The following is a 56845-nucleotide window of genomic DNA, read 5'->3' on the forward strand; positions in this document are numbered from 1 at the left end:
CAAGGCCACCATCTGTTCAACCCAGACACCCATTGCCGCGCGATCCAGGCCCTTGCCGTCCGCCGTCAGCAGAGCGCTGCCGATTTTCACGACCCAACGCTGCGCACCTGTCACCTTGCTCCGCATCATCTTCAACCTTAGCTTGAGGACAGCGCGACCTAGCACTGCCCGTGACGTTATTCGTGGTTATTCGTGACCAACGATCGATTTCCAGATACTAAAACGCCGCTCGATTGAGCGGCGCTTAAGTTTATCGCAACGAATCAGTCACGCACGTAAATGATTTCCGGACCGTCTTCGTCATCCACATCTTCTTCATCCCAATCATCATCACCGATGTCGTGAACCGACTTCACGCCACTGCGACGCAGGGCACGCTGGTCATCCAGCGCCTGCAGCTGGGCACGGGCTTCGTCTTCGATGCGCTGATCAAGCTCGGCCAGCTCTTCCTTGTAGGCCGGGTCGTTAGCCAGGCGATCAGCACGATCCTCCAGATAACGCATGATATCGTGACACAGACGCTCAGTGTTCTGCTTGGCGATGGCCGAGATCACGTAAACCGGACCCGCCCACTCCAGACGATCAACGATTTCCTTGACGCGGGCATCGTGTTCTTCATCGAGGATCTGGTCGCACTTGTTCAACACCAGCCAGCGATCACGCTCAGCCAGGGACGGGCTGAACTTGGTCAGCTCGCTGACGATCACTTCAGCCGCTTCGGCAGCATCGGTTTCATCCAGCGGCGCCATGTCGACAAGGTGCAACAGCAGACGCGTACGGGACAAGTGCTTGAGGAAGCGAATCCCCAGACCCGCGCCATCGGAAGCACCTTCGATCAGACCCGGAATGTCCGCAACCACGAAGCTTTTCCAGCGATCGACGCTGACCACACCCAGGTTTGGCACCAGAGTAGTGAACGGATAGTCGGCGACTTTTGGCTTGGCAGCCGATACCGAACGGATAAAGGTACTTTTGCCGGCGTTCGGCAAACCCAGAAGACCAACGTCCGCCAGCACTTTCATTTCCAGCTTCAGGTCACGCTGCTCGCCCGGCTTGCCCGGCGTAGTTTGGCGCGGCGCACGGTTGGTGCTGGATTTGAAACGGGTGTTGCCCAGACCGTGCCAGCCACCATGGGCAACCAGCAGCTTCTGGCCGGCCTTGGTCAGGTCGCCGATCACTTCCTGGGTCGCGGAATCGATCACGGTGGTGCCGACCGGTACGCGCAGCACCAGATCCTCACCTTTTTTACCGGTGCAATCGGTGCTGCCACCGTTGGAGCCACGCTCGGCATCGAAGTGCCGGGTGTAACGATAGTCCACCAGGGTATTGAGGTTTTCGTCGGCGATCATGTAGACCGAGCCGCCATCACCACCATCACCACCGTTCGGACCACCGTTTTCGATGAATTTTTCGCGACGGAAACTCATGCAGCCGTTACCGCCGTCGCCAGCCTTTACTCGGATCGATACTTCATCAACAAACTTCATAACACAACGCCTCTCGCCATACGGACGAGCCGAAAAACACTAAGACATAAGACTCTTGCAAAAATGAGCGCAGCGACCTCAATCAACGACCGCACAGTCCAGCGCGCCGACAGCCCATACAAACAGTTTTGCAAGAGACTCACCCCACAAACGAAAAAGCCCCGTCGCAAGACAGGGCTTTTCCAGCGATCGCGCAATTAAGCCGCGACAACGCTCACGTAACGACGACCGAAGGCGCCTTTTACTTCGAACTTGATCACGCCTTCGACTTTAGCGAAGAGGGTGTGATCTTTACCCATGCCAACGCCGTAGCCAGCGTGGAATTGGGTGCCGCGCTGACGCACGATGATGTTGCCTGCTTTGATAGCCTGGCCGCCATACATCTTCACGCCAAGGCGTTTGGCTTCTGAGTCGCGACCGTTACGGGTACTACCACCAGCTTTTTTGTGTGCCATGAGTTCAATTCTCCTAGTGAGGAATTAGGCTGTAATTAAGCCTGAATACCGGTGATTTTGATCTCGGTGTACCACTGGCGGTGGCCCATACGCTTCATGTGGTGCTTACGGCGACGGAACTTGATGATGCGGACTTTATCGTGACGACCTTGGGAGATCACTTCAGCCACAACGGTAGCGCCAGCAACAACTGGAGCGCCGATATTCACGTCGTCGCCATTGGCAACCAACAGAACGCGATCAAAGGTAACGGATTCGCCGGTAGCGATTTCCAGTTTTTCGATCTTCAGGTATTCACCCGGGGCGACCTTGTATTGCTTGCCGCCAGTAACGATTACTGCATAAGACATGGTATTTCTCCGATAATCCTGCTCACCCAGCTCTTTATAAGAAGAGGTATTGGCTGGCATGGCTGCATGGGGCTGGAAGGCCCGTTTGCAATTGCGTAAGGCAGGTGCTGCCCAGGAAGTTCAGGGTGCGCGATTGTACGCAAGGCACGAGCGCCTTGCAATAGGCCGTCCATCGCGCCTTGACAGGCCCTGACGTGGGTCCTAGCATGCCGCGCAACCCTTCTGGAGCGACTGTCGCTGATGCAACCCCAAGCTTTCTACCGCGCGGTCGCGGACGATTTTAGCGCCGTCGACGGCATCATCAAGAAGCAGCTGACTTCCCGAGTGCCGCTGGTATCGAAAATCGGCGATTACATCACCTCGGCCGGCGGCAAACGCCTTCGACCTTTATTGGTGCTGCTATGTGGCAAGGCCCTGGGCCGTGAAGGCGATGACCTTCGCCTGCTGGCCGCGACCATCGAGTTCCTGCACACCGCGACCCTGCTGCATGACGATGTGGTCGACATGTCCGGCATGCGCCGTGGCCGCTCGACCGCCAACGCCATGTGGGGCAATGCGCCAAGCGTACTGGTGGGCGACTTCCTGTACTCACGCTCGTTCGAAATGATGGTCGAGCTGGGCTCCATGCCGGTCATGAAGATCCTTTCGCAAGCCACGCGCATCATCGCCGAAGGCGAAGTGTTGCAGCTGTCGAAGGTTCGTGACGCCAGCACCACCGAAGAAACCTACATGGAAGTCATCCGCGGCAAGACCGCGATGCTCTTCGAAGCTTCGACCCACAGCGCTGCGGCACTGGCCGGTGCAACGCCTGAACAGAGCGAAGCGCTGCGCACCTTCGGTGATCACCTGGGTGTGGCTTTCCAACTGGTCGACGACCTGCTGGACTACAAAGGCGACGCTGAAACCCTGGGCAAGAACGTCGGTGACGATCTGGCCGAAGGCAAGCCGACCCTCCCGCTGATCTACACCATGCGCGAAGGCACACCGGAGCAGGCAGCCCTGGTACGCAAGGCGATCCAGAAAGGCGGCATCGAAGACCTGGAAAGCATTCGTGCAGCCGTGGAAGCCTCGGGTTCGCTGGAATACACCGCAAAATTGGCCCGCGACTATGTAGCCCGTGCGATCAAGTGCCTCGACGCGCTGCCGGCCAGCGAATATCGCGATGCGCTGGTCGAATTGAGCGAGTTTGCGGTCGCCCGTACGCACTGACAGCAACATCTCCTGTGGGAGCGAGCCTGCTCGCGAAAGCGGACTTACAATCGACATCTGCGTTGAATGTTAAGTCGCTATCGCGAGCAGGCTCGCTCCCACAGGTTTTTCGGCCCTGCCCTCTTTCGCCTAAAACCCTATATAATGTGCGCTTTTTAGCGATCCTGAATCCAAGGAGCCTTAGTGAGCACGTTGCCACCCTGCCCGAAATGCAATTCCGAATACACCTATGAAGACGGCGCCCAGCTGATCTGCCCCGAGTGCGCCCACGAATGGTCCGCCGGCGGCGAAGCCGAAGCGGTGTCCGATGATGCGGTGAAAAAGGATTCGGTGGGCAATGTCCTGCAGGACGGCGATACCATCACCGTCATCAAGGATCTCAAGGTCAAAGGCACGTCCCTGGTGGTCAAGGTCGGCACCAAGGTGAAGAATATCCGCCTGTGCGATGGCGATCACGATATCGACTGCAAGATCGACGGTATCGGCCCGATGAAGCTCAAGTCCGAGTTCGTCAGAAAAGTCTGATTTCGCTGCATCCCCATCCCGCGCCCGACGCGGGATGGTGCTTCGCCCTCCCCTGCTCGACCGACACATGCTCGCGATAGCTGAACGCCAGTCGTTTTGACCTTACGCAATCTTTAGCCGGAAAAAGCCACAATCGGCCAATAGCCTCTTGCTATTTAATGAATAAGAATTATTCTCATTGAAATCCAATCAATGGAGATGAGATATGACTTATTTGATCGATGCCTGGCTCGACCGCCCACACCCATACCTGAGAATCCTGCACCGGGAAACCGGGGAAGTCTGTGCGGTGCTTGAAGAAGAAGCCCTGAGCGAACTGCAGGATCAGGGTGACCTGGACCTCAATGGCTTGAGTTCCAGCGAGCCGGTGGTACTCAAGGAAGTGGTGAGAAATCTGTTTCTGTTCTGCTATGCCCGGGCGTTGCGCCCTTCGCAAGATCTGAACCATAAGATCGAAATATGAAAAACACAGCAAAAAACTGTGGGAGCGAGCCGGCTCCGGGCGGCGCTCCGACGAAGGCGGTGTGCCAGACAACATCAGTGTTGAATGTCAGACCGATTCGCGAGCAAGCCCGCACCCACATTAGCCCGAGTTCAATTCGGGCCAGGTCTTACAGAACGTCGAGCAGCTCGACGTCGAACACCAGTACGCTGTGCGGCGGGATGCTACCAACGCCTTGAGCGCCGTAAGCCAGTTCGCTCGGCACGTACAGACGCCATTTGCTGCCGGCATTCATCAGTTGCAGGGCTTCGGTCCAGCCGGCGATCACGCCGCCAACCGGGAACTCCGCAGGCTGGCCACGCTCGTAGGAGCTGTCGAACACAGTGCCGTCGATCAGCGTGCCGTGGTAGTGGGTACGTACGGTATCTTCACGGGATGGCTTGGCGCCTTCACCCGCAGTCAGCACTTCAAACTGCAGACCGGAAGCCAGGGTGGTGATGCCATCACGCTTGGCGTTTTCAGCCAGGAAGGCCAGGCCTTCGCCAGCGGCCGCTTCAGCCTTGGCTGCAGCTTCGGCCTGCATGATTTCGCGGATCACCTTGAAGCTGGCGGACATTTCTTCCTGACCGACACGGCTTGGTTGACCGGCGAATGCGTCGGTCAAGCCTGCCAGGATCGCGTCCAGGCTGACGCCCGGTGGCGGGTTGTCGCGCAGTTGGTCGCCCAGCTGACGGCCAATACCGTAGCTGACGCGGGTTTCGTCGGTGGACAGATTTACTTCGGACATGACACTGCTCCGCTGTGCGAACGGCCCGGGAAATTGCCGTGCGTGCACAGCCTGTCCCCGGAGCGCCCGGAACCAAAAGGGTCAGCAGACTAGCACAGATGCCAATGTGTTGATCAGAGCCGTCAGTGCTGTGGCGCAGAACGTTGTTCGATCGGCACCTTCAGACTTTCATCAATGCCACCGAGGCCGCACATCTCGTCGTGCACCAGGGTGTGCACGAGATTGAAATTCAACTTGGGAAAGGAGCGCAGCACGTCACGAGCGTGCTCCACCGAGCGCAGATGCATCATGTGACCATGGGAATCGCTCAATGGATAGGCGGCTCCGTGCATCCGGGCTTCCAGCAAATAGATTCCGCCTTCCAGCGAGATCAGGTTCAGCTCATCGACCTTTCCGGCGACGGCATACGCATTCAACTCTTGCAGGTTCATGAACGCACCTCATGCGGCGAGTCATTACCTTTACAGGGATATGCCTTGACGCATCAAAGTACAAGCCACAAACCACACCGCTCGTCTGTTACACAACTCATTCCCTTCTGTGGGAGCGAGCTTGCTCGCGAAGGTCGTTAACGAAAACGCTTAAAACCAGATGCCCAGCGGAGCAATTAGGTTTTTCGCGAGCACGCTCGCTCCTACAGGGGCGTGGGCAAATCAGTGCTTGGTCAGCTTATCCAGATAACCCATGGCAAACGCCGACACCACGAACGTCATGTGAATGATCACGTACCACATCAAGTGCTCGGGATCGACGTTCTTGGCGTCCATGAAGATGCGCAGCAAGTGGATGGAAGAAATCGCCACGATCGAAGCCGCCACCTTCATCTTCAGGGAAGACGAGTCCATGGTGCCCAGCCAGTTGAGCTTTTCCTTGTTGTCATCGATGTCCAGTTGGGAAACGAAGTTTTCGTAACCGGAGATCATCACCATCACCAGCAAACCACCCACCAGCGCCATGTCGATCAACGACAGCAGTACCAGGATCAGGTCCGACTCAAGCATCGAAAACACGTTAGGAAAAACGTGCAGAACTTCCTGAAAGAACTTCAGCGCCAAGGCCAGCAGACCGAGGGACAGGCCGAAGTAGATAGGCGCCAGCAACCAGCGGGAGGCGTACATTGCGTTTTCGATAAAGCGTTCCATTGAATCTCACACGTGGTCTGAAAATGGCCGCGAGTATAACAGCCGCTTGTTGCACCCAGAAACCGTCGGTAAATCCGCCACCTGCGCGTGTATGTCATTTTTTTTCTGCTAGTGTCCAAACCATTGACAGCGCAGTGATATCGGACAGGAAACTGGAAATGGATGTGCGATTGCCTTTGACGAGTGCCGGAATCTGCCTGGTTTTGCTGATGAGCGCCTGCTCACCCGGCGAAGACAAGCGCGAGACCAGCCTTGAAGAGAAGACGGCGCAGTTCGAAAAGTCGCTGGATGCCATCACTGACCCGAAACTCAAGGATGCCGTGGCTGAGCTTGGCGGCTCACTGTTGCTGCTGGAACGGGCGCAACTGAAGCTCGACAGCAAACCGGTGGTCACCGAATACGGTGAAGATGCCCTCGCCGTACTCAAGCACTACCCCACGCCGCAGGCCCTGGTCGACACTTACATCAACGGCCTGTTCGTGCTGCATAAAGATTCCAGCTCCGACTACCTGATCGACCTGCAGCCGGTATTTCCTTTCAACTTCAGCATTCCTGCCGCGTTTCTATTCCCCCATGGTCTGGAATGGCAGTCGGTCACACTGAGCAACAAACGCGTCATCGCCTTTCAGCCGGAATGGTCGGAAACCGATCCAGGCATCCAGCTGACTCCGTCGAGCGCCAACCTGACCAACCCTGATGACCTGACCGTGACCTACCCGTTCATCGAAGGTCTCGATGTCGACATCAAGAAGCAGCCGCAACCCGTCAGCCTGCAAGGCAAAGTGGAAGTCATTGCCCCGCACCGGCTCTACAGCTTCGACCTGACGAAAAAGGATGTTGGCCAGACTCGCACCAACGACAACCTCAGCGTCACCCTGCTGAAAATGGGCAACAACTACGCGGAAATAGAATTCAACAACACGGCGCCCCAGGCCCCGGAGATCGGGGAGGCACCACTGAACCCGCTGATCGTCCAGGCCAAGGATGCCACCGGGCAGTTTCTCTCGAGGTCCGGCTCGATCAATGAAACCGCAGCGCAAATTACCTTTTATCAGCGACAGTTAGCGAAAATGCAGCAACAGAAGGCCTGGAGCGAGGCGTTCGAAAAGCAGCTCGACGAGGAACAGCGCACCTTCGAGAAGCAGCAAACCCACCGGTACTCGAAGGTGTATTTCAACGGACCGATCGACACTCTCGAAGTCAGCCTGCTGGATTTCTCCGCGGTCACGGTCACCCGCAAGGATTTGAACCTGCCGGTGCGGCGCTTCGACCGTCACACCACACAGAAAACCATCCAGCCCCTGGAATTGCCGGTGCTGGTGTATGACGATCAGGCGCCGAGCTGGCTCAAGGGCGCGACATTGACTGAGGAGCAACTGAAAAAAGGCGTCGTTGTCAGCCAGTCAGTGGAGGACCCGAGCGCTGCGCGAGTGGAGTTCAGTCACCTCAGAAGTTTCAATGATGAATTGCTCGGCACGTCTTTCAATCCTGGTGAAAGCCCGCTCACCTTCTTCACCGAGGACAGCAGCGGCAAACGTGACGAGCCGATCGAACTGCCAGCGCAAGCCTATGAGGTCGACCCCTTGCGCGGCACTATCACCTACGACCTGAACCTGTTCCCGGAAACACCCGCGTATGCGGTGGGCTCCATGCCACTGTTCCTGGCCACAATCGATAAACAGAGCATCGATGCCCGCCAGTTGCCCAAAGGCCTGGAACTCAAAGGCAATGCCCTGGTGGTGAATCTGAAGGTGTTTCCCGAGCAGGACTGGCGGTTTTATGCCAAGGACGATAGCGGTCATTACCTCAAGGAAATTCTTGCGGTCAACCATGACGCCAGCCCGGAAGGCCCCGGACTATTTGCCGTGCATTACTTCTATGGAAGGCCCACGCGCCTGGAAAGCTATCAGCGAACCGACCTCGCCACCGTGCAATATGGTTACGAGGTCAAGCTCGACAAGGCTGACATGTCCAAACTGGACCAGTAGCGCGCATCAATGCTCTGGCCGGAACTCGAAGCCACCGACACTGCGGCAACGCCCGCCATTGATTTCCCGCAGCTGGGCTTGCAGGTGCAGGCACCAGATTTGCGGATCATCGGCCAGTTCGTAGCCGTGAAGGGTCAGGCTTTCAACAATGGTGTCGAGGATGGACTCAGCCACGAAAGGGCCATGAAACGGGCCTTGGGCCTTGATGGCTGAAGGTTGTTCGCCGGCCATCCCGGCGGCGAACAGCAAGGTCCACATGCCCGTATCGCCAGCCAGGGGCTTGATGGCGCATTCGATACGGGTCACAAGACCCAGGCATTGACGGGTGAGGCAGAGGTTGCGCGACATGGCGGCGACCCTCGGTAGATCCGGTATTCAGCCTCCACGGGAAGACTGTCTCGATCCAGTGATTACTGTCGATATCCTTGAGCTGATAATAGAAGAAAAGTTTGACCGGTACGTCAGGCGAAACCAGAAGGCGCCGAATGGTCATTGTGTGAAGTTTGACGTCAGAGTAGTGGCACTTTTACACCCTGAAGCGGATAGAAATGTGGGAGCGAGCCTGCTCGCGAAGGCATCCTGTCAGCCAACACAATAGTGACTGGCAGATCGCATTCGCGAGCAGGTCGAATCGTCGCACCGTCGCTCCCACAGTGGATCGAGGTGAACGCTGGTTACATCAGGCAGGCTTGGCCTCCACCAGCGCCTCGACCGCCATCTCTTTCTCGGCCTCTTTCAAGTCTTCCTCGCTGATCATTTCCGCAATCACCCGCAAACGCTCCACCACCCGCGCGTTGACGCTGCCTTCAGGAAACTCGCCATTCTCGTCCGGTGCGCCCGCCGGTTCGCCAACCAGCAGGCTCAACGCCTCGTCGGCCTGGCGTACCGCATAGACATGGAACTGCCCCGCGCGCACGGCGGCCAGCACTTTCTCGTCGAGCATCAGCGTGGCCACGTTGGCGTGTGGAATGATCGCGCCCTGCTCTCCGGTCAGCCCGCGGGCTTCGCAGAGCCGGAAGAAACCTTCGATCTTCTCGTTGACCCCACCCACCGCCTGCACTTCACCGAACTGGTTGATCGAACCGGTGATGGCAAAGCACTGTTTGAGCGGGGTTTTCGACAGGGCCGAAATCAAGGTGCAGGCCTCGCCCAGGGACGCACTGTCGCCATCCACATAGCCGTAGGACTGCTCCAGGGCGATACTCGCGGAGATCGCCAAGGGGAATTCCTGCGCGTAACGGCTGCCCAGGTATCCGGTGAGAATCATCACGCCTTTGGAGTGGATCGGCTGACCGAGATTGACCTCGCGCTCGATGTCGACGATGCCGCTGCCGCCCGGATATACCGTGGCGGAAATGCGCGCCGGTATACCGAAGGCCGAATCGCCGACTTCCAGCACCGTCAAGCCGTTGCACTTGCCGACGGCGGCGCCATCGGTATCGATCAGGATGATCCCGGCCAGCATGTCATCGAGAATCCGCGCCGACACGCGTCCGGTACGGGTGGCCTTGGCCTTGAGCGCCCGCTCGATGTGACCGGCGTCGGTCATTTCGTCAGAGGCCAGGTGGCGAATGAAATCCGCCTCGCTGACCAGTTGGAACAGATCGCCGATGCGCGCCGACAAACGCCCCTGATGTTCAGCCAGACGCGCGCTGTACGTCGCCAGGCGCGCTACCGCATCAGCGGTCAACGGCGCCATGCCTTCTTCGGAAGTGCGGGTTTTCAGCAGTTGGGCGAATTGCTCCAGGCTCTCGTCGACCATCGGGATGTCTTCATCGAAGTCCACCAGGACGCGGAACATCTCCTGAAAGTCCGGATCAAGGTCCTGCAGCGTGTAATAGAGCGAACGGGCGCCGATGATGACGACTTTGACTTGCAGCGGAATGTGCTGCGGATTCAGGGTGACGGTGGCAAAACGGCCCATCTCGCCCAGTGGCGATTCCATTTTCAACTTGCGCGATTGCAGGGCGCGTTTGAGCGCGTCCCACACGAACGGCTCGCTGAGCATTTTTTCCGCTTCAAGAATCAGGAAACCGCCGTTGGCACGGTGCAGCGCACCCGGCCGCAGCTGCCGGTAGGTCGTGTACAACGCCCCCTGATCGGTGCTGTATTCGATGCGGCCGAACAGGTTTTCGTAAGTCGGGTGCGGTTCGAACACCACGGGCGCACCACCACTGACCGAATGACCGACCACCAGACTTGGCGCGTATTGCTCTTCCAGCAGCTTGCGGGCAACGGCGTCGGTCTTGCTGTCATCCACCAGTTGCTCGACCACGGTTTTCAGCAGATACACCTGCATCGCTTGCAGGTAACCGCAAACGGCGGCGTTTTCCGCGTACTTCTCCGACAGCGGCGAGAGCAACGGCTGCAAGGCCAAGGTGATGGTTTCTTCATTGAGATGGCGCAGCTGATTGCTCGACTCGCGCTTCCATTGCGGCAGGCTCGCGAGCTCTTCGTTCAAGCGCTCTTCAAGGGCCGAAATGTCGTCGTGGAAACGCTCGCGGTCGACTTCCGGCAATTGGGCGAATTCCGCCTCGTCCAGCGCCTTGCCATCGAGCATCGGGGTGAACGCGATGTTGCTGCTGTCGCGATAGAGCGCGACGTCTTTTTCCAGGGCCAGACGCTCGATCACGTCCAGCGCCTTGTCGTAGCGCTGGTTGAAGGCGCGGTCGATGGCACTCTTTTTCTGCTGGTAGGACGGGTGTTCGAACACCGCTGGAAAGGTTGCCAGCAGGTTATCGATCAAACCGTTGATGTCACCGATGAAGGCACCGGCTGTGCCCGACGGCAGTTCCAGTGCACGCGGTTCGCGTGGCTCATCGAAATTATTGACGTAGACCCAGTCCGCCGGGGTCTGCAGGCGCTTGCCTTCGGCCTTCAGGTAGCGTTTGACGAACGAAAACCGGCCGGTGCCGGGTTCGCCCATGACGAATACGTTGTAACCGGGGCGTGGCATGGCCACACCGAACTGCAAGGCTTCGACCGCACGTTCCTGGCCAAGCACACCGCGGAAGGGCTCCAGATCATTGGTGGTAGAGAAGCTGAACTGTTCAGCGGAAAACGGACGGGTCAGCGCTTCAGGCGCTAGACGCAAGCTGGCAGCAACAGGATCAGGCATCGGGCTTCCTTACATCAGGCGGGGCAGATAGCGGCATTCTGGCGCCGCCCATGCCTGACTGGCAAGGAGCGCCTCAGACCAAAGCATAGACAAGTCGAAACCCCGGCGCAGGGCAGCGCCAAATCCCTGTTTTCAACGAATGTTTTGCAAAAAATCACGGAACCCCATGATCGTGCCTAAACTCCAAACTGCGCGACTGGATTAATAACCGGTCCAAACTGGCGAGATAGACGCCAGAACCCTTGTCCATTGGTACGCACATAAAGAGAACAAAGCTATGAAACGGATTCTTCTTGGTACTCTCTTCACCGCTGTATCCATCAACGCCATGGCACAGGCGCCAGGCGGCCCGGATTGCGGTTGGGGCAACATGCTGTTCGAAGGTCAGCGTGGTACTCCGGCTCACTTCCTGGCATCCACCACCAACGGCACTTCCGGTAACGCAACCTTCGGTATGACTTCCGGCACCAACGGTTGCTCCACCAACGCGTCGCTGACCTATGGCGGCAAATCCTGGTTTGCCATGAATGGCATGATGAACGAGCTGTCCGAAGACATGGCTAAAGGTCAGGGCGAAGCGCTGACCACTTACGCCGTAGTACTGGGCGTGGCGCCGGAAGACCGTGCGCACTTCGCCGCCGTCACTCACCAGCACTTCCAGCAGATCTTCAGCAAGGCTGACGTGACCGCGGAAGATGTGCATACCAACACCCTGGCCGTTCTGAAGAACGATCCTCGTCTGGCCAAGTACGCCACTCAGGCTTAAGCTCGAGCGCACCCCGCTTCTTCCGGGAAGCGGGCTTTATTTTTTGGACCTCCCCCCTTTGGGTCTTTGTTTTTTTCCTGTTTAAGTTGCTGACTATGCTCAAACGCCTTGCCTGGCTGGCGCTCTGTGTCTGCGCCCCGCTGTCCGCCGCGCCCCACATCGACCCTCAACGTTTGCAGCAACTGGCCAATGACCCTTTCTGGATTTCCCTGGGTCATTACGAAACCGCCAAGCTCGGTGGCTGGCGCAGCTATGTCAGCGACCAGAAATTTTTCCTCGCCGCCGACGGCCACGAACACCCGGACCATGAACTGGCAGCCACCGTACAAGCGCTGTACGCCCCGGCCAGCGCCGGCGAGCAACATGCACAATGTGTTTACCCGGCGCGTACCCGCTGGTTGAAAGCGCAGCTCAACCTGCCCAATCTGCCGACGCCCGATTGCACTGAATTCAAGCAATGGTTCAAGGACGTCTCGCCTCATAGTGCGGTGATGATTTTCCCGGCGGCCTACCTCAACAGCCCGTCCTCCATGTTTGGCCACACCCTGCTGCGCATCGATCAGGCGGATGTGCAAAAGGACAAGACCTCGCTGCTCAGTTACGCGATCAACTTCGGTGCCTACATCGAAGGTTCGGACAACAGCATTCTCTACGCCTGGAAAGGCCTGATGGGGGGCTATCCGGGGTTGTTCGCACTGGTGCCCTACCAGGAAAAACTCTCGGAATACCGCAGCCTGGAAAACCGCGATCTGTGGGAATACCGCCTGAATCTGACGGAGCAGGAAACCGCACGCATGGTCGAACACGTCTGGGAGTTGAAGCAGATCAAATTCGACTATTTCTTCTTCGACGAAAACTGCTCCTATCGGCTGCTGGAACTGCTGCAAGTGGCGCGTCCAAGCCTGCGCCTGACCGAACAATTCCCGCTGACCGCGATCCCTACCGACACCGTCAAAGCCGTGAAAGAGGCCGGTCTGGTGGAATCCATCCAGTACCGCCCTTCCCGCGAGCGCGAACTGCTGAGCCGTGCCGAACCGTTGACCGATGAAGAACAGCAGTGGGTACTCAAAGTCAGCGCCGACCAGCAGCAACTGCAAACCCCGGCCTTCAAGGAGCAACCCCGAGACCGCCAGGCGCTGATCATCGACGCGGCCTATCGCCTGGAACGCTACCGCGCGAACGGTCAGGAACGCGACCCGCAGCGGGCGCAACGCAGTTTCGAACTGCTGCGCGCGATCAATCAGAACCCGGCACCGGAGCTGGACATCCCGCAACCCGGCCTGCCCGAGGATGGCCATGAATCCCGCACCTGGCAGGCCGGCCTCGGCACTCGCGGCGATCGCGCCTTTGGCGAATATGGCCTGCGCATGGCCTATCACGACCTCAACGACAACGCTGAAAGCTTTCCCCTCGGCGCGCAGATCGAGATCCTGCAACTGAAACTGCGTCAGTACGAAGGCAATGAGTGGCAGGTGCAGCAACTGGATCTGGCGACCATCCGCTCACTGACCCCGCGCAATGCCCTGCTGCAACCGCTTTCATGGCAAGTCACTGGCGGCCTGGAGCGGGTGCCGGGCAAGCATGACGATGAGAACCTGGTCAGCCACGTCAATGGCGGCGGTGGCGGGACCTGGCAACTGGGTGACGACCTGCTGGGCTTCGCCCTGGGCACCGTGCGTGTGGAACACAACAATGATTTCGCCGGTTTTATCGCGCCGGCCGCGGGCTTCAACACAGGCCTGCTGTGGAGAAACCCGCTGGGCAACTTCAGCCTGGAAACCAGGGGGGACTTCTTCACCAATGGCGAAGTGCGTCGCAGCGTGAGCCTGAATCAGCAATGGGAATTGTCACGCAACCTGGGCTTGCGCCTCAGTGCCCAGCGCGAATTCAGCCACCTGGCCTCGCCCGAGAATGAAGTGATGCTGGAGGTGAAGTGGTATCACTATTGATCCCGTAGGAGCGAGCTTGCTCGCGATGGACGTCAACGATAACGCGCCCTGCCTGAATGACCGCGTTGTACCGACGTTTTTCACGAGCAAGCTCGCTCCAGGCAGGTATTCGCCGAAACTAATACTTGCGACTGCGGCCCAAACTCTAAACGGGAGAAAACCATGAGTCGCGCCTTCGTCAATGAAGATAACGCCGCCGCGCAAGCCGATCAGCCAGTCGAACGGCAGGTCAGTGCACAGCCCAACTACGTCACACCCGAAGGCCTGAGCCTGCTGCAAGACAAGGTTGCCGAGTTGCAGGCGCTGCACGGCGAACAATCGGCGCTCGGCGATCAGGCTGACAAACAGTTGATGGCCAACCTTGAGCGTGATCTGCGCTACTTCCATCAACGCCTGCAAAGTGCCCAGGTCGTGCCGCCCGCGACTTCAACCAGGAAAGTCCAGATCGGCAGTTGGGTCACCTACGCCGATGAGCACGGCACCGAGCGTCGCGTGCAACTGGTGGGAGAAGATCAGGCCGCTGCCGCCAAAGGCCTGATCAATTGGGGATCGCCGTTGGGTCGGGCGTTGCTCGGGGCACAGCTCGGTGACGAGGTGCTGTGGCAACGCCCGGCCGGCGATCAACTGATCGAGATCATCCGCATCGAACTGGCTTAAACGACGCCCTGGGCCAGCATCGCATCGGCGACCTTGACGAAGCCGGCGATGTTCGCACCCTTGACGTAATTGACCTGACCGTTCTCTTCACCGTAATGCACACAAGCGTGGTGGATCGACTGCATGATTGCGTGCAGCTTGCTGTCCACTTCACCGCCGGTCCACAGCAGGCGCATGGCGTTCTGCGACATCTCCAGCCCGCTCACAGCAACACCACCAGCGTTGGACGCCTTGCCCGGTGCAAACAGGATGCCCGCGTCGATGAACAGATCCACCGCCTCCAGCGTGGTCGGCATGTTGGCGCCTTCCGCCACACAAACGCAGCCGTTGCGCAGCAATGCACGAGCCGCATCGGCATCCAGTTCGTTTTGCGTGGCGCATGGCAACGCGATATCGCAACTCAGGCCCCACGGATGCTGACCGGCGAGGAACTCCAGACCAAAACGGCCGGCCAATTCGCTGATGCGCCCGCGCTGGACATTCTTCAGTTCCAATACCGCTTGCCATTGCGCTTCGGTCAAACCGCTCTCGCAGTACAGCGTGCCTTCGGAGTCGGACAGCGAAATCACTTTGCCGCCCAGGTCCATGACCTTGCGTGCCGCGTATTGCGCAACGTTGCCCGAGCCGGAAATCGCTACGCGTTTGCCCTCAACGGTCAACCCGCGACGCTTGAGCATTTCCTCAGCGAAATACACGCAACCGAATCCGGTAGCCTCCGGACGAATCAGGCTGCCGCCGTAGCTAGGGCCCTTGCCGGTCAGCACGCTGGTGAACTGGTTGCTCAGGCGCTTGTACTGGCCGAACAGGAAACCGATTTCACGGGCGCCGACGCCGATATCACCGGCCGGCACATCAACGTCGGCACCGATGTGGCGGTACAGCTCGCTCATGAAGGCTTGGCAGAAGCGCATGACTTCCGCGTCGCTCTTACCCTTCGGATCGAAATCCGAACCACCCTTGCCGCCGCCCATGGGCAGCGACGTCAGCGAGTTTTTGAAGGTCTGCTCGAACGCCAGGAACTTCAACACGCCCAGGTTCACCGACGGGTGGAAACGCAAGCCGCCCTTGTATGGACCGATGGCACTGTTCATCTGGATGCGGAAGCCGCGATTGACCTGCACCTTGCCGTGATCGTCGACCCAGGAAACCCGAAACACGACTGCCCGCTCCGGCTCGCAGATCCGTTCCAGAATGCCCGAAGTCAGATAGTGCGGATTGGCCTCAAGAAAAGGCCACAGACTGCGCAGGACCTCTTCGACCGCCTGGTGGAATTCAGGCTGGTCCGGATCGCGTTTTTTCAGGCGGGCAAGGAAGGACTCGACGGATTCGATCATGGAAAAGTCTCGGCAAATTTATTGTCGTTGGAAGAAATTGGGCCGGACTTTAACAAACGAAACGCGCACAGGAATAGAGCAAAATGTCGCCTTTATGAAATTAAATGGTGCATAGGATATAAATTTAGTCCGATTATCGACCATTTTTGCACCTAAACAGGTAAGCACTCCTTGAAAACCGCACCAACAGTTACACCAGCATCGCTGGCAAGCCAGCGATGAATACACCGCGGTGTCACTGAAAAAATACGCCCTAAAAAAACGGAGCCCGAAGGCTCCGTTCTTTTTCAAGCAACCAACCCGAAATCAGGCCAGTTTTTTGTGCCGTACACGATGCGGCTGGGCAGCTGCTTCGCCGAGACGCTTTTTGCGATCGGCTTCATATTCGGTGTAGTTGCCTTCGAAGAACACGGCTTGCGAGTCGTCTTCGTACGCCAGGATGTGGGTCGCGACGCGGTCAAGGAACCACCGATCGTGGGAGATCACAATGGCGGCGCCCGGGAAGTCCAGCAGGGCTTCCTCCAGGGAACGCAGGGTTTCGACGTCGAGGTCGTTGGACGGTTCGTCGAGCAGCAGGACGTTGCCACCCTCCTTCAGGGTCAGGGCCAGGTGCAAGCGACCGCGCTCACCACCAGACAGGTCCTTGACGAACTTCTGCTGGTCGCCGCCCTTGAAGTTGAAGCGACCGACGTAGGTGCGCGACGGGATCTCGTAGTTGCCGATGCGGATCTGATCGGAACCGTCGGAGATTTGCTGGAACACAGTCTTGCTGCCGTCCAGATCTTCGCGGCTCTGATCCACGCAAGCAAGCTGGACGGTTTCACCGACTTCGATGCTGCCCGAATCCGGTGTTTCCTTGCCCATCAGCATGCGGAACAGCGTGGATTTACCCGCACCGTTACCACCGATCACGCCGACGATGGCGCCTTTAGGCATGGAGAACGACAGGTTGTCGATCAATACGCGATCGCCGTAGCCCTTGGTGACGTTCTTGAACTCGATGACCTTGTCACCCAGGCGAGGACCGGCAGGAATGTAGATCTCGTTGGTTTCGCTGCGCTTCTGGAATTCCTGCGATTGCATTTCTTCGAAGCGTTGCAGACGAGCCTTGGATTTGGACTGGCGGGCCTTGGCGCCTTTGCGCACCCACTCCAGTTCTTCCTTCATGGCTTTTTCGTGAGCCGACTGCTGCTTGGATTCGGCAGCCAGACGATCGGACTTGGCTTCCAGCCAACCCGAATAGTTGCCCTCGTAAGGAATGCCCGCGCCGCGGTCGAGTTCCAGAATCCAGCCGGCGACGTTGTCCAGGAAGTAACGGTCGTGCGTGATCGCAACCACGGTGCCCGGGAAATCGTGCAGGAAGTGCTCCAGCCAGGCGACGGAATCGGCGTCCAGGTGGTTGGTCGGTTCGTCGAGCAGCAGCATGTCGGGGGCGGACAGCAGCAGGCGGCACAGGGCCACACGACGCTTTTCACCACCGGACAGGTGTTCGACCTTGGCATCCCAGGCCGGCAGACGCAGCGCATCGGCGGCGACTTCCAGCTGGCGCTCCAGGTTGTGACCATCGCTGGCCTGCAGGATCGCTTCGAGTTTGGCCTGCTCGGCAGCCAGCTTGTCGAAGTCGGCATCCGGATCGGCGTAGGCCGCGTAGACCTCGTCCAGACGCGCCTGGGCATCCTTGATCACGCTGACCGCTTCCTCGACCACTTCACGCACAGTCTTGGTCGGATCCAGTTGTGGTTCCTGCGGCAGGTAGCCGATGTTCAGCTCCGGCATCGGACGGGCTTCGCCCTCGAACTCGGTGTCGACGCCGGCCATGATTTTCAGCAGCGTGGATTTACCCGAACCGTTGAGGCCGAGTACGCCGATCTTGGCGCCTGGAAAGAAAGACAAGGAGATGTTTTTCAGGATTTCCCGCTTCGGCGGAACAACTTTACCCAGCCGATGCATGGTGAATACGTATTGAGCCATGGAGAACCTTGGGTCAGTGACTGATGAATGATTGAAGCGCAGACGATGCCTGGCCAGACCGTGCGCGCCATCCGATTGAAAACTATCAATGCGGCGGCGCTGAAAAAGTCTGATTTTAGGAGCTGGAACGCTCCCGCGTAACCGGCAAAGCTACCTGAATGACAGGTGGCCGTCCAGCCGAGCGGGACTGGCACTTTGCCACGACTCAAGGCATGCTAGCCGCCCTTCGGGCGTCCGGCTTATAGTGCACGTCGCGCCAGTCCAGCCAAACCGCAGGATTACAGTTTGTCCAATGTCACTCCGTCCCTGACCAACAGTGCACCGACAGCGGCGCCCGGTTCGCCCCTGCGCGGAACCCTGAAAGGCGCGCTGGCGATGCTGGCTCTGTTGCTGCTCGCACTGCTGTTTTGGCAGCTGCTGGACCAGTTGCGTGAAACCCGGAAAAACCAGCGGCAGTACACCATCGACTACACCGCCGACCTGGCCGCGCAAGTCAGCCTGAACATGGCGCTCAATGCGCAGATCGCCCTTAACCTGCTACCGATCGTCGAACAGCCACAAAGCACCGACGAACAGCAGGAGCTGTTGCGCAAGCTGCAAAAGTCCCTACCCGACCTGAGCAGCCTGGCCCTGCTCAGCCCCTCCGGGACAATCCTCACTGACAGCGCGACGAACAGCGCAGACGCCGACTACCTGAGCGAGCTGGTCCGGCGCAGTCGTGCCCAGCCTCACTACTTCAGTAATGCCATCGATGGCTCGGTAGTGCATCTGTTGTTGCATCAAGCCAGCGGCAGCACCCGTGGCTACTGGGCCTTGCGCCTGAAGCCGACGTTTTTTTCGTCCCTGACCAAACTGAACGAAGCCGATGGCCGCCCTCAGTGGCTGGTGGAAAACCGTTTCAACCACCAGATCATCAGCCGCGATATAGCGCTGCCGCTGGTCAACCCGGGAACACTGACCCAGGACGATCTGAGCAACAGCGTGCTGACCGTTCCACTGAGCGGCAGCGACTGGCAGCTGCGTGGGCTGTTCGATCGCCAGCGCGTACTCGAAGAGCTGCTGCCGGCCTTCATCGGCAAATGCCTGCTGGGCCTGGCCTTTTCCATGCTGCCGTTTATCGTCCTGCTGAACATGCGCCGACGCCAGCGTCAGCTGCATGAAGGACGTCGACGTTATCAGGAAATTTTCGAAGGCACCGGCGTTGCACTGTGTGTACTCGACATGTCCGGACTCAAGAGCGCCTTTGACAAGGCTCGACTGCAAAGCACCGAACAATTGCAGACGCGGCTGGATGACCCGGAACAACGCCGACAAATGCTGCAGGCGCTGCGTATTACCGAAGTCAACCAGGTTGCCCTGCAGCTGCTTAATGTCAGTACTTCGAGGCAAGCCTGGGACCTGCTGATCGATGGCAATCCGCTCGATGGCAGCGCCATCGGCAATCAAGTGCTTGAAGCAGTGTTCAACCAGCAGCAGCAACTTGAACTGGAAATCAAGCTTCAGGATGCCAATGGCCGTGATCAGCATCTGTGGCTGGTGCTGCGCCTGCCGGAAAGTCCCGACGACTATAACGCGGTGATCCTGAGCATCACCGACATCACCAGCCGCAAGCTAATTGAGCTGTCCCTGCAGGAGCGCGAAGGCTTCTGGTCCGATGTGGTGCGCACCGTGCCCGATCACCTGTACGTACAGGACGTGATCAGCCAGCGCATGATTTTCAGCAACCACCATCTGGGCCAGACCCTGGGCTACAACCGCACCGAATTGCACCAGATGGGCGAGTACTTCTGGGAAATCCTCCTGCATCCCGACGATGCCGACTACTACCACCGTTCGCGCCAGACCCAACGGCAAGGTGGCTACAGCCAATTGATGCAATGCCAGTTGCGTTTCCGTCATCGGGACGGTGAATGGCGGCGCTTCGACATTCGCGAACAGGCTCTGGCACGGGACAAGCACGACCAGGTGACCCGCATCATTGGCGTGGCCAAGGACGTCACCGAGCAAATCGAAGCCAGTGAGTCCCTGCGTGACAGTGAGCAGCGCTACCGGATGCTCGCCGAAAGCATCAGCGACGTGATTTTTTCCACCAATAACCGCATGACGCTCAATTACGTCAGCCCGTCGGTACAAGCCGTGCTGGGTTATGACGCCGAATGGATTTTCCAGAACGGCTGGCAATCAACCATCGCCAACCCGCAACAACTGGTAGGCATCTACAGCCTGATGGAACGGGTCAACAATGCGCTGGATCAACCCGATCAACTGGCTCTGTTGCGCAACCAGGTGCAGACCCAATTGTTCTTGTTCGACTGCCTGCGGGCCGACGGGCGCAAGATTCCTATCGAACTGCGCCTGGTGCTGGTCTGGGACGAACACGGCGCATTCGAAGGCGTGCTCGGGGTTGGTCGCGATATCAGCCAGCAACGCCGTGCCGAAAAAGACCTGCGCATGGCGGCCACGGTATTCGAGCACTCGACCTCGGCGATCCTGATCACCGACCCGGCCGGCTACATCGTCCAGGCCAACGAAGCCTTCAGCCGCGTCAGCGGTTATGCGGTTGAACAAGTACTCGACCAGTTGCCGAACATACTGACCGTAGACGAGCAGCAGGAAGCCCATCTGCGTTACGTACTCAAACAACTGAACCAGAACAGTACCTGGGAAGGCGAAGTCTGGCTCAAACGCCGCAATGGCGAACATTACCCGGCCTGGGTCGGCATTACGGCGGTGCTGGACGACGAAGGCGACCTGGCCAGTTATGTCTGCTTCTTCAGCGACATCAGTGAGCGCAAGGCCAGTGAGCAACGGATTCACCGTCTCGCCTATTACGACGCCCTGACGCACCTGCCCAACCGCACACTGTTCCAGGATCGTCTGCACACGGCGCTGCAAGCGGCCGAGCGACAAAAATCCTGGGTGGTGTTGATGTTCCTCGACCTCGACCGCTTCAAGCCGATCAACGACTCCCTGGGGCACGCCGCCGGCGACCGCATGCTCAAGGAAATGGCCACGCGCCTGCTCGGTTGCGTCGATGACGACGACACCGTGGCGCGCATGGGCGGCGACGAGTTCACCTTGCTCCTGCAGCCACGTGCCAATCGTGAAATCGCCTTGAACCGGGCGATTCACGTGGCGGAACAGATTCTCGCCAGCCTGGTGAAACCGTTCGTACTCGAAGGCCGCGAGTTCTTCGTCACCGCCAGTATCGGCATCGCCCTGAGCCCGCAGGACGGCAACGAACTCAGCCAGCTTATGAAAAACGCCGACACCGCGATGTATCACGCCAAAGAACGCGGCAAGAACAACTTCCAGTTCTATCAGGCGGACATGAACGCCAGCGCCCTGGAGCGCCTGGAACTGGAAAGCGATTTGCGTCATGCCCTGGAACAGAACGAGTTCGTGCTGTATTACCAGCCGCAGTTCAGTGGCGATGGTAAACGCCTGACCGGCGCCGAGGCCTTGTTGCGCTGGCGCCATCCGCGCCGTGGCCTGGTACCGCCGGGGGACTTCATTCCGGTGCTTGAGGAACTCGGTCTGGTGGTGGATGTGGGCGACTGGGTGATCAGCGAGGCCTGCCGTCAGCTCAAGACCTGGCACCAGGCCAAAGTGCGGGTGCCAAAGGTGTCGGTGAACATTTCTGCGCGGCAGTTCTCCGATGGCCAGCTCGGCACGCGGATCGCCACCATCCTCAAGGACACCGGCCTGCCACCGGCGTGCCTGGAACTGGAGCTGACCGAAAGTATTCTGATGCGTGAAGTCAGCGAGGCGATGCAGATACTCGATGGCCTGAAAAATCTCGGCCTGAGCATTGCGGTCGACGACTTCGGCACGGGTTATTCATCGCTCAATTACCTCAAGCAATTCCCGATCGACGTGCTGAAAATCGACCGCACCTTCGTCGACGGCCTGCCGTCGGGCGAACAGGACGCGCAGATCGCCCGGGCGATCATCGCCATGGCCCACAGCCTCAACCTGGCGGTGATTGCCGAGGGCGTGGAAACCCACGAGCAGCTCGACTTCCTGAGGGAGCACGGCTGCGACGAAGTTCAGGGCTACCTGTTCGGCCGCCCGATGCCGGCAAACAAGTTCGAAGTGCAATTCAGCAATGATGCTCTCTTCGTGTTCGATTGATTGGTGCTGCTTGCAGCAGCTTTAATCAATCGAACACGAAGAGCAGCTGCAAGCTTCAAGCGACAAGCTTCAAGCAGAAGCCAATCCGCTTTTACTTGCAGCTTGTGGCATTCAGCTTGAAGCTGAATCCCATTCGTCTGCGACATGATGTCCTTTCATATGCCTTCCAAAACCCGTTGGGGTAGAATGCCTCCCTTTTCTGCCCCCGATCCTTGAGGACCGCCATGTTCAGCCGTGATTTGACTATTGCCAAGTACGACGCCGATCTCTTTGCCGCCATGGAGCAAGAAGCTCAGCGCCAGGAAGAGCACATTGAGCTGATCGCTTCGGAAAACTACACCAGCCCTGCGGTGATGGAAGCTCAAGGCTCGGTACTGACCAACAAGTACGCCGAAGGCTACCCTGGCAAGCGCTACTACGGTGGTTGCGAGTACGTCGACGTGGTCGAGCAACTGGCCATCGACCGTGCAAAAGAACTGTTCGGCGCCGATTACGCCAACGTTCAGCCGCACGCCGGTTCGCAAGCCAACAGCGCCGTTTACCTGGCACTGCTGTCGGCCGGCGACACCATCCTGGGCATGAGCCTGGCCCACGGCGGTCACCTGACCCACGGCGCCAGCGTTTCGTCCTCGGGCAAGCTGTACAACGCTATCCAGTACGGCATCGACGCCAACGGCCTGATCGACTACGACGAAGTCGAGCGCCTGGCGGTCGAGCACAAGCCTAAAATGATCGTGGCCGGTTTCTCTGCCTACTCGCAGGTTCTGGACTTCCCTCGTTTCCGCGCAATCGCTGACAAGGTTGGCGCCTACCTGTTCGTCGACATGGCCCACGTGGCTGGTCTGGTCGCCGCTGGCGTCTACCCGAACCCGGTGCCATTCGCTGACGTCGTGACCACCACCACCCACAAGACCCTGCGCGGCCCACGTGGCGGCCTTATCCTGGCTCGCGCCAACGCCGACATCGAGAAGAAGCTGAACTCCGCGGTATTCCCGGGTGCCCAGGGTGGCCCGCTGGAGCACGTGATCGCCGCCAAGGCGATCTGCTTCAAGGAAGCGCTGCAGCCAGAGTTCAAGGCTTACCAGCAACAAGTGGTGAAAAACGCCCAGGCCATGGCCAGCGTGTTCATTGAGCGCGGTTTCGACGTGGTGTCCGGCGGTACTGAAAACCACCTGTTCCTGCTGTCGCTGATCAAACAGGAAATCTCCGGTAAAGACGCCGATGCCGCTCTGGGCAAGGCTTTCATCACCGTGAACAAGAACTCCGTGCCAAACGATCCACGCTCCCCGTTCGTCACCTCCGGCCTGCGCTTCGGTACCCCGGCTGTAACCACTCGCGGCTTCAAAGAAGCAGAGTGCAAGGAACTGGCCGGCTGGATCTGCGACATCCTGGCTGACCTGAACAACGAAGCGGTGATCGACGCCGTTCGTGAGAAGGTCAAGGCGATCTGCAAGAAGCTGCCGGTGTACGGCGCCTGATTGCAAGTTGTCAGATTAAAGAACCCGGCCTTGGCCGGGTTTTTTATGCTCATCATTTTTACAACCGCATAGCGATAAAAGTTCGCCAATAGTCCGCACCCTTAAACCAGCCAACTGAAACAGACGGCCACACTAAATAGATCACCCGATAACGGATTCGATATAAATTACCTGAAACCCAACTTCAGGTACTCCCCATGAGCATCGATCAACGACGATCTTTCACAGCCACATTAACAATCCCAAACTATCAACTTAACTTTCTAAAAGTATTCCACGGCGAGCCTGTCATTATTACCGAAACATTGTTCGGCGGCGGGCACTTCATCGGTGCACCGCAGCGTCGAGACCACACAAACCTGTTAAGTTTTCGGCGCGACGATCAAAAAGAAAAAGTCTCACCTTTGAAGTTATACTTCAGGTGCGCAGATGATTATTACGTGATGTATGTTCAGTCTCCGCAGACGTACAGCTGGAACTGCATCAGCATGAGCCCCTCCAGGCTTCTCGGTGCATACCCGGCTGCCGGGAGCAAGACGACCTCCTACAACATACTTGATTCCAAGGGCCGAATTATCACGCTGGATGATTTACGCGGACCTCAGCACACCATCTGGCTGAAGGTCCGGAACGCGGGAAGGCTTGGCGACATAAAATTCCGAGGATCACCTCATCTCTATCTGGGTGATGCGGGCGACGACGACGGCATTTTTTTCAACTTGAATATTATTGAAAGAAACGTGCCTTATTGAAACCCGGAAAACCGTCAACAACGTTATTGAATAACCGACACTTTAAACTACCGTCAGGAGCGAAGATTCAAGTTTCCCGGCAAATCGCCTTCGCGGGCAAACCTCGCTCCTACGGCATTGATTATTGAAGGCATCGAATCATAAATCCATCCGACCTTATTCTGCCGCCACCCGTGCAAACCCCTCTCGAATTTTCTCTTCCGGCAAATCATCGGCGATAAACACGATTACACTTTCACGTTCCTCATCTTCACGCCATTGCGTATCCCAATCAAATCCGTACAACTTCAGAACCCCTTGAAACACCATGCGCCGCGGCTCGCCCAAGATGTTCAGCACACCTTTATAGCGAAGCAATTGCTTGCCATGGTCTTCCAGTAGTTCGTTCATGAACTCGCTGAGTTTGTCGATATCCAGCGGCTTGTCCGTGCGCAGAACCAGGCTGGAAATGCGGTCGATGGAGGGGGCTTGGCTCACTGGCCGCAAACTCATACCACCACCGAGGTCGGCGTTGAGATTGAAGCCACGCACATCGAGCAATTCAGCCAGGTCGATCTTGCCATGGTCGACCACACGAATCGGCGCGCGACGGTTGATGCGGGTCAGACGCTCGCTCAACGCGGTGAAAGTAGGCTCGTCTACCAGGTCTCGCTTGCTGACCAGCAGGCGGTCGGCAAAACCGATCTGCGCCTGGGCAATGGTTTGGGTCAGGTGAAGTTCGGCATGTGCCGCGTCCACCAGAGTAATGATGCCGTCGAGGATGTATCGCTCGCGCAGTTCTTCGTCGATGAAGAAGGTTTGCGCCACCGGCGCAGGATCAGCCAGACCGGTGCACTCGATCACCAAACGGTCGAAGGCGATGTCGCCACTGTCCAGACGTTCGAGCAGCAGGTACAAGGCTTTGGTCAGGTCGGTGTGGATGGTGCAGCAAACGCAGCCGTTGGACAGCGTCATCACCTGAACCGGTTCGTCGCCCAGCAGTTGGGTGTCGATACCGGCGTCACTGAATTCGTTTTCGATCACAGCGATTTTCAGGCCGTGCTCGGCTTTGAGCAGGTGGCGAAGCAAGGTGGTTTTGCCTGCGCCGAGGAAGCCGCTGAGGATCGTTACCGGGATGGGAGAGGACAATGCAAGTCTCCTGATTTCACAAAATTGGAAAGCGACACTAAACAAATGTGGGAGCGAGCCTGCTCGCGAAAGCGGCGTGTCAGGCGACATTAGAGTCGAATGACCGATTGCCTTCGCGAGCAGGCTCGCTCCCACAGTTTTTGCTTTACATCATGACCCATTCAGCAGGTCAACAGCACTTGGGCCCACCCTTGCCACCGTAACGGGCTTCCTGGCGTTCACGGAAGAACGTCTCGTAGTCCATCACCGGTTTGTCCGGGTGTTTGCTTTGCATATGCTCGACGTAGTTGTCGTAGTCAGGCATGCCGACCATCAGGCGTGCGGCCTGACCGAGGTATTTACCGAGGCGACTCAAGTCATTGAACATACTGCAATCCTCGATTACGCATCCGGTAGCGCCTGGAAGGGCGATTCTTTATCCGTACGTTCTTTTTTACCCCAGGAGGCAATACCGACCTTGAGTGCATAGAACAGGATGCTGAACACCACGAACAGGAACAGCGCGGTCAGTGTAGCGTTGGTGTAGGCGTTGAAGATCACGTGCTGCATCTGCGTGATGTCCTTGGCCGGGGCGAGGATCTGACCATTGGCCAGGGCATCGCTGTATTTCTTGGCCAGCGACAGGAAGCCGATCGCCGGGTTGGCGTCGAACAGCTTGATGAAGCCCGCAGTGGTGGTGCAGATCAGCAGCCATACCGCTGGCAGCATGGTCACCCACACATAACGCTGGCGCTTCATTTTGATCAGCACCACGGTGCCGAGCATCAGCGCGATACCGGCCAGCATCTGGTTGGAGATGCCGAACAGTGGCCACAAGGTGTTGATGCCACCCAGCGGATCGATCACACCTTGATACAGCAGCCAGCCCCACATAGCCACGCAACCGGCAGTGGCAAGGAAGTTGGCAGCCCAGGATTCGGTGCGTTTGAGCGCCGGCACGAAGGAGCCGAGCAAGTCCTGCAGCATGAACCGCCCGGCACGGGTACCGGCGTCGACTGCGGTGAGGATGAACAACGCCTCGAACAGGATCGCAAAGTGGTACCAGAATGCCATGGTGTTCTCACCCGGCAACACACTGTGCAGAATCTGCGCGATACCCACCGCCAGGGTCGGTGCACCGCCGGCACGGGCCAGGATGGTGGTTTCACCGATGTCCTTGGCCACCGCTTGCAGCGCTTCGGGGGTGATTGCAAAGCCCCAGTTGCTGACCGCTTGCGCCACCGCCACCACATCAGTGCCGACCACGGCCGGCGGGCTGTTCATGGCGAAGTACACGCCCGGTTCGATCACCGAAGCGGCGACCATGGCCATGATTGCCACGAAGGACTCCATCAGCATGCCGCCGTAACCGATGTAACGGGCATTGACCTCGTTATCGAGCAGCTTCGGCGTGGTGCCGGAGGAAATCAGCGCATGGAAACCCGATACCGCGCCACAGGCGATGGTGATGAACAGGAACGGGAACAGACCGCCTTTCCACACCGGGCCGGTGCCGTCGACGAACTGGGTCAGTGCCGGCATTTTCAGCTCGGGCATGGTGATCAGAATGCCGATCGCCAGGGCGACGATGGTGCCGATTTTCAGGAAAGTCGACAGATAGTCACGGGGTGCCAGGATCAGCCACACCGGTAACGAGGCGGCCACGAAACCGTAACCAATCAACATCCAGGTAATCTGCACGCCGGTGAAGGTGAACGCCTTGGCCCACACCGGGTCGGCGGCAATTTGCCCGCCCAGCCAGATCGACCCGAGCAGCAACAGCACGCCGATGATCGAGATTTCACCGATGCGGCCCGGGCGGATGTAGCGCATGTAGATGCCCATGAACATCGCGATCGGGATGGTCGCCATGACCGTGAAAATCCCCCATGGGCTTTCGGCCAGGGCCTTGACCACGATCAGCGCCAGCACCGCGAGGATGATGATCATGATCAGGAAGCAGCCAAACAGCGCGATGGTCCCGGGGATGCGGCCCATTTCTTCACGGACCATGTCGCCCAGGGAACGACCGTTGCGGCGAGTGGACATGAACAGGACCATGAAGTCCTGCACGGCACCGGCCAGCACCACCCCGGCGATCAGCCACAGCGTACCGGGCAGGTAGCCCATCTGCGCCGCCAGGACCGGACCGACCAATGGCCCCGCGCCGGCGATGGCCGCGAAGTGGTGACCGAAAAGGATGTGTTTGTTGGTTGGAACATAGTCCAGACCATCATTGTTGAGTACGGCGGGGGTGGCCCGTCGCGGGTCGAGCTGCATCACATTGTTAGCGATAAACAGGCTGTAGTAACGATACGCAACCAGATAGATGGCCACGGCAGCGACCACGATCCACAAGGCGTTGATCGCCTCACCTCGGCGTAATGCCACGACACCGAGGGCGCACGCTCCAACGATTGCCAGCACCAGCCAGGGTATGTGGCGTAGCGGGCTATTATTATTTTTCATTTTATTATTCCAGCCAGAGTGGACAGAAAGACAGCCAACGGAGTTTAGCTCTCCTGACGGCAAAGGCCATACCCCAACGTTGGTCTAGAGCGCTGCCCTGGCTGGCAGGTTCTAACAATGCGGGTCTATAGTCAGCGAACATCTAGAGGATTGCGCCATGAGCGAACACCCTGCCGATCGCCGCCGCTTCAAACGTATTGCGTTCGATGCCAAAACCGAGCTGAGCCAGGGGGAATTCATCTGGCCGGTGAAGCTGATCGATCTCTCGCTCAAGGGCTTGCTGATCGAGCGACCTGAGCCGTGGTTGGGTGATCCGCGGCACGATTTTTTTGTCGACATTCATCTGAGCGAAGACATCGACATCGAAATGGATGTGCAGCTGACCCATGAAGACCATGGCCAGCTCGGGTTTGTCTGCCGACACATCAGCCTCGAATCCATTGAGCGTTTGCGGCGATTGATTGAGCTCAACCTTGCCGATCCGCAGGAGCTTGAGCGGGAATTGGGTGCGCTGATCGAAATCTGACGCCCCAAAAACAGTCTAATTGTGGGAGCGAGCCTGCTCGCGAAAGCGGTGTGGCAGCCAACACTCATGTTGAATGTCAGTCCGTATTCGCGAGCAGGCTCGCGCCCACAATTCTTCAGCAACTACTCGAACAATGCGTCCAAAGCCTGCTCCAGACGAGTGACGGCAATGATCTGCAGCCCCGGTGGCGCTTCTTTCGGCGCATTGCCCTTGGGCACGATGGCACGTTTGAAGCCGTGCTTGGCCGCTTCCTTCAGACGCTCCTGACCGCTTGGCACCGGACGCACTTCGCCGGACAGACCGACCTCACCAAACACCAGCAAGTCATGGGGCAGCGGCCGGTTGCGCAAACTGGACATCACTGCTGCCATCAACGCCAGGTCAGAGGCCGTTTCCAATACCTTCACGCCGCCGACCACATTGAGGAATACATCCTGATCGTGGGTGGGAATACCGCCGTGACGATGCAAGACCGCCAGCAACATCGCCAGACGATTCTGATCCAGCCCCAACGTCACCCGACGCGGGTTGGCCAGATGGCTGTCATCCACCAGTGCCTGGACTTCCACCAGCATCGGCCGGGTGCCCTCCCACGTCGCCATGACCACGCTACCTGGGACTTCTTCCTGTGCACGGGTCAGAAAAATCGCCGATGGGTTGGAGACTTCTTTCAGCCCCTTGTCGGTCATGCCAAATACGCCCAATTCGTTGACGGCGCCAAAACGATTTTTCACTGCGCGCAACAGTCGCAGGCGCCCATCGGATTCGCCTTCGAAATAAAGCACGGTGTCGACCATATGCTCCAACACCCGCGGCCCGGCCAATGCGCCTTCCTTGGTCACGTGGCCGACGAGGAAAATCGCCGTGCCGCTTTGTTTGGCGTAACGCACCAGCAATGCCGCGCTCTCACGCACCTGGGATACGCCACCCGGTGCCGATTGCAATTGCTCGGTGAAAATCGTCTGGATCGAGTCGATGACCATGACCTTGGGCTTTTCCTGCCGGGCCGTGGCAATGATGGTTTCGATACAGGTTTCGGTCATGACCCGCAGTTGATCCTGCGGCAACCCCAGGCGCCGGGCACGCATGGCCACTTGCTGCTGGGACTCTTCACCCGTGACGTACAGGGCCTGCATGCTCTTGGCCAGGTTGCACAGGGTTTGCAACAGAATGGTCGATTTGCCAATACCGGGATCACCGCCGATCAGCACCACCGAGCCGTCGACCAGGCCACCACCCAGTACCCGATCGAGTTCACTCGATGCAGTGGAAAACCGTGGGATCTCCTCGACGCTGACTTCAGCCAGGGTCTTGATCTGTGCCTGTTGACCGGCCCAACCGGTGCGCCCGGTCGGTGCCGCGGCTCCGCCGCTTTCCACCATGGTTTCGGTCAGCGTGTTCCAGGCGCCGCATTCGCCGCACTGGCCGGCCCACTTCGGGAAGGTTGAGCCGCACTCGGTGCAGCCGTACATGCGCTTGGCCTTGGCCATCTGAACCCCCGGCAAAAACCGCGATGATAGCTCAGTTGGACTGGATCAGCGCGGTGCGACTGCGCCATCGGGTTACCTGCAGCAACTTGTTTGATACCGGAATATATACACTTAATCATGACGCACCAAAGCTTGTACAAACTCCCTGACACACCTCCCACAAAACTTAACTTAGCCCAATAAAAACAGAAACAAAAGTTGTACAACCCTTCTTACACCGAACTCCGCACGTACAACCTTTCATTCCTGACCCAATTTCATTAACACTTTTTAACAAGTAGATAATTATGTGACACCAATTAAATACGCACAGCGCTTTGTTTAAGCCGTAGAGATTGACCTGAACTCTCCGTTGCTCTGAATCGCTCCATCCCTCTTAACAACAGAACGTATCAGTAACGGACAGAATGTCCTGGCAACTGCTGATCACCGTCCGGAGAGTTTCCGAAGAGCGTACACAAGCCACCGAAAAATGATGGCATTTTGCAAACTTTTTACCGATGATCCTGTCGATTGCATTCAGGCTGTAAGCAGCTGTATCGGGCACGATGCACTTTGCTGATTTACACTGCCTTCACCAACCTCATCTGTAACAAGGAAATAACCTATGGGCGTGCTAAGTGAGTTCAAGGCCTTCGCGGTCAAAGGCAATGTGGTCGACATGGCCGTCGGTATCATCATCGGTGCCGCCTTCGGCAAGATCGTTTCATCGTTTGTCGGTGATGTGATCATGCCGCCCATCGGGATGTTGATCGGTGGGGTGGACTTCAGTGACCTGGCTATTACGCTGAAAGCCGCACAAGGCGATGTCCCCGCTGTGGTGCTGGCGTATGGCAAATTCATCCAGAGCTTGATCGACTTCATCATCGTCGCGTTCGCGATCTTCATGGGCGTCAAGGCCATCAACCGCCTGAAGCGCGAGGAGGCTGTCGCCCCAACCCTGCCACCGGTTCCAACCAAGGAAGAAGAGTTGCTGAGCGAGATCCGTGATCTGCTCAAGGCTCAGAACAATCGGCCTTGATCGTTTGAGCGGGCTATAGGAACGGCGCCTTGAAGGCGCCGATTTTTACCAGAAATTTTCTACCGCCACCTGACCGGGTCGCCGGCTGAGGCTCAAGTGCATGTCGCGTTGCTTGAGCAATTTTCGCGTGTCATCGATCATCTGAGGGTTGCCGCACAGCATGATCCGCGAGTGTTCGGGAGACAGCGACACTCCGGCTGTCCGCTCCAACTCGCCATTTTCGATCAGCGTGGTAATCCGTCCGTTAAGGGCACCGGCATGCTGTTCGCGCGTCACGGTGTTGATGAGTTGCAGTTTGTGCGCATACTCCGCCAGGTACTCACGCTGTGTAAGCCCTGCAATCAAATCCTGATAGGCGAGTTCCCGGGACTCGCGCACGCTGTAGACCAGAATAATCCGCTCGAATTTCTCCCACACCTCGAAGTCCTGCAGGATCGACAGAAACGGTGCCAGGCCTGTGCCGGTGGATAACAGCCACAGATCGCGTCCGTCGATGAAACGATCGAGCGTCAGGTAACCGAAGGCCTGACGGTCGACCAGCAGCGTATCGCCGACGCCTAGCCGACTCAGTTCACTGGTGAACTCGCCCCCCGGCACAACGATGGAAAAAAACTCAAGGTACTCATCGAAAGGTGATGAGACCATGGAATAGGCACGCCAGACGGTGCTGCCATCCGCCTTTGTCACGCCCAACCGGGCAAATTGTCCTGCATGAAAACGAAAGCCCGCATCCCTGGTGGCACGCAGCGTGAACAGGTTTGGGGTCAACGGCTGGACGTCGAGCAAAGTCTGGCGAGTAAATTTCTCTTCGCTGGCAGTCATGGCGGGCTCCATTCAACAGATAGGCGCAGTGTCTCTCAAAGCGAGTCCCACAAACACCGACGCTTTGTAGTGTCTTTGGAGAATATTCTGATTTGCGTCGACAGCACAGTTTATTAACCACCCAGTTCAAAACAGTAACTTTCATAAAATTAAAACCAACATTTAAATTAATTACCTAGCTATGCACCACCTTTAGAACCATAAACTTTCCTGCAACAGCTTTGTAAAGCTAAAAATTCTCAACATATATATAGGAAACATCCTACACTTGCCCTCGCGCTGATCTTCTGGATCCAGGATGCGCCCCAAAGCTATCACGACTGTGGAGCCTCATGATGGAAAGGTGGAAGGAGTCTCAACTTAAACAATTATCGTCTACAACCGAACTGGAGATTGCGTACGACATAGCCTTGCAATTCACAAGAAATATTGGGTTTAAATTTTTTTCTTTTTCAACGACTTGCCCAACAAAAACCGAACACTTTCACACTGTTAGATTCAACAATTACCCAATAGACTGGAACACAGAATATGAAAAAAAGAAGTACGGAAACATTGATCCGATAGTGGCCCATTGCAATCACTCAAGACTGCCCATTCTCTGGACTGAAGCCCTTTTCTGTCATGCTCCATGGATGTGGGAGGCACTTGAGCAACAAGGGTTGGAACATGGCTGGTCACAAGCCATTCATGATGATGAAAGCGGTTTGTGCAGCATCCTGAGTCTGGCGAGGCCCCATTGCCCTGTCAGCGCGTGGGAGTTGTATGAAAATCTCGGTTTCTCCTTGTTCATTGGCCATCACCTGCATGGCCTGATCGCCCAAACCCTGCCCAAGGAAATGCCAAAATCGTCCATACCGCATTTATCGCCGCGGGAAATCGACGTGTTGACACTGGCGGCAGCCGGCAAGACGGCATACGAGAGCGCCCGGATTCTCAATCTCAGCGCCCGCACGATCAATTTCCATGTGCAGGAAGCCATCCGCAAACTGGGGGTCAACAATAAGGTTTCGGCCGTCATTGCCGCCGTCAAGGCTGGCTATCTCAATAGCAACGCGGTGCGCTAAGCCGAAAAACCTGCGGGTAATCCAACACAAAAAAACGTACCATTCGCGGTCCCTCCTGAGTGATGACGTGTGACTTTTTCACGACGCAGTCCACTCGGACGGCCCCGCCGCCAAGATGCCCCTGGGCGCGGGATATCCGTTGATTACCCAGAGCCCCGCCCCATGCCTTTGCTCGAAACGCCTTTCGCCAGCCTCGACCTGATCCGCCAGCCCGAACAGCAGAACGAACCGCTGCAAGCCTTCGACGCGGCCGACGAGTACCTGCTCAACCACCTGGCGGAACAGCAACCCTCCGTCGACACACGGGTACTGGTGCTGAACGACAGTTTCGGCGCGTTGGCCGCCAGTCTGGCCGGCAAGGTCAAGGTCAAGGTCACCAGCAGCGGCGATTCCTTCCTGGCCTTTCAAGGGCTGGAAAAGAACCTGGCCCGCAACGGCCAGGCGTTCGATGCAGTGCCGGCCATACCCGCCAGCGAAGCATTGGCGGGACCGTTTGACCAGGTCCTGGTACGGGTGCCAAAGACCTTGGCGTTGCTGGAAGAACAACTGATCCGCCTGCAAGGCCAGTTGGCTCCCGGCGCTCAAGTGATCGCGGGAGCAATGATCAAACATTTGCCACGGGCCGCGGGCGATCTGCTGGAGCGCTACATCGGCCCGGTGCAGGCATCGCTGGCGGTGAAGAAGGCCCGCTTGCTGATTGCCACGGTTCAAACCAAGGCGCCGGTCACCTCGCCCTACCCGACCCGATATCGCCTCGACACCCCGTCGATCGAATTGCTCAACCACGCCAACGTCTTCTGCCGCGAAGGCCTGGACATTGGTACGCGGGCTTTTTTGCCGCATTTGCCGAAAAACCTTGGCACGGCACGGGTTGCCGACCTCGGATGCGGTAACGGCGTGCTGGCCATCGCCAGCGCCCTGCAAAACCCCGAGGCCCGATACACACTGGTAGACGAATCCTTCATGGCGGTGCAATCGGCTGCCGAAAACTGGCGCGCAGCGCTGGGCGAGCGCGATGTCATCGTACGTGCCGGTGATGGTCTGGCCGGACAGGAACCCCAGTCGCTGGATGTGGTGCTGTGCAATCCACCGTTTCACCAGCAACAGGTCGTCGGTGACTTCCTGGCCTGGCGGATGTTCCAGCAAGCGCGTGAGGCGCTGGTGGTCGGCGGCGCGTTGTACATCGTCGGCAATCGTCACCTGGGTTACCACAGCAAACTGGCGCGTTTGTTCCGCGGTGTCGAGCAAGTGGCGGCCACGCCGAAGTTCGTGATTCTCAAGGCCCGCAAATAACCGGGCAAAAAAAAACCCTCCAATCGGAGGGTTATAAATCCGCGCCTGAAGGCGACGGGATGGGATGTCAGGTTTTCAGTGAGTACTCAGGCCCGCGGCGTTCATGAACATCCGCATCAGGCTGGCCACGATGAACAATGCACCGACGCTGCCGACCCAGATCAGGGCCAGCCAGCCAAGCCGCTGCCACAGCGGTTTTTTTTCGGCTTCTTCAATGTCGTGCAAGGAATGTTTGCCGCTCATTGCATCGATCTCCTTCAAATCGATGGCGCCGCTGCCGACGCCATCGCGGACCAAGTCTAGTGGTAACCGTCTTCATGGGTGACCTTGCCGCGGAACACGTAATAGCTCCAGAAGGTGTAGCCCAGGATGAACGGGATGATGAACAGCGTGCCCACCAGCATGAAGCCCTGGCTTTGCGGCGGCGCAGCGGCATCCCAGATCGAGATCGACGGCGGCACGATGTTCGGCCATAGGCTGATCCCCAGCCCGCTGTAACCGAGGAAGATCAGCACCAGTGTCAGCAGGAATGGTGTGTAGTGCGCATTGCGCGCCACCGCGCGGATCAAGCCGTACAGGGTCACCAGCACCAGAATCGGCACCGGCAGGAACCAGAACAGGTTAGGCAGGGTGAACCAGCGGGCGGCAATCTCGGCGTGAGCCAGCGGTGTCCAGATGCTGACGATACCGATCACCGCCAGCAACACGAACGCCAGCGGTCGCGCCAGGTCATGCATCTGTTCCTGCAACTTGCCTTCGGTCTTCATGATCAGCCAGGTGCATCCCAGCAGTGCATAAGCCACCACCAACGCGGCACCGCAGAACATCGTGAAGGGCGTCAGCCAGTCCAGTGAACCACCGGCAAACTGGCGATCGACCACCGGCAGGCCATCGATGAAGGCCCCCAGCGCCACGCCCTGGAAAAACGTTGCCGTAATGGAGCCACCAATGAACGCCTTGTCCCAGAGGTGGCGCTTGTCGTCCCGGGCCTTGAATCGGAACTCGAACGCCACGCCGCGGAAAATCAAACCGACCAGCATCAGGATCAACGGCAGGTACAACGCCGAGAGCACCACCGAATAGGCCAGCGGGAAGGCGCCGAACAACGCCGCGCCGCCCAGTACCAGCCAGGTTTCGTTACCGTCCCAGACCGGAGCGACGGTGTTCATCATCACGTCGCGGTCGCCCTTGCCCGGAATGAACGGGAAGAGAATGCCGATGCCGAGGTCGAAGCCATCCATGACCACGTACATCATGATGCCGAAGATGATGATCACGGCCCAGATCAGCGGAAGATCAATACCCATGGTTCAAATCTCCTTGGTCACGGTGCGGTCGGCATCGGAGTGATCGTCGTCGGCAGCCGACAGTGGACGCGCCGGTGTGCGTTTCTGGCCGGGACCTCCATCATTGGTTTCCTTGCCTTCGTCGATCTTCGGTCCTTTGCGCACCAGGCGCATCATGTAGCCCAGACCGGCACCGAACAGCGCGAAATACACCACGACAAACAGGATCAGGGTGATGCTCATCTGCATGAAACTATGGTTGGAGGACGCATCCGCCGTGCGCATCAGACCGTAGACCACCCACGGTTGACGGCCGACTTCAGTGGTGAACCAGCCGGCAAGGATCGCGATCAGGCCGGACGGTCCCATCCACAATGCCAGGTACAGGAACGGCCGCGAGGTATAGAGCTTGTCGCGTTTACGCAGCCACAGGCTCCAGAGTCCGGTAAAGATCATCAGCATGCCAAGGCCGACCATGATCCGGAACGACCAGAACACGATGGTTGAATTCGGTCGGTCCTCCGGCGGGAACTCCTTGAGCGCCGGCACCTGCTTGTCCAGCGAGTGGGTCAGGATCAGGCTGCCCAGATACGGAATCTCAACAGCGAATTTGGTCTTCTCTTCTTTCATGTCCGGCCAGCCGAACAGGATCAGCGGAGTCGCTTCGTTGCCGTGGTTTTCCCAGTGGCCCTCAATCGCGGCAATTTTTGCCGGCTGGTGTTTCAGTGTGTTGAGGCCGTGGAAGTCACCGATGACGGCCTGAATCGGCGCCACGATCAATGCCATCCACATGGCCATCGAGAGCATCTTGCGGATCGCCGGATTGTCCTTGCCGCGCAGCAGGTGCCAAGCCGCGGAGGCGCCCACGAAAAATGCTGTGGCGACGAACGCCGCCGTAGCCATGTGCATCAGGCGATAAGGGAACGACGGGTTGAAGATCACAGCCAGCCAGTCGGTTGGAATGACCTGGCCGTTAACGATCTCAAAGCCCTGTGGAGTCTGCATCCAACTGTTTGAGGCGAGAATCCAGAAGGTCGAGATCAGCGTGCCGATGGCGACCATGACCGTTGCGAAAAAGTGCAAGCCGCGTCCGACCTTGTTCCAGCCGAACAGCATCACGCCAAGGAAACCGGCTTCGAGGAAGAAAGCCGTCAGCACTTCGTACGTCAGCAACGGTCCGGTCACGGACCCGGCGAAGTCCGAGAAGCGGCTCCAGTTGGTACCGAACTGATAGGCCATGACCAACCCCGAGACCACGCCCATGCCGAAGTTGACGGCAAAGATCTTCGACCAGAAATGGTAGAGGTCACGGTAGGTATCGTTGTGGGTTTTCAGCCACAAGCCTTCGAGTACCGCCAGGTAACTCGCCAGGCCAATGGTGATGGCAGGGAACAGGATGTGGAACGAGATGGTGAACGCGAACTGAATTCGGGCGAGATCAAGTGCCTCTAAACCGAACATAAGTCTTCCTCTGTCAGGTAGTACGGCTGCTGGCTGGAAGCCTGCACCCACGGCCCCCACGGATATGGAGTGTGGCGAATCTCTATTTGTTCTTTTTTTACACGCATCGCTACGCAGGGAGTCTGGCCTTGCGGCCGCCGGATCAACTCCCTTGAGGGTTTTGACCTGGATCAAGCAACGTTGAAAGAGTAGTCCCATTTCCGGGGTTGAACTGCGTGGTCTTTTGCCGCGTGACAAGTTGCCTCATGGCTGAGGTAACAGGCAGAAACATATCCCTAGTGGGAGCGAGCCTGCTCGCGAATGCGGTGGGTCAGTCAACATCACGGTGTATGCCACTCCGCTTTCGCGAGCAAGCTCGCTCCCACAGGGATATGTCACGCTACGGAGATCGATGTCTTGCTAATTAATTTTTTGCACCTGCAACTTCCTGTTACAGGTTGATGATAATCTCGCCCTTCCCCTCCTCCAGATTTGCCTTCAAATGCCCAGCCAAGAGCCTTTGCTGTTACGTCACCATCGCCCTTTCCTTGCGTTCTGGCTGGCGCGGATTTTTACCGCCAGCGGCTTTCAGATGCTCACCGTGGCCATTGGCTGGAATCTCTATCAACTGACCGGCAACGTACTCGATCTGGGTCTGGTGGGGTTGGTGGAGTTCGCCCCGCGTGTGCTGTTCATGTTGCATACCGGGCATGTGGCGGACCGCTACGACCGGCGCAAGGTCGCGGCGATCTGCCAGTCCTTGCAAGCGCTGATCGCCCTGTCGCTGGCCATCGGCAGCGCGACCGACCATGTCACCCGGGAGATGATCTTCATCCTCGCCTTCCTGCTCGGCGCCGCCCGCTCTTTCGAGATGCCGACCACCCAGGCCTTGCTGCCGAGCATCGTACCAAGCAGCCTGTTTCCCCGGGCCGTGGCCGCCGCGCAATCGGCCCAGCAATCGGCAACCATCGTCGCACCGGCACTCGGTGGTTTGCTCTACGCGTTCGGCAGCGTGTGGGTCTATGGCCCGACGGTGATCCTCTACATCATTGCCTGCACCCTGATGCTCAATCTGCCCGCACGGCAAACGCCGCTGAACAAAGGCAAGGCCACCCTGGATTCGTTGTTGGCGGGCATCCGCTTCATCCGTAGTCGTCCGGACATTCTCGGGGCGATTTCCCTGGACCTGTTCGCCGTCCTGCTCGGTGGCGCGACGGCGTTGTTGCCGGTTTTTGCCAAGGACATCCTGCTCACCGGCCCGTGGGGCCTGGGCCTGTTGCGCTCGGCACCGGCGGTGGGAGCGCTGTTGATGTCGCTGTTCCTGGCGAGGTTTGCCGTGGAGCGTAATGTCGGACGAGTGATGTTCACCGCAGTGGGCGTATTCGGTGTGGCAACCATCGCCTTCGGTCTGTCGACCTCGTTCTGGTTCTCGCTGGCGGTGCTGGTGGTACTGGGCGCGGCGGACATGATCAGCATGGTGATCCGTGCCTCGTTCGTGCAACTGGAAACCCCGGACGAAATGCGCGGCCGGGTCAGCGCAGTGAACGGTTTGTTCATCGGCGCCTCAAACCAGTTGGGCGAATTCGAATCCGGCCTGACCGCCCACTGGTTCGGCACCGTGCCGGCAGTGGTCATGGGCGGGATCGGCACGCTAGTGGTGACCGGGACCTGGATCAAGCTGTTTCCGACATTGGCCCAGCGCGACCGTATGCATGTGCCGGTGGAAGAAGAAGCGAAAGTCTGAATGATCTAAACAACCAACTCCCCCGCCACTGCCGCTCGCGTGGCTTTGCCGCACAACTGTTCCACCAGTGTCAGGGCAAATGCCAGCGCGGCGCCCGAACCCTGGGCGGTGATGCAGTTGCCGTCGACAACGACCGGTTGATCGACGAAGTTGCAGCCTGAGAGTTGATGACTGGCCGAAGGCAGGCACGTCATGCGCCGCTGACGCAACACGCCAAAGGTTTGCAGCGCCAGTGCCGGGGCTTCGGCGATACCCGCGTACAGGCGACCGGCCGCGGCCTGGTCCTTGATCAGTTGTTGCAAGGGTTGATGGGTCGCCAGGTGTTGCGCGCCTACGGCTCCGCCGGGCAGGACGATCAAGTCGAAGGGTTGGGCCAGCAAATCCACCAACATCGCATCGCTGGTGAGACGGGTACCGCGGGCACAGGTGAGCATGCGCCGCCCTTCGATGCTCGCCACCACGACTTCCACCTTGGCGCGGCGCAGCACATCGACGAGGGTCACGGCTTGCAGGTCATCGATGCCCTCGGCGAGGGTAATCAGGGCTCTAAAGGTCATGAGGGTAATCCACAGAATGATCCTTAAAGCGTAGTCAGCTTTCCTTACCCTTGTTCGAGGCCGGCTGTTTCTTGATGTAAAGCTACTTGATGTAAAGCTGCGTCGACATCGTGTTGCCCGGCGCATTGATCGAGGTGTTGCTGAAGGTGAACGTGCCTTCCTGTTTGCCGGCAAGACTGAAGATGTACAGATTGCCGACTACCTTGGTTCTCTGGGAGCAATCGGTCAGGTTGCCGTTATCGTAGGCGCAGACCGGCGTGCGGGTGCCATCCACTTCAAAGCCATCGAGCGCGACATGGGGTTGGCTGCGACCGTAGCCCACTTCCAGCACGTAGACCCTGATGTTCGGGCCACTGTGATTGCAGCGGGTCTGCGTCTGTCCTTCATCAATGGTTTCAAAACCACAGCCCGGCGACTCGACTTTCAGCACTTTCACCTGGGTCAACGGCGGTGCCGAGGCCGCCGAGGCGGTTTGCGCCCCCAAGAGCAATGCCATCAAGATCAACAGACACTTTTTCATGCGCAACCCTACCCCCCAAAAATCAGCGCGCAGTATGGCTGACTCGGGCCAAACGCAAAACATCGACGACGATCACCGCCATAAGCAGCCATAACCCCCCGCGACTGGTATGATGCGCGGCTTTTTCCGACTCACAGAAATTTCCCAGGCGCCTGCAGCGGTCTGTGCTTTGCTGTTGAGGTCGATACATTCACGGCGCCGGGCGCGCCACGGGGAGCAGGCATGCTGGAAAGGCTGTTTCAACTCAAGGCACACAACACCAACGTACGCACCGAGATTCTGGCGGGCGTCACGACCTTTTTGGCCATGGCCTACATTCTGTTCGTCAACCCGAGCATCCTCGGCGAGACTGGCATGGACAAGGGTGCGGTGTTCGTCGCCACCTGTCTGGCAGCCGCCATCGGCTCCGCGACCATGGGCCTGATCGCCAACTATCCGATCGCCCTCGCACCGGGCATGGGCCTGAACGCCTTCTTTACCTACACTGTGGTCCTGCACATGGGCCACACCTGGCAAGTGGCACTGGGCGCGGTGTTCATCTCGGCCGTGTGCTTCTTCCTGCTGTCGATCTTCCGCATCCGTGAATGGATCATCAACAGCATCCCGCTGCCGCTACGTTCGGCGATCGCCGCCGGTATCGGCCTGTTCCTGGCGCTGATTGCCCTGCACAACGCGGGCATCGTGGTAAGCAACCCGGCGACCATGGTCGGCCTCGGTGACCTGAAACAACCGGCTCCGATCCTCGCCACCCTCGGTTTTGCCCTGATCGTCGCCCTCGAAGCACTCGCCGTGCGCGGTGCGGTGCTGATCGGCATTCTGGCCGTGACCATCGTTTCGATCCTGATGGGTTTCACCCCGTTCGGCGGCGTGACCTCGATGCCTCCTTCGCTGGCGCCGACCTTCCTGCAACTGGACATCAAGGGCGCACTGGACATCGGTCTGGTCAGCGTGATTTTCGCCTTCCTGTTTGTCGACCTGTTCGATAACTCCGGCACCCTGATCGGCGTTGCCAAGCGCGCCGGCCTGATGGGCAAGGACGGTCACATGCCGAAAATGGGCCGCGCCCTGATCGCCGACAGTACCGCCGCCATGGCCGGTTCCCTGCTAGGCACCTCGACCACTACCAGCTACATCGAATCCGCCGCCGGTGTGAGTGCCGGGGGCCGTACCGGCCTGACCGCCATCGTCGTGGCGATCCTGTTCCTGCTGGCACTGTTCTTCTCGCCACTGGCTGCCAGCGTTCCAGCCTTCGCCACCGCACCGGCATTGCTGTTCGTCGCCGTGCTGATGACATCCGGCCTGGCCGAAATAGACTGGGACGACATTACCGTTGCCGCACCGGTCGTGATCACCGCCCTGGCCATGCCGTTCACTTATTCCATCGCCAATGGCATCGCCTTCGGTTTCATCGCCTGGACCGCTATCAAACTGCTGTCCGGCCGCGGCCGTGAGCTGAACTCGGCGCTGGTGATTCTGTCGATTCTGTTCGTGATCAAGCTGGGTTGGTTCAACGCATGACTTTTGATTTCCAGGCCTACGCCGTTCAGCTCGAAGACAAGGTCACGCGTCTGCGTGACTTGCTGGCCCCATTCGATGCGCCGGAGCCGGCTGTATTCGACTCACCGCTGCAGAATTTCCGCCTGCGCGCCGAATTCCGCTTGTGGCGTGAAGCCGGCGAGCGCCACTACGCAATGTTTTCCCAGGAAGACAAACGCACGCCGATCCTGATCGAAGAATTCCCGATTGCCAGCCTGCGCATCAATCAGTTGATGCCGAAGCTCAAAGCGGCTTGGCAGGCCAGTTCGGCCCTGAGCCACAAGCTGTTTCAGGTGGAGTTCCTCACCACCCTGGCCGGCGATGCGATGATCACCCTGTGTTATCACCGCCCGCTGGACGAACACTGGCACGCGGCGGCCACAAAGCTGGCGACCGATTTGAACGTCAGCATCATCGGCCGCTCCAAGGGCAAGCGCGAAGTCATCGGTCACGATTACGTGGTCGAGAGACTGGAAGTCGGCGGTCGCACCTTCAGCTACCGCCAGCCCGAAGGTGCGTTCACCCAGCCCAACGGCACGGTGAACCAGAAGATGCTCAACTGGGCGTACGACGCGCTCGGCGATCGCTCAGACGACTTGCTGGAGCTGTACTGCGGCAACGGCAACTTTACCCTGCCCCTCGCCACCCGCGTACGCAAGGTACTGGCCACCGAAATCAGCAAGACCTCGGTTAATGCGGCACTGAGCAACCTCGGCGAAAACGCGGTGGATAACGTCACTTTGGTGCGCCTGTCCGCCGAAGAGCTGACCGAAGCGCTGAATGAAGTGCGTCCGTTCCGTCGCCTGCACGGCATCGACCTGAAAAGCTACGAGTTCGGCAGCGTCTTCGTCGATCCGCCCCGCGCCGGCATGGATCCGGACACCTGCGAACTGACCCGGCGTTTCGACAACATCCTCTACATCTCCTGCAACCCGGAAACCCTGGCGGCCAACATCGCCCAACTGCACGACACCCACCGCATCACCCAATGCGCGATGTTCGACCAGTTTCCGTGGACGCATCATATGGAATCCGGGGTGTTGTTGACCCGGCGGTAATCGCTGATGCCATAAACAAATCAGCCGTCATTACGACGGCTTTTTTGTGGGCGTTCAAAGCACCATGTCGGCCTTGCGTGGCCGCCCGCCTTTCTTGCCATTGGCCCTGGCGGCTTCGGCTTTGGCGGCGCTGCTCTGGCGACCATTGCGCGAGGCAATCACCGAGGCCGCCATTGTCATCAACGGCTTGCTTGCCGAGATCATTCCGGCGATAGACACGTGCAAGTCCTTGCCTTCATGGCACAGTGCAGTCCCTGCAAAGCCAACGCTCAACCCGGCAAAATCCTCGACTTCAAAATCGTCGAACTCAGGATAGTTCGCTACAGGCAGCAATACACCGCAGCCATCTTCGAAGCTAACGGCCAGGCACGGGGCAATAAAGTTAACTGCCGTCGCATGCAGGCTGTTGTTTCTGGGCAGTTGCCCACGCCTGATGGCTTCGTCCAGGCGGCTTTCCGTCACGGGTGTATCAGACTGAACCTTGACCTTCACCGTTTTCATAACTCGATCTCCACACATTTCTGTGCACCTATCAGGGATAGGCACGTCGTGTTCGTTTCAGGTTCGTAGCGAGCCGATCCAATCATGTTGGTGGTGCTGATGACTCTTTTAACTGCGACGACTTCGTTGCTGTGCCAGTCCCACAATTGATTTTCAAGACAAACTGTCTGTAATTTTCGCCACCAGATGTCACGAGCACGCAGCAGATGGGCAGGTTGCTTGAGCGACTGACGCAAACCCTCAAGCACTGCCACGGGTGGCCGACGCGATAACGGAACAACGTCCCAGAGCTCCACGCCGTTGTGCCAGAAGCTGAACTTGAACCGCGCACTCCAGCCTCCTCCATCGACATGCGCATGAGGCGGACAATGTTCATCACGTAACATGATCACCACCGACAGTCCTTTGCAGCTGCATACTTTCATGCTAACCCATCCGTTAGGTTATTGAGTCCGAAGTTTCGGCCTTCCCAAAAAAATCCGACCATTGGCGCTGAACGCCAAATCGTGAGGGAGCTTCTTAGCCTAGCGCCCAGACCCGCTCAGGCCCGATGGATAGCGCTGAAGAATCGTTATCAATCTTTTCTCGACACCCATAAAAAAGCCGTCACGACGGACGGCTGTCTTGCCTCGGGCCACAATCACCCCGGCTGATTTTTTCGAAACTCAGTGGTGGTAATGCCCTTGTACCCCCAGTTATCGGTGTCGATTTCCTCGATCACGATGTGGGTCAGCTCCGGCGGCTTGCCGAGGACGCGTTGCAGGGTCTCGGTGATTTCAGCGATGACCTGGGCTTTCTGCTCACGGGTAACGCCGTCACGGGTGATACGTACGCTGACGAAGGGCATGCTGCTTCTCCTGCTCGGCTGATTAAAGGCTTACTGATGGAAGCTCACTGTATCTGTGTGCAGGCATCTGATAAATACTGATTCACACACTTCATTTGATCCCCGGTGTAATCAATCATGCAGCGACAATTCGACGATCTTCAATTGGGCAGCATCGAGCTGTTTTGCCTCGCCGCCGAGGCCGGCAGCTTCACCGCGGCCGCGCTGGTGGCGGGCGTTACACCAGCCGCGGTGAGCCGCTCGGTGTCGCGCATGGAAGAACGTCTGGGCGTGCGGCTGTTTGCGCGCACCACCCGCAGCGTCAATTTGACCGACAGCGGTCGACGCTATTACGAGGAATGCCGCCAGGCTTTGGCGCAGCTGGTGGAGGCCCAGCGCGAAGTCATGGGTCAGCAGCAAGTGCCGTCCGGGACCCTGCGAATCAGTATCCCGACGACGTACGCCCACCACCGGATCCTGCCGTTGTTGCCAGCCTTTCGTGCGCGCTTTCCGGCGGTGAAGGTCGAGTCGCACATCAGTAATCGCAACATTGATTTCGTCGGCGAAGGCTATGACATGGCGATTCGCGTGCGCGCGATTCCTGATTCAGGACTGATTGCCCGGCAGCTGGAGGACGCCGCGCTGGTGATGATTGCCAGCCCCGAGTACCTCAAGCGTGCCGGCACCCCACAAACCCTCGACGACTTGCAACAACACGAATGCATTCAGTACGAACTTCCCAGCAGCGGCCGACGCATCGCGTGGTTGTTCAATGACAACGGCGTGCAACGCGAGATTCTGGCCGAGGGCAATTTCAGCTGTTCCGACGATGTACTGGGCGGCGTGACGCTGGCGAAACACGGCGCGGGCCTGTTTCAGACCTATCGCTTTATCGTCGAGAAAGAACTGGCCGATGGCTCACTGGTGGAAGTACTCAAACCTTATGGAGGACGCTCGCGGCCATTCACTTTGCTGTATCCGCAAAATCGCCATATGCCGCTGAAAGTGCGGGCATTTATCGATTTCCTGATGGAGCACTTGCCGCGCTGACACCAAAAGCGTCCGATCACCGCACACAAAAAGCCAACCGGGCAGCTCTTGAATTGACCAAATTAACCATCTAGTACAATTTATCTCCACAGGCCGAATCTTTGGCCAATGCCAAAAACAATAAGTGGAGAAACCTCGATGTCCCCCATCATTATGGTGCTCAACGGCCCGAATCTGAACCTGCTCGGCACCCGTGAACCGGCGACCTACGGCCATGAAACCCTCGCGGACATTTCCGATCTGTGCGGCCGTGCCGCCGATGAGTTCGGCCTGGCGGTGGAGTTTCGCCAGACCAACCACGAAGGCGAGTTGCTCGACTGGATTCATGGTGCACGTGGTCGTTGCGCCGGCATCGTGATCAACCCCGCCGCCTGGACTCACACGTCGGTAGCGATCCGCGATGCCCTGGTCGCCAGTGAACTGCCGGTGATCGAAGTCCACTTGTCCAACGTCCACGCCCGTGAACCTTTCCGCCATCACTCCTTCGTGTCAGCCATTGCCACCGCGGTGATGGCCGGCTTCGGCAGCCACGGCTATCGCCTGGCGCTGGAGCATTTCAGCCAACGCTTGAAAGGATGAACGTCGTGAATCAGAACCAGACTGTATTGGCCGGACTGATCGGCGCCGGTATCCAGGCTTCACGCACCCCGGCGCTGCACGAACATGAAGGCGATGCCCAGGGTTTGCGCTACCTCTATCGCCTGATCGACCTCGATCAACTGCAACTCGACAGCAATGCCTTGCCCGACCTGTTGATGGCTGCCGAGCGCATGAACTTCACCGGGCTGAACATCACGTTCCCGTGCAAGCAGGCGATCATCCCGCTGCTCGACGAATTGTCCCCGGAAGCGCGAGGCATCGGCGCGGTGAACACCGTAGTACTCAAGGATGGCAAACGCATCGGCCACAACACCGACTGCCTGGGATTTGCCGAGGGTTTTCGCCGCGGTTTGCAGGGTGTTGCCCTTGAGCGCGTCGTGCAAATGGGCGCCGGTGGTGCTGGCGCGGCAGTGGCCCACGCACTCTTGAGCGAAGGCGTACAACAGTTGAGCATTTTCGACGTGGAAATCAGCCGCGCCCAGAGCCTGGCCGACAACCTCAACCAACATTTCGGCAGCGGCCGCGCGGTCGCCGGTCATGATTTGGCGCTGACCCTGGCCGAGGCTGATGGCCTGGTCAATACCACGCCGATGGGTATGAAAAAACTGCCGGGCATGCCCGTGCCGGTCGAGTTGCTTCGTGCCGAGTTGTGGGTGGCGGAGATTGTTTACTTCCCACTGGAAACCGAACTGCTACGCAATGCCCGCGCCCTGGGTTGCCGGACGCTGGATGGCGGCACCATGGCGGTGTTTCAGGCGGTGAAGGCGTTTGAATTGTTCAGCGGCGTGGTGCCGGATGCGCAGCGGATGCTGGAGCACTTTCAGAGCATGAATGGCTAAAGAGCTTCGCGGGCAAGCTTCGCTCCTACAGGTTGTAGGAGCGAGCGGGCGGCGATCCGGCTTGCCCGCGAAGGCGTCAGGCCTGCAGATATCGCAACACCGACTCGCAAATCATCTCCCGATGACGCTGTTTCACGCTTTCGTCCGGCAAGTCGATCTGGAAAATCTCGCCAAAGGTGTGGCGGTTCGATACGCGATAGAAGCAGAACGAACTGATCAACAAATGCACATCCAGCGGATCAAGACCGGCGCGGAACACCCCTTGTTCGGCACCTCGACGCAAAATCTCGCCCAGTGAATCGAGGATGGTGTTGTTCATTGCCTTGATTGCGTCGGAGCGCTTCACAAATTCGGCATTGTGAATATTCTCGATGCTGACGATGCGCACGAAATCGACGTTGCGGTCATGGTGATCGAAGGTGAACTCCACCAGCCGCCGAATCGCCTCCACCGGGGGCAGTTCGGCCAGGTGCAAGCGGTTTTCAGTGTTGCGGATATCGCCGTACAGCTTCTCCAGAACCTCGACGTAGAGCTGTTCCTTACTGCCGAAGTAGTAATAGATCATGCGCTTGGAGGTATGGATGCGTTCGGCGATGGCATCGACGCGCGCCCCGGAAAGACCTTGTTGAACGAACTCGACAATCGCCTCTTGAAGGATATTCTCGCGGGTTTTTTCCGGATTGTTCTTGCGACTCTTGCGCGGCTCGACAGGTTGTTCGGGCGCTGCGGAGAGTTCTGAAGTCATTGTCATTGCGGGCTCACGGCCATCACTGCACAGGCTGGCGATTATGAGCCGCGCCGCACAGTGAAGGAAGCCGTACGGCAGCGGTTTGTCGACGTGATTACGATTTTCCTACAACTTTGTCTGACGTACGGCTCCACTTCGGGATTTGGCCATGGCCGCCAGGCGCACTGCGACGTTGGCTGCGCCGTAACCGGCATAGCCATTCTTGCGCTGGATGATCTCGAAGAAGAACCGTCCCTCGAACGGCTCGGTGTACACGTGGAACAGCTCGCCACCCTGGGCATCGCGGTCGTACAGCACGTTGTAGTAGGCCAATTCGCTGAGGAACTCATCGTCGAAATCGAATCGTGCAGCCAGGTCGTCGTAGTAGTTGAGCGGAATATCCAGCAGCGGCACCCCCGCCTCTTTCGCACGGCTGACTTCGGCGAAGATGTCGTCGCAATCAAAGGCGATGTGATGCACGCCGGAGCCGCGATAACTCGACAGCGCGTGTGAGATCGCGGTATTGCGGTTTTCGGAAATGTTCAGCGGCAAGCGAATCGAACTGTCCCGGCTGCGCAATGCGCGGCTTTTCACCAGACCATAGGGATCGGGCAAAACCACTTCGTCATCGGCTTCGAAATCCAGCAGGCTCTTGTAGAACAGCACCCAACTGTCGAGGCTGTCGGCGGGCAGCGCCATGGCCATGTGGTCGATTCTCTTGAGACCGCCGCTGGCCACCGCGCCGGGCAACAGATTGAAATCGGTGCCGTAGACATCGTTCTCCTGATCCACCAGGTAAATCAGGCTGCCATCCGGCGCGCGCACGGCGGCGAGTTCCAGCTCATTGGGGCCGACCAGCCCGCGATAGGGCTGACCTTTGTAGGCCACGGCCCGCGCCAGAGCGCTTGCACTGTCTTTGACCCGCACGGCAGTGGCACACAGCGATGGGCCGTGCGCCTCGAAGAAACTGTGGCCGAACGAGTAAGGCTCGGAGTTGAGGATCAGGTTGATATCGCCCTGGCGCAGCAGGCTGACGCTCTTGGAGCGATGCTGGCCAGCCTTGACGAAGCCCAGTCGCTCCAGCCAATGGGACAGCTTGGCGCCGAGGCTTTCGTCCACGGCAAATTCGAGAAACTCGATACCGTTGTACTCGCTGGCCTTCGGCGTCTCGAACAAAATGTCGACGTTGGTCGGCGCCGGGGTTTCCTGCGCCAGACGCTGGCGGGTTTTCTCCTCCAGGTACAGCAACGAGCGCAAACCGTCGGCGGCGTTGGCCCGTGGCGGTGCGGCGCGGAAACCGTCGTTGAAGATTTCCAGCGACAGCGGCCCGGTGTAGCCACTCTTGATGATCGGTGCAAGGAAGCCCGGCAAGTCGAACTCACCCTGACCCGGGAAGCAGCGGAAATGCCGGCTCCACTCCAGCACATCCATGGCCAGGATCGGCGCGTCGGCCATTTGCACGAAGAAAATCTTGTCGCCGGGAATCTCGGCGATGGCACTCGGATCGCCCTTGAGCGACAGCGTATGAAAGCTGTCCAGCAAGACACCGAGGCTCGGGTGATCGGCCTGTCGGACGATGTTCCACACCTGCTGCCAGGTGTTCACATGCCGCCCCCAGGCCAGAGCTTCGTAACCAATGCGCAACCCGCGCGCGCCAGCGTGTTCGGCCAACAGCCGCAAGTCTTCGACTAAAATCTGTTCATCACCAATGGAGTCAGCCGAAGCGTTGCTGCACACCAACACCAGATCGGTGCCCAACTCCTGCATCAGGTCGAACTTGCGCTCGGCCCGTTCCAGATTGCGCGACAAGCGGTCACGGCGGCAGCCTTCGAAATCCCGGAACGGTTGAAACAGGGTGATGGCGATCCCGAGATCGGCGCACATCTGTCTAATTTCACGCGGGCTGCCGTCGTAGTAGAGAAGGTCGTTCTCGAAAATCTCTACACCGTCAAAACCGGCGGCGGCGATGGCTTCGAGTTTTTCCGGCAGGGTACCGCTCAAGGACACGGTGGCAATGGAACGCTGCATGTTTCGACTCCCGGTGGAGGCTTCGGCTGCAGGGAATTTGCGCCGATTTTAAAAGAGTGAGCGAATTATTGAGCTGGGCGGTGCAATGAGCAATTTAAAGTGTACTACCCGGTTAGTTTTGCGTGCGATTATCGAACACAATGGACTTTGGCGAATTGACGATTTTTTGTTCAATGCGCAACATCAACACCACATTGAGGCCGATCATGAACCGTCCGCCTCAGTTATAACGACCCTGAACACCACATAAAAATTTCAAAAAACGGGTATACGCTCATGCGCTCATTCAACGCCTTGCTCACTCGAACCACCATCATTACGCCCTGCCTGGCGTCCATCCGAACCTTGCGCTCCGCCGGCATCACCGTGCCGCTCGCTGAATAACCCGTCAGCCGACGAAACCAGCCGATCAGTCCTGCGCCCACCGCCATCGATTGATCACGCGCCCTTGAAGTCCAGACGAGCTTCGCTTGTCAGTCATTGAACGGATGGCCCAGATGAATCCTGCTCAAAGCTCTCGCATGGCTCCGGCCGTGAGCGCCGCCACTGGCGGCATCGGCGACAAAATCCGCGGCGCCATGGCCGTCGGCAAAACCCGTTGGGGCATGCTGGCGCTGGTGTTTTTCGCCACCACCCTGAACTACATCGACCGCGCCGCCCTCGGCGTCATGCAGCCCATCCTCGCCAAGGAAATGAGCTGGACGGCGATGGACTACGCCAACATCAACTTCTGGTTCCAGGTCGGCTACGCCATCGGCTTCGTGCTGCAAGGCCGTTTGATCGACCGGGTCGGCGTCAAGCGTGTGTTCTTCTGCGCCGTGCTGCTCTGGAGCCTGGCGACCGGCGCCCACGGCCTGGCCACTTCAGCGGTTGGTTTCATGGTCTGCCGCTTCATTCTCGGCCTGACCGAAGCCGCCAACTACCCGGCCTGCGTGAAGACCACGCGCCTGTGGTTCCCGGCCGGCGAACGCGCCGTGGCCACCGGCATTTTCAACGCCGGGACCAACGTCGGTGCGATGTTCACCCCAATGCTGCTGCCGCTGATCCTGCACGCCTGGGGCTGGCAAGCTGCGTTTCTCTGCATGGCGGCACTGGGCGGTATCTGGCTGTTGTTCTGGGGCTTGAAGTACTTCAACCCGGAAGATCACCCGAGCGTCAAACAGTCGGAGCTGGACTACATCCAGAATGAAGTCGAACCGGAACAAACCCGCGTACCCTTCTCGCGAATCCTGCGCATGCGCGGCACCTGGGCCTTCGCCCTCGCCTACTCGATCACCGCACCGGTGTTCTGGTTCTACCTGTACTGGCTGCCGCCGTTCCTCAACCAGCAATACAACCTGGGCATCAACGTGACCCAGATGGGCATTCCGCTGATCATCATTTACCTGACCGCCGACTTCGGCAGTGTCGGCGGCGGGATTCTCTCCTCGTTCCTGATCGGCCGCGGAGTCAATCCGATCAAGGCCCGATTGATGTCCATGTTCCTGTTCGCCTGCTGCATCATCGGCGTGATCATGGCGGCCGGATCCAGCAACCTGTGGGTCGCGGTAGCCGCGATTTCCCTGGCCATCGGCGCGCACCAGGCCTGGACCGCAAACATCTGGAGCCTGGTGATGGACTACACGCCCAAGCACATGATGAGTACGGTGTTCGGCTTCGGCGGCATGTGTGCTGCGATTGGCGGGATGTTCATGACCCAGTTGGTCGGCCACATCCTGACCATCACCAACAATAACTACACCGTGCTGTTCACCATGATTCCGGCGATGTACTTCATCGCACTGATCTGGATGTACTTCATGGCACCGCGCAAGATTCCGAAAGTAGAAGACTGATGTTCCCTCGGCGCGGGTCCGATTTCGGGCCTGCGCTTTTTTTTGTCCGCTGTTTATGGGTGATCAGTTGCTTGAGTTCAGCGGCGGCTTTGCTGCCAGGCCGCCGCCAACCCGCTGCAGCAAATCACGGCGATGCCGATCACGGTGGTCAGGGTCGGCGTGTGGGAAAACAGCAGCCAACCCAGCAGGCCCGCAAACACGATCTGGCAATAGCTGAACGGTGCCAGCAAGGCCGGTGCCGCATGACGGAAGGCCTGGGTCAGGAACAGGTGCGCCGTCATCCCGCAGGCCCCCAGCGCCAGCATCATTGCGCCATGCAGCAGGTTCGGCATCTGCCAGAAGAACGGCACCAGTGCGCTCATCACCAAGGTGTTGCACAGCCCGGCAAAGAAGTTGCTGGTGGTCGGGCTGTCGATTTCACTGAGCTTGCGCGTCAGCAACTGATAGAAGCAGAAAAACAGTGCCGAGCAGAACGGCAGCAACACCGCCGGCGTGAACAAATCACCACCGGGGTGAACGATGATCAGCACCCCAATGAAACCGCAAATCACCGCCAGCCATTGCCCCCGCGTCACCCGCTCCTTCAGCAGCGGCACCGACAGCGCAGTGACCAGCACCGGTGCCAGGAAGTTGACCGACGTGGCTTCGGCCAACGGGATGTACATCAAGCCGGTGGTGAAAAACAGGCTGGTGCCCAGCAGGCACAGGGCCCGGATCAGCTGAAGCAGCGGTCGTTTCGTGCGCAATACCCGCAGCCCGGATTGCGGCAGAAAGATCCCGGCCATCAGCAGGGTGTGAACCACGTAACGCGCCCACACCACCATGACAATCGGATAGAACCCGGACAGGTATTTCGATAGTGCGTCATGACTGGAAAACAGGAAGGTTGCGAGAACGATCAGCAAAATCCCCTTGAAGGGTTTGTTGACGCCGGAAAGCGGGGTGCTGACGGTCATTGGGTTTCCTTTTTTACATCGCAAAATCAAAAGCTTCGCGGGCAAGTCGGAACGCCGCCCGCGATAGGTGCGCAGCACCGCTTACAGCCGCGCCAACAAATCCCGGGTTTTATCCAAAGCCATCCGCGCCCGCTCCAACCCACTCACACCCTGCTCCAGCAGTTGCACCGTGGGAATCTCCAGGCTCAATGGAATGTTAGCCGGCAAGCAGCGCAACAACCCCGACAAATCACAATCGCCATCCCCGGGAAAACGTCGCTCGTTGCGTGCCTGACGCAAGATCTCGGCCATGTCCGCCGGCCGCGCCCCGGCAACATCACATAACTGCGCATACCGTAACCGTGAAGGCGCAACCCTGGCCAGATCTTCCAGCCGCGAACCCGAACGATCGAAGTGAAACGCGTCCACCAGGACCGCACCATTTTCGCGCCCGGCGCACTCGACGATGCGCACCGCTTGTTCAAGATTGCGCGCGTCGGTCCAAGGCATGAACTCCAGATGCGGATGTAAACCATAAGACGCTGCAAGATCACAAAGTTCGGCAAAGTTGTCCGTCATTCGTTGCTCGTCAGAATCGTTACCGGCCACCAGCAGCTCACTGGCACCGAATTCGGCACCAACCGCCAGAATGTTCTCGAAATCGGCGACGACGGTATCCGGTTTCAGCCGCAAGATTTCAACATCCAGTACACGAATGCCGGTATCACGCAGACGCGTCAGGGTCTGACGGCGCAGATCGCCATCAACCACCAACGCAAAGTGATGTTCCTCTGGCGTCGCTGGCACCAGACGCAAGCCGACATGGCTGTAACCGGCTCGCGCCGCGACCTCGACCATGTCGGGCGGTGACAACTCCAGCACCGTCAGGCTGGCCAGGGAAAAGATGCGTTCGCTCATGGTCAGCCCTCGATCTGGGACGGCGCGCACGCGCGACCGGTTTCGGCGGCTTCGCGAATGGCTTCGATCAGTGCCAGGGTGCGACCGGCATCGGCGACACTCACCAGCGGCTCGACTTCCCCACGAACGACGCGCACGAAGTGCTGCAATTGCAAACGCAGGGCTGCATCGGTACTGAAGCGCTCCTGGGTCGACAGCAACTGTTCGTGCCAACCGCCATCGGCCTCTGCATAGTGCCAGTGTTTGAGTTGCGGAATGCTCAAAGCACCGCCGGTCCCGGCCAGCAAATAACAGGGCTGATCGGCTTGACGTGGATACACCGGGTTCTCCCCCGAATCCAGCTCCCAACTCCACGGCGCCGCCACCGCATCGGACCCGGTCAGGCTACCCAGCGCGCCGTTGTCGAACTGCAGCAGCACCGCCGCGCAATCCTCGTTGGCGAACCCGCGTATCGCGTTGCTGGTAATGGCCTGGACCTGACGCACTTCACCGCACAGGTGCCGCAGCAGATCGAGGTCGTGGATCAGGTTGGTCAACAACATCCCCGCACCGGCCTCGCGCCGCCACGTGGTCTCGAAATAACTGTCGGGTTTGCGCAACTGCCAGAGTGCCGTGACCGTGGTCAGTCGGCCCAGGGCGCCACTGTGGACAAGTTCATGGGCGCGGACGATCAGCGGGTTGTGGCGACGGTGATGGCCAACCAGCACTGGAACGCCCGTGGCTTTCGAAGTCGCCACCAGTTCGCGGACGTCGTCCAGGTGCACCCCAACCGGTTTTTCCAGCAACACCGGCACGCCAGCGGCGAGGCAATCGAGCGCAGTGCTGACGTGCAAATTATTCGGATTGGCGACGATGACAGCGTCCGGCTTCGCCTGCTCCAGCATCTGACAATGATCTGCGAAATACGCCACACCCCATAGCGCCGCGAGATGTGCCGCTTGCGGTCCGGGATCGGCCACCGCGCTTAAGGTGGCCTCGTCCAGGGATTTCAGATGCTGGTAATGCTGCTGGCCCATGTTGCCAGCGCCGATCAGAGCGATGCGAAGGGGCGAACTCATGGTGCGGTCCTCTTGTGGTTATTGTCGGATGGGTGAACCCCAACAATTTAGAACCGAGTTCCAGATTACAACACAAGCATCAGCAGATAGTGTTCGAACAGCGCACAGCTTTCAGAAGTACACGACAATCAAATGTGGGAGCGTTGGTCTTAAGCAAACAACTCCGACGCCAGACTCGCCGCCGACAATTCCTCGGTAAACGCCAACAACAGCGGCGCCAGCTCATGCAACCGCGCCCCCGGCATGCGCGCGCTCGGTCCGGCGATGCTGAGCACGCCGATCACCCGGCCATCAGCGGGATGGCGCACCACTGCGGCAATCGCCGAGGTGCCCACCGCCGAACTTTCCTCGACACAGGCGTAACCCTGCTCCCGCGCCAGGCGCAGGCGTTCAAGCAGTTCGATGTTGGACCGCGGTGCATTCGGCCCCAACTCCAGCGGCCGGTCCGCCGCCTGGCGCTCGACCAGCGACAAGGCCTCGGCATCGCTCATGCACGCCAGCCAGGCATGTCCTGAAGCGGTGTAGAACAGCGGCGCATCACGGCCCATGTCCGGGTCGTACCGCAGACCGGAACGGGCGCCCTGGGATTTGGCGATCCAGGTCTGCCGCTCGCCCTCGATCACACCGAGGCGCACCAGTTCGCCGGTTTCCTGCGCCAGGCGATCAAGCACCGGTTGCACGATGTCGGCGCCACTGCTCGACAGGTATCGGAACCCCATCGCCACCAGTTTGGTCGACAAGTGATAACGCAGGTTCTCCGGATTCTGCCGCACATAACCCAGGCGGATCAGCTCGGCGAGCAGGCGGTGGGTGGCGCTTTTTGGAATATCCAGCTGCTCCGCCAGGGTCTGCATCGGCAAGCCGCGAGGGTCACTGGTGAGACTTTCAAGCACACTGAAAACACGTTCGATCTGACTGCCGGCCATGGGGACTTTCCACGCAAATTTTGCCGATTCTAGAAGACATCCCGCCGAACGCGAAATCTGGAACTGACTGTCCGATAAACGCCCGTTTTATACGTCCAGTCCTTGCTCGCTTCAATCCGACTCTTATATTTTCTGGAACCAAATTCCAAAACAACAATACGCTGGAGCTCGAAAAATGCCTGCCGAACCGCACGTTCTTCCCGACATTGACTGCGATGTGCTGGTAGTCGGCTCCGGTGCGGCCGGGTTGTCAGCGGCGGTGACTGCGGCATGGCATGGCCTGAAGGTCATTGTGGTTGAAAAAGATCCGGTGTTCGGCGGTGCCACGGCCTGGTCCGGTGGCTGGGCCTGGGTACCGTGCAATCCCCTGGCCCGGCGCGCCGGCATCGTCGAAAACGTGGAGTTGCCGCGCACGTACCTCAAGCATGAACTGGGCGAGCGTTACCGGCCGGAAATGATCAACGCATTCCTGGAGGCCGGCCCGCAAATGGTCGGGTTCTTCGAACAGCACACCTCGCTGCAATTCGCCGATGGTAATGCGATTTCCGACATTCATGGCGATACGCCGGGCGCCGGCACCGGTGGACGCTCGGTGATCGCCGCACCGTACGACGCACGAAAAGTCGGCAAGCTGCTCAAGCGCCTGCGAAAAACCATGCGCGAAACGTCTTTCATGGGCATGCCGATCATGGCCGGCGCAGACCTGACAGCGTTTCTCAACCTGACCCGCTCGCTGTCGGCAGCCTGGCATGTCACCCGGCGTTTTACCCGCCACCTGCTCGACCTCGCCGTGCATGGTCGGGCGATGCAATTGGTCAACGGCGTGGCACTGGTGGCGCGGCTGGCGAAATCCGCCGATGACCTCGGCGTGTTGCTCTGGGAGTCGGCGCCGGTCACCCAATTGCTGCGTGAAAACAATCAGGTGTGCGGCGCCGTGATCAATACCTCCAAAGGGGCGGTTCGCATCAAGGCGCGCAAGGCCGTGGTACTCGCGGCGGGCGGTTTCGCCAATGATGTCGAACGACGCAAGGCACTGTTCCCGCGCACACCCACCGGACATGAACACCTGGCCTTGCCACCCCTCGGCGTGTCCGGCGATGGCCTGCGACTGGGTGAAAGCGTTGGCGCCCAGGTGGATGCCGACCTGCAATCCCCCGTCGCCTGGGCCCCGGTTTCCCGTGTACCACACAGCGACGGCAGCACGGGTCACTTTCCGCACATCATCGAACGCGGCAAGCCCGGGATCATCGGTGTATTGAGCAACGGCCAGCGCTTCGTCAACGAAGCCAACGGCTATTACGACTACGTGACGGCAATGGTCGCCGCCGCACCAGAGGGCGAAGAAGTCGCCTCCTGGCTGATCTGCAGCCATGCCTTTCAACGGCGATATGGCTTGGGCATCTCTCGGCCGTTTCCCGTACCGCTGTCATCCTTTATCCGCAGTGGCTATCTGAAAACCGGCAACACCCTTGATGAATTGGCGTCGGCCTGCGGCATCGATCGGGACGGCTTGCGCAGCACCGTGTCGGAGTACAACCGGCATGCACGCAACGGCGAAGACCCACAGTTCGGCCGCGGCACGACACCCTATAACCGCAAACAGGGTGATGCGTCGCAGCAACCCAATCCGTGTGTCGCCCCCCTCGAACAAGGGCCGTTCTACGCCGTGAAAGTCGAGCCCGGCTGCTTCGGCACCTTCGCCGGCCTCAAGGTCAACCGGCACGCCCAGGTCCTCGACGATTCGGGACAAGCCATCGCCGGGTTGTACGCGGCGGGGGGCGACATGGCCAGCATCATGGGAGGGCATTACCCTGCTGGCGGCATCAACATCGGCCCGGCGCTGACCTTCGGCTACATCGCCGCACGCCACATTGCAGGAATCACCGCTTACGAACAGGAGATCGACCATGCAGCACATCGCTAATGCACAGGGATTGAACATGCCAAAACTCGGCCTCGGCACCTGGCCGATGCTGGGTGACGAATGCACCCGTGCCGTGGAACAGGCCCTGGCCTTGGGTTATCGGCACATCGATACGGCGGCGGCCTACAACAACGAAGACGCAGTCGGTCAGGCGCTGGTGAACAGTCCGACACCTCGCGAAAAGATCCACGTGACGAC

The 56845-nt window shown here is 58.7% G+C and carries 53 protein-coding genes (2 of these 53 cut by a window edge); 23 read left to right on the plus strand and 30 right to left on the minus strand.

The window, feature by feature from the left end; all coding sequences use genetic code 11:
* From proB to rplU, 4 genes are all read right to left on the minus strand, one after another.
* Positions 1–126 carry the 5' portion of a glutamate 5-kinase gene (gene proB / locus FFS64_RS03790; RefSeq protein WP_077047080.1) on the minus strand. It extends 993 nt beyond the left edge of the window, so 126 of the gene's 1119 nt are visible here — the first part of the coding sequence; the start codon lies at positions 124–126; the stop codon falls past the left edge of the window.
* A gap of 137 nt (positions 127–263) precedes the next feature.
* Positions 264–1487 carry an Obg family GTPase CgtA gene (gene cgtA / locus FFS64_RS03795; RefSeq protein ID WP_137804293.1) on the minus strand — a complete coding sequence of 408 codons (1224 nt, stop codon included), beginning with the start codon at positions 1485–1487 and terminating at the stop codon, positions 264–266.
* Between the two features lie 197 nt (positions 1488–1684).
* Positions 1685–1942, minus strand: a complete 258-nt coding sequence (gene rpmA / locus FFS64_RS03800; RefSeq protein WP_003281574.1) for a 50S ribosomal protein L27 — start codon at positions 1940–1942, stop codon at positions 1685–1687.
* A gap of 35 nt (positions 1943–1977) precedes the next feature.
* Positions 1978–2292, minus strand: coding sequence for a 50S ribosomal protein L21 (rplU, locus tag FFS64_RS03805; RefSeq protein WP_003176051.1), 315 nt, complete (start codon positions 2290–2292; stop codon positions 1978–1980).
* A 240-nt stretch (positions 2293–2532) separates the two neighbouring features.
* Here rplU and FFS64_RS03810 point away from each other — a divergent pair, with 240 nt between their 5' ends.
* The 3 genes from FFS64_RS03810 (at position 2533) to FFS64_RS03825 (ending at position 4489) form a co-directional block, all read left to right on the plus strand.
* Positions 2533–3501, plus strand: a complete 969-nt coding sequence (locus FFS64_RS03810; RefSeq protein WP_095196622.1) for a polyprenyl synthetase family protein — start codon at positions 2533–2535, stop codon at positions 3499–3501.
* 183 nt (positions 3502–3684) lie between these two features.
* Positions 3685–4026, plus strand: a complete 342-nt coding sequence (locus FFS64_RS03820; RefSeq protein WP_137804295.1) for a zinc ribbon domain-containing protein YjdM — start codon at positions 3685–3687, stop codon at positions 4024–4026.
* Positions 4027–4231: 205 nt separating this feature from the next.
* Positions 4232–4489, plus strand: a complete 258-nt coding sequence (locus FFS64_RS03825; protein WP_137804296.1) for a hypothetical protein — start codon at positions 4232–4234, stop codon at positions 4487–4489.
* 148 nt (positions 4490–4637) lie between these two features.
* On the opposite strand, the gene FFS64_RS03830 is transcribed toward FFS64_RS03825, so the two are convergent.
* From FFS64_RS03830 to FFS64_RS03840, 3 genes are all read right to left on the minus strand, one after another.
* Positions 4638–5255 (minus strand): FKBP-type peptidyl-prolyl cis-trans isomerase, encoded by a 618-nt coding sequence (locus tag FFS64_RS03830; RefSeq protein WP_137804297.1) that lies wholly within the window; start codon positions 5253–5255, stop codon positions 4638–4640.
* Between the two features lie 122 nt (positions 5256–5377).
* Complete coding sequence (locus FFS64_RS03835; RefSeq protein ID WP_137804298.1) at positions 5378–5686, minus strand: DUF6482 family protein; 309 nt, start codon at positions 5684–5686, stop codon at positions 5378–5380.
* Positions 5687–5908: 222 nt separating this feature from the next.
* Positions 5909–6397, minus strand: coding sequence for a TIGR00645 family protein (locus FFS64_RS03840; protein WP_137804299.1), 489 nt, complete (start codon positions 6395–6397; stop codon positions 5909–5911).
* A gap of 158 nt (positions 6398–6555) precedes the next feature.
* Between FFS64_RS03840 and FFS64_RS03845 the strand changes: the two genes are divergently transcribed.
* Entirely contained in the window at positions 6556–8385 is a 1830-nt protein-coding gene (locus tag FFS64_RS03845; RefSeq protein ID WP_137804300.1) for a hypothetical protein, read from the plus strand.
* A gap of 6 nt (positions 8386–8391) precedes the next feature.
* Here FFS64_RS03845 and FFS64_RS03850 read toward each other — a convergent pair whose 3' ends face one another.
* Positions 8392–8733 carry a hypothetical protein gene (locus tag FFS64_RS03850; RefSeq protein WP_047533476.1) on the minus strand — a complete coding sequence of 114 codons (342 nt, stop codon included), beginning with the start codon at positions 8731–8733 and terminating at the stop codon, positions 8392–8394.
* Positions 8734–9064: 331 nt separating this feature from the next.
* Positions 9065–11503: a Lon protease family protein gene (locus FFS64_RS03855; RefSeq protein WP_137804301.1), complete on the minus strand. Its 2439-nt coding sequence runs from the start codon at positions 11501–11503 to the stop codon at positions 9065–9067.
* Positions 11504–11780: 277 nt separating this feature from the next.
* On the opposite strand from FFS64_RS03855, the gene FFS64_RS03860 reads away from it, so the two are divergent.
* The 3 genes from FFS64_RS03860 to FFS64_RS03870 all read left to right on the plus strand — a co-directional run bounded on the left by FFS64_RS03860 (position 11781) and on the right by FFS64_RS03870 (position 14875).
* Positions 11781–12269 (plus strand): DUF3015 domain-containing protein, encoded by a 489-nt coding sequence (locus tag FFS64_RS03860; RefSeq protein ID WP_095196630.1) that lies wholly within the window; start codon positions 11781–11783, stop codon positions 12267–12269.
* Positions 12270–12364: 95 nt separating this feature from the next.
* A complete protein-coding gene (locus FFS64_RS03865) occupies positions 12365–14218 on the plus strand; it encodes a DUF4105 domain-containing protein (protein ID WP_137804302.1) in 1854 nt (617 codons plus the stop codon).
* Positions 14219–14380: 162 nt separating this feature from the next.
* Positions 14381–14875, plus strand: coding sequence for a GreA/GreB family elongation factor (locus FFS64_RS03870; RefSeq protein ID WP_137804303.1), 495 nt, complete (start codon positions 14381–14383; stop codon positions 14873–14875).
* Here the strand turns inward: FFS64_RS03870 and gdhA are convergent.
* Together gdhA and ettA are read right to left on the minus strand one after the other, a co-directional pair.
* On the minus strand, positions 14872–16209 hold the full coding sequence (gene gdhA / locus FFS64_RS03875; protein ID WP_137804304.1) for an NADP-specific glutamate dehydrogenase: 1338 nt from the start codon (positions 16207–16209) through the stop codon (positions 14872–14874). The two genes, FFS64_RS03870 and gdhA, sit on opposite strands and share 4 nt — an antisense overlap.
* Positions 16210–16515: 306 nt before the next feature.
* Positions 16516–18180, minus strand: a complete 1665-nt coding sequence (ettA, locus tag FFS64_RS03880; protein WP_007970893.1) for an energy-dependent translational throttle protein EttA — start codon at positions 18178–18180, stop codon at positions 16516–16518.
* 285 nt (positions 18181–18465) lie between these two features.
* On the opposite strand from ettA, the gene FFS64_RS03885 reads away from it, so the two are divergent.
* From FFS64_RS03885 to FFS64_RS03895, 3 genes are all read left to right on the plus strand, one after another.
* Positions 18466–22314, plus strand: a complete 3849-nt coding sequence (locus FFS64_RS03885) for a bifunctional diguanylate cyclase/phosphodiesterase (protein WP_137804305.1) — start codon at positions 18466–18468, stop codon at positions 22312–22314.
* Between the two features lie 224 nt (positions 22315–22538).
* Entirely contained in the window at positions 22539–23792 is a 1254-nt protein-coding gene (gene glyA / locus FFS64_RS03890; RefSeq protein WP_095196635.1) for a serine hydroxymethyltransferase, read from the plus strand.
* A gap of 197 nt (positions 23793–23989) precedes the next feature.
* On the plus strand, positions 23990–24544 hold the full coding sequence (locus FFS64_RS03895) for a hypothetical protein (protein WP_137804306.1): 555 nt from the start codon (positions 23990–23992) through the stop codon (positions 24542–24544).
* A gap of 156 nt (positions 24545–24700) precedes the next feature.
* Here FFS64_RS03895 and yjiA read toward each other — a convergent pair whose 3' ends face one another.
* From yjiA to FFS64_RS03910, 3 genes are all read right to left on the minus strand, one after another.
* The gene (gene yjiA / locus FFS64_RS03900) at positions 24701–25672 is read right to left on the minus strand and encodes a GTPase (RefSeq protein ID WP_137804307.1); all 972 of its coding nucleotides are present in this window, start codon (positions 25670–25672) and stop codon (positions 24701–24703) included.
* A gap of 169 nt (positions 25673–25841) precedes the next feature.
* Complete coding sequence (locus FFS64_RS03905) at positions 25842–26039, minus strand: YbdD/YjiX family protein (RefSeq protein ID WP_095196638.1); 198 nt, start codon at positions 26037–26039, stop codon at positions 25842–25844.
* A 14-nt stretch (positions 26040–26053) separates the two neighbouring features.
* On the minus strand, positions 26054–28120 hold the full coding sequence (locus FFS64_RS03910; RefSeq protein ID WP_095196639.1) for a carbon starvation CstA family protein: 2067 nt from the start codon (positions 28118–28120) through the stop codon (positions 26054–26056).
* Between the two features lie 157 nt (positions 28121–28277).
* On the opposite strand from FFS64_RS03910, the gene FFS64_RS03915 reads away from it, so the two are divergent.
* Complete coding sequence (locus tag FFS64_RS03915; protein WP_137804308.1) at positions 28278–28646, plus strand: PilZ domain-containing protein; 369 nt, start codon at positions 28278–28280, stop codon at positions 28644–28646.
* 122 nt (positions 28647–28768) lie between these two features.
* Here FFS64_RS03915 and radA read toward each other — a convergent pair whose 3' ends face one another.
* A complete protein-coding gene (gene radA, locus FFS64_RS03920) occupies positions 28769–30136 on the minus strand; it encodes a DNA repair protein RadA (RefSeq protein WP_137804309.1) in 1368 nt (455 codons plus the stop codon).
* 607 nt (positions 30137–30743) lie between these two features.
* Here radA and mscL point away from each other — a divergent pair.
* Positions 30744–31157: a large-conductance mechanosensitive channel protein MscL gene (gene mscL, locus FFS64_RS03925; RefSeq protein ID WP_137804310.1), complete on the plus strand. Its 414-nt coding sequence runs from the start codon at positions 30744–30746 to the stop codon at positions 31155–31157.
* Positions 31158–31202: 45 nt separating this feature from the next.
* On the opposite strand, the gene FFS64_RS03930 is transcribed toward mscL, so the two are convergent.
* Complete coding sequence (locus FFS64_RS03930; protein WP_137804311.1) at positions 31203–31979, minus strand: ferredoxin--NADP reductase; 777 nt, start codon at positions 31977–31979, stop codon at positions 31203–31205.
* A gap of 335 nt (positions 31980–32314) precedes the next feature.
* On the opposite strand from FFS64_RS03930, the gene FFS64_RS03935 reads away from it, so the two are divergent.
* Together FFS64_RS03935 and FFS64_RS03940 are read left to right on the plus strand one after the other, a co-directional pair.
* Positions 32315–33046 (plus strand): LuxR family transcriptional regulator, encoded by a 732-nt coding sequence (locus FFS64_RS03935; RefSeq protein ID WP_137804312.1) that lies wholly within the window; start codon positions 32315–32317, stop codon positions 33044–33046.
* A gap of 162 nt (positions 33047–33208) precedes the next feature.
* Positions 33209–34339 (plus strand): methyltransferase, encoded by a 1131-nt coding sequence (locus FFS64_RS03940; RefSeq protein ID WP_137804313.1) that lies wholly within the window; start codon positions 33209–33211, stop codon positions 34337–34339.
* Between the two features lie 75 nt (positions 34340–34414).
* On the opposite strand, the gene FFS64_RS03945 is transcribed toward FFS64_RS03940, so the two are convergent.
* The 3 genes from FFS64_RS03945 to FFS64_RS03955 are packed head-to-tail and all read right to left on the minus strand — an operon-like array spanning position 34415 to position 37086.
* A complete protein-coding gene (locus FFS64_RS03945) occupies positions 34415–34582 on the minus strand; it encodes a DUF2474 domain-containing protein (RefSeq protein WP_137804314.1) in 168 nt (55 codons plus the stop codon).
* A 56-nt stretch (positions 34583–34638) separates the two neighbouring features.
* Positions 34639–35646 (minus strand): cytochrome d ubiquinol oxidase subunit II, encoded by a 1008-nt coding sequence (gene cydB, locus FFS64_RS03950; protein WP_095196646.1) that lies wholly within the window; start codon positions 35644–35646, stop codon positions 34639–34641.
* Between the two features lie 3 nt (positions 35647–35649).
* Positions 35650–37086, minus strand: a complete 1437-nt coding sequence (locus FFS64_RS03955) for a cytochrome ubiquinol oxidase subunit I (protein ID WP_137804315.1) — start codon at positions 37084–37086, stop codon at positions 35650–35652.
* A gap of 481 nt (positions 37087–37567) precedes the next feature.
* Here FFS64_RS03955 and FFS64_RS03960 point away from each other — a divergent pair, with 481 nt between their 5' ends.
* Complete coding sequence (locus FFS64_RS03960; protein ID WP_137804316.1) at positions 37568–38809, plus strand: MFS transporter; 1242 nt, start codon at positions 37568–37570, stop codon at positions 38807–38809.
* Positions 38810–38814: 5 nt separating this feature from the next.
* Here FFS64_RS03960 and FFS64_RS03965 read toward each other — a convergent pair whose 3' ends face one another.
* Positions 38815–39366 carry a DJ-1 family glyoxalase III gene (locus FFS64_RS03965; RefSeq protein ID WP_137804317.1) on the minus strand — a complete coding sequence of 184 codons (552 nt, stop codon included), beginning with the start codon at positions 39364–39366 and terminating at the stop codon, positions 38815–38817.
* Between the two features lie 82 nt (positions 39367–39448).
* The gene (locus tag FFS64_RS03970) at positions 39449–39886 is read right to left on the minus strand and encodes a DUF4879 domain-containing protein (protein ID WP_137804318.1); all 438 of its coding nucleotides are present in this window, start codon (positions 39884–39886) and stop codon (positions 39449–39451) included.
* 222 nt (positions 39887–40108) lie between these two features.
* On the opposite strand from FFS64_RS03970, the gene FFS64_RS03975 reads away from it, so the two are divergent.
* Both FFS64_RS03975 and trmA read left to right on the plus strand, forming a co-directional pair.
* Positions 40109–41404: an NCS2 family permease gene (locus FFS64_RS03975; protein ID WP_137804319.1), complete on the plus strand. Its 1296-nt coding sequence runs from the start codon at positions 40109–40111 to the stop codon at positions 41402–41404.
* The gene (trmA, locus tag FFS64_RS03980) at positions 41401–42480 is read left to right on the plus strand and encodes a tRNA (uridine(54)-C5)-methyltransferase TrmA (protein WP_137804320.1); all 1080 of its coding nucleotides are present in this window, start codon (positions 41401–41403) and stop codon (positions 42478–42480) included. Before FFS64_RS03975 ends, trmA begins: the two co-directional genes overlap by 4 nt.
* A gap of 54 nt (positions 42481–42534) precedes the next feature.
* On the opposite strand, the gene FFS64_RS03985 is transcribed toward trmA, so the two are convergent.
* From FFS64_RS03985 to FFS64_RS03995, 3 genes are all read right to left on the minus strand, one after another.
* Positions 42535–42981, minus strand: a complete 447-nt coding sequence (locus FFS64_RS03985) for a DUF2442 domain-containing protein (protein ID WP_137804321.1) — start codon at positions 42979–42981, stop codon at positions 42535–42537.
* The gene (locus tag FFS64_RS03990; protein ID WP_137804322.1) at positions 42978–43406 is read right to left on the minus strand and encodes a DUF4160 domain-containing protein; all 429 of its coding nucleotides are present in this window, start codon (positions 43404–43406) and stop codon (positions 42978–42980) included. Before FFS64_RS03990 ends, FFS64_RS03985 begins: the two co-directional genes overlap by 4 nt.
* Positions 43407–43621: 215 nt before the next feature.
* Entirely contained in the window at positions 43622–43828 is a 207-nt protein-coding gene (locus FFS64_RS03995) for a 4-oxalocrotonate tautomerase family protein (protein ID WP_034148192.1), read from the minus strand.
* Between the two features lie 117 nt (positions 43829–43945).
* Between FFS64_RS03995 and FFS64_RS04000 the strand changes: the two genes are divergently transcribed.
* From FFS64_RS04000 to FFS64_RS04010, 3 genes are all read left to right on the plus strand, one after another.
* Positions 43946–44857 carry a LysR family transcriptional regulator gene (locus FFS64_RS04000; protein WP_095196655.1) on the plus strand — a complete coding sequence of 304 codons (912 nt, stop codon included), beginning with the start codon at positions 43946–43948 and terminating at the stop codon, positions 44855–44857.
* A gap of 138 nt (positions 44858–44995) precedes the next feature.
* A complete protein-coding gene (gene aroQ / locus FFS64_RS04005; protein ID WP_137804323.1) occupies positions 44996–45436 on the plus strand; it encodes a type II 3-dehydroquinate dehydratase in 441 nt (146 codons plus the stop codon).
* The gene (locus FFS64_RS04010; RefSeq protein ID WP_372242164.1) at positions 45433–46296 is read left to right on the plus strand and encodes a shikimate dehydrogenase; all 864 of its coding nucleotides are present in this window, start codon (positions 45433–45435) and stop codon (positions 46294–46296) included. The genes aroQ and FFS64_RS04010 overlap by 4 nt, the downstream gene beginning before the upstream one ends.
* Before the next feature lie 76 nt (positions 46297–46372).
* Here the strand turns inward: FFS64_RS04010 and FFS64_RS04015 are convergent, their stop codons facing one another.
* Positions 46373–47047: a TetR/AcrR family transcriptional regulator gene (locus FFS64_RS04015; protein ID WP_137804325.1), complete on the minus strand. Its 675-nt coding sequence runs from the start codon at positions 47045–47047 to the stop codon at positions 46373–46375.
* Between the two features lie 102 nt (positions 47048–47149).
* Complete coding sequence (gene quiC / locus FFS64_RS04020; protein WP_137804326.1) at positions 47150–49051, minus strand: 3-dehydroshikimate dehydratase QuiC; 1902 nt, start codon at positions 49049–49051, stop codon at positions 47150–47152.
* A gap of 497 nt (positions 49052–49548) precedes the next feature.
* Between quiC and FFS64_RS04025 the strand changes: the two genes are divergently transcribed.
* On the plus strand, positions 49549–50886 hold the full coding sequence (locus FFS64_RS04025) for an MFS transporter (RefSeq protein ID WP_137804327.1): 1338 nt from the start codon (positions 49549–49551) through the stop codon (positions 50884–50886).
* A 77-nt stretch (positions 50887–50963) separates the two neighbouring features.
* Here the strand turns inward: FFS64_RS04025 and FFS64_RS04030 are convergent, their stop codons facing one another.
* The 4 genes from FFS64_RS04030 to FFS64_RS04045 all read right to left on the minus strand — a co-directional run bounded on the left by FFS64_RS04030 (position 50964) and on the right by FFS64_RS04045 (position 54723).
* A complete protein-coding gene (locus tag FFS64_RS04030) occupies positions 50964–51842 on the minus strand; it encodes a DMT family transporter (RefSeq protein ID WP_137804328.1) in 879 nt (292 codons plus the stop codon).
* Between the two features lie 81 nt (positions 51843–51923).
* Entirely contained in the window at positions 51924–52739 is an 816-nt protein-coding gene (locus tag FFS64_RS04035; RefSeq protein ID WP_137804329.1) for a sugar phosphate isomerase/epimerase, read from the minus strand.
* A 2-nt stretch (positions 52740–52741) separates the two neighbouring features.
* Positions 52742–53797 (minus strand): Gfo/Idh/MocA family protein, encoded by a 1056-nt coding sequence (locus FFS64_RS04040; RefSeq protein ID WP_137804330.1) that lies wholly within the window; start codon positions 53795–53797, stop codon positions 52742–52744.
* A gap of 149 nt (positions 53798–53946) precedes the next feature.
* On the minus strand, positions 53947–54723 hold the full coding sequence (locus FFS64_RS04045; RefSeq protein ID WP_137804331.1) for an IclR family transcriptional regulator: 777 nt from the start codon (positions 54721–54723) through the stop codon (positions 53947–53949).
* A 175-nt stretch (positions 54724–54898) separates the two neighbouring features.
* Between FFS64_RS04045 and FFS64_RS04050 the strand changes: the two genes are divergently transcribed.
* On the plus strand, positions 54899–56647 hold the full coding sequence (locus FFS64_RS04050) for an FAD-dependent oxidoreductase (RefSeq protein WP_137804332.1): 1749 nt from the start codon (positions 54899–54901) through the stop codon (positions 56645–56647).
* On the plus strand, positions 56631–56845 hold the 5' end (the start) of the coding sequence (locus FFS64_RS04055) for an aldo/keto reductase (RefSeq protein WP_137804333.1). Its footprint extends 619 nt past the window's final position; only the first 215 of its 834 coding nucleotides appear in the window; the start codon lies at positions 56631–56633; its stop codon lies off the right edge, out of view. Before FFS64_RS04050 ends, FFS64_RS04055 begins: the two co-directional genes overlap by 17 nt.

Origin of the sequence: Pseudomonas sp. G(2018), assembly GCF_005502415.1 — a bacterium.
Lineage (GTDB): Bacteria > Pseudomonadota > Gammaproteobacteria > Pseudomonadales > Pseudomonadaceae > Aquipseudomonas.

Excerpts from the sequence above, each read along its gene's own strand:
- cydB (WP_095196646.1), bottom strand. The coding sequence starts at position 35,646 with ATGGGTATTGATCTTCCGCTGATCTGGGCCGTGATCATCATCTTCGGC.
- FFS64_RS03855 (WP_137804301.1), bottom strand. The coding sequence starts at position 11,503 with ATGCCTGATCCTGTTGCTGCCAGCTTGCGTCTAGCGCCTGAAGCGCTG.
- mscL (WP_137804310.1), top strand. The coding sequence starts at position 30,744 with ATGGGCGTGCTAAGTGAGTTCAAGGCCTTCGCGGTCAAAGGCAATGTG.
- FFS64_RS03840 (WP_137804299.1), bottom strand. The coding sequence starts at position 6,397 with ATGGAACGCTTTATCGAAAACGCAATGTACGCCTCCCGCTGGTTGCTG.
- rplU (WP_003176051.1), bottom strand. The coding sequence starts at position 2,292 with ATGTCTTATGCAGTAATCGTTACTGGCGGCAAGCAATACAAGGTCGCC.
- FFS64_RS03835 (WP_137804298.1), bottom strand. The coding sequence starts at position 5,686 with ATGAACCTGCAAGAGTTGAATGCGTATGCCGTCGCCGGAAAGGTCGAT.
- glyA (WP_095196635.1), top strand. The coding sequence starts at position 22,539 with ATGTTCAGCCGTGATTTGACTATTGCCAAGTACGACGCCGATCTCTTT.
- FFS64_RS03940 (WP_137804313.1), top strand. The coding sequence starts at position 33,209 with ATGCCTTTGCTCGAAACGCCTTTCGCCAGCCTCGACCTGATCCGCCAG.
- cgtA (WP_137804293.1), bottom strand. The coding sequence starts at position 1,487 with ATGAAGTTTGTTGATGAAGTATCGATCCGAGTAAAGGCTGGCGACGGC.
- radA (WP_137804309.1), bottom strand. The coding sequence starts at position 30,136 with ATGGCCAAGGCCAAGCGCATGTACGGCTGCACCGAGTGCGGCTCAACC.
- FFS64_RS04000 (WP_095196655.1), top strand. The coding sequence starts at position 43,946 with ATGCAGCGACAATTCGACGATCTTCAATTGGGCAGCATCGAGCTGTTT.
- FFS64_RS03945 (WP_137804314.1), bottom strand. The coding sequence starts at position 34,582 with ATGAGCGGCAAACATTCCTTGCACGACATTGAAGAAGCCGAAAAAAAA.
- FFS64_RS03905 (WP_095196638.1), bottom strand. The coding sequence starts at position 26,039 with ATGTTCAATGACTTGAGTCGCCTCGGTAAATACCTCGGTCAGGCCGCA.
- FFS64_RS04050 (WP_137804332.1), top strand. The coding sequence starts at position 54,899 with ATGCCTGCCGAACCGCACGTTCTTCCCGACATTGACTGCGATGTGCTG.
- FFS64_RS03910 (WP_095196639.1), bottom strand. The coding sequence starts at position 28,120 with ATGAAAAATAATAATAGCCCGCTACGCCACATACCCTGGCTGGTGCTG.
- FFS64_RS04030 (WP_137804328.1), bottom strand. The coding sequence starts at position 51,842 with ATGACCGTCAGCACCCCGCTTTCCGGCGTCAACAAACCCTTCAAGGGG.
- aroQ (WP_137804323.1), top strand. The coding sequence starts at position 44,996 with ATGTCCCCCATCATTATGGTGCTCAACGGCCCGAATCTGAACCTGCTC.
- FFS64_RS03975 (WP_137804319.1), top strand. The coding sequence starts at position 40,109 with ATGCTGGAAAGGCTGTTTCAACTCAAGGCACACAACACCAACGTACGC.
- FFS64_RS03825 (WP_137804296.1), top strand. The coding sequence starts at position 4,232 with ATGACTTATTTGATCGATGCCTGGCTCGACCGCCCACACCCATACCTG.
- ettA (WP_007970893.1), bottom strand. The coding sequence starts at position 18,180 with ATGGCTCAATACGTATTCACCATGCATCGGCTGGGTAAAGTTGTTCCG.
- FFS64_RS03870 (WP_137804303.1), top strand. The coding sequence starts at position 14,381 with ATGAGTCGCGCCTTCGTCAATGAAGATAACGCCGCCGCGCAAGCCGAT.
- FFS64_RS03810 (WP_095196622.1), top strand. The coding sequence starts at position 2,533 with ATGCAACCCCAAGCTTTCTACCGCGCGGTCGCGGACGATTTTAGCGCC.
- FFS64_RS03985 (WP_137804321.1), bottom strand. The coding sequence starts at position 42,981 with ATGAAAACGGTGAAGGTCAAGGTTCAGTCTGATACACCCGTGACGGAA.
- rpmA (WP_003281574.1), bottom strand. The coding sequence starts at position 1,942 with ATGGCACACAAAAAAGCTGGTGGTAGTACCCGTAACGGTCGCGACTCA.
- FFS64_RS04045 (WP_137804331.1), bottom strand. The coding sequence starts at position 54,723 with ATGGCCGGCAGTCAGATCGAACGTGTTTTCAGTGTGCTTGAAAGTCTC.
- quiC (WP_137804326.1), bottom strand. The coding sequence starts at position 49,051 with ATGCAGCGTTCCATTGCCACCGTGTCCTTGAGCGGTACCCTGCCGGAA.
- FFS64_RS03990 (WP_137804322.1), bottom strand. The coding sequence starts at position 43,406 with ATGAAAGTATGCAGCTGCAAAGGACTGTCGGTGGTGATCATGTTACGT.
- FFS64_RS03960 (WP_137804316.1), top strand. The coding sequence starts at position 37,568 with ATGCCCAGCCAAGAGCCTTTGCTGTTACGTCACCATCGCCCTTTCCTT.
- FFS64_RS03830 (WP_137804297.1), bottom strand. The coding sequence starts at position 5,255 with ATGTCCGAAGTAAATCTGTCCACCGACGAAACCCGCGTCAGCTACGGT.
- FFS64_RS03970 (WP_137804318.1), bottom strand. The coding sequence starts at position 39,886 with ATGAAAAAGTGTCTGTTGATCTTGATGGCATTGCTCTTGGGGGCGCAA.
- FFS64_RS04040 (WP_137804330.1), bottom strand. The coding sequence starts at position 53,797 with ATGAGTTCGCCCCTTCGCATCGCTCTGATCGGCGCTGGCAACATGGGC.
- gdhA (WP_137804304.1), bottom strand. The coding sequence starts at position 16,209 with ATGATCGAATCCGTCGAGTCCTTCCTTGCCCGCCTGAAAAAACGCGAT.
- FFS64_RS03865 (WP_137804302.1), top strand. The coding sequence starts at position 12,365 with ATGCTCAAACGCCTTGCCTGGCTGGCGCTCTGTGTCTGCGCCCCGCTG.
- FFS64_RS03845 (WP_137804300.1), top strand. The coding sequence starts at position 6,556 with ATGGATGTGCGATTGCCTTTGACGAGTGCCGGAATCTGCCTGGTTTTG.
- FFS64_RS03850 (WP_047533476.1), bottom strand. The coding sequence starts at position 8,733 with ATGTCGCGCAACCTCTGCCTCACCCGTCAATGCCTGGGTCTTGTGACC.
- FFS64_RS04025 (WP_137804327.1), top strand. The coding sequence starts at position 49,549 with ATGAATCCTGCTCAAAGCTCTCGCATGGCTCCGGCCGTGAGCGCCGCC.
- FFS64_RS03955 (WP_137804315.1), bottom strand. The coding sequence starts at position 37,086 with ATGTTCGGTTTAGAGGCACTTGATCTCGCCCGAATTCAGTTCGCGTTC.
- FFS64_RS03930 (WP_137804311.1), bottom strand. The coding sequence starts at position 31,979 with ATGACTGCCAGCGAAGAGAAATTTACTCGCCAGACTTTGCTCGACGTC.
- FFS64_RS04035 (WP_137804329.1), bottom strand. The coding sequence starts at position 52,739 with ATGAGCGAACGCATCTTTTCCCTGGCCAGCCTGACGGTGCTGGAGTTG.
- FFS64_RS03915 (WP_137804308.1), top strand. The coding sequence starts at position 28,278 with ATGAGCGAACACCCTGCCGATCGCCGCCGCTTCAAACGTATTGCGTTC.
- FFS64_RS04010 (WP_372242164.1), top strand. The coding sequence starts at position 45,433 with ATGAACGTCGTGAATCAGAACCAGACTGTATTGGCCGGACTGATCGGC.
- FFS64_RS03895 (WP_137804306.1), top strand. The coding sequence starts at position 23,990 with ATGAGCATCGATCAACGACGATCTTTCACAGCCACATTAACAATCCCA.
- FFS64_RS03935 (WP_137804312.1), top strand. The coding sequence starts at position 32,315 with ATGGAAAGGTGGAAGGAGTCTCAACTTAAACAATTATCGTCTACAACC.
- FFS64_RS03965 (WP_137804317.1), bottom strand. The coding sequence starts at position 39,366 with ATGACCTTTAGAGCCCTGATTACCCTCGCCGAGGGCATCGATGACCTG.
- FFS64_RS04015 (WP_137804325.1), bottom strand. The coding sequence starts at position 47,047 with ATGACAATGACTTCAGAACTCTCCGCAGCGCCCGAACAACCTGTCGAG.
- FFS64_RS03995 (WP_034148192.1), bottom strand. The coding sequence starts at position 43,828 with ATGCCCTTCGTCAGCGTACGTATCACCCGTGACGGCGTTACCCGTGAG.
- trmA (WP_137804320.1), top strand. The coding sequence starts at position 41,401 with ATGACTTTTGATTTCCAGGCCTACGCCGTTCAGCTCGAAGACAAGGTC.
- FFS64_RS03860 (WP_095196630.1), top strand. The coding sequence starts at position 11,781 with ATGAAACGGATTCTTCTTGGTACTCTCTTCACCGCTGTATCCATCAAC.